This is a genomic window from Amaricoccus solimangrovi (assembly GCF_006385685.1).
GTDB classification, from domain to species: domain Bacteria; phylum Pseudomonadota; class Alphaproteobacteria; order Rhodobacterales; family Rhodobacteraceae; genus Amaricoccus; species Amaricoccus solimangrovi.
In genome coordinates, this window is sequence record NZ_VFRP01000023.1 from 1 (window position 1) to 52,318 (window position 52,318).

The window sequence follows — 52,318 nt, forward strand, 5'->3', positions numbered from 1 at the left end:
CAAACCGCTCTGCAAACCGGGCATTCCGATGTCCGCTAAGTGCTGGTCGGGGCGACTGGATTCGAACCAGCGACCTACGGTACCCAAAACCGTCGCGCTACCAGGCTGCGCCACGCCCCGACCCGGCTGCTCTAGCCCGAGGCGGGGCGTGAGAAAAGCGGATTCGCGGGCGCCGGGCCGGTTTACTGGCCGCAGGGCCAGGCGGCGGCGGCCTGATCGACGGCCGGATGCCGGAGTTCCGCCCCCGGCTCGATGTCGAGCGTCCTCGCCATGCCGGCGTTGAGTTCGAGCACGAAGCGGATGTCCTCGCCGCCGGGAATCGGCGTGCGGTCGAGCGGCCGGGCGTTTTCGTGGATCCGCTCCAGCCGGCCCGAAGCATCGAAGAACAGCATGTCGAGCGGGATCAGCGTGTTCTCCATCCAGAAGGCCACCGGCTGCGCGTATTCGTAGACGAACAGCATGCCCGAGTAGCGGGGCAGGGACTCCCGGTACATCAGGCCGCGTTCCCGCCCTTGGGCCGTGTCCACCACCTCGACCGATATCCGCGCCGAACCGTCCGCGTCGCGGATATCGACGCGGGAGGGATCGCAGGCGCCCTCGGCGCGGGCGGTTCCGGTGGCGAGAAGGGCGGCGAGGAGGACGGCGGCCGCGCCCGCGAAGCGGGGGTCAGTCATCGCCCTCGCCCGCCTGACGCTGCCGCGCCACGTAGTCCCAGCTCCGCACCTCGTAGACCATCGGCCCCCGCGGGCCGGAGGTGATGCGGACCGCCAGCACGTCGCCCGCCAGCACCTCGCCGTAACCGTACTGGCGCAGCGTCTCCATGTGCAGGAAGACGTCCTCGGTCCGGCCGTAGACATTGACGAAGCCGAAGCCCTTGACCCGGTCGAACCATTTCACCCGCGCGGGCTGAAGCGGCCCGCTCGGCGCGCCCTCGACGGGCAGCGCCGCCGCGGTCTCCTGCGCCGGCGCCGAGGCCGGAAGGATGTCGAGCACCTCGAGCGCCTGGCGCCCGCGGTCGGTCATCTGCACGCGCAGCACGATCTCCGCGCCCTCGGCCACCGAGGTGAAGCCGAAGACCCGCAGCACATTCCCGTGAAGCAGGATGTCACCCTCGCCGTCCTCCGCGACGACGAAACCGTAGCCCTTGGTGGTGTCGAACCATTTGACGTGACCGCGTACAACCATTTCACAGTACTCTACCTGTTCAACGCGGGCCATTGTAGGCCTCCGGCCGAACTCTACACAAATAAAGCCCTCCACCACGCGAATCCGGGGCCAACGCTAGATCTACCTTCTGTCATCCGTCATATCCCGAATGCGGGTGCGTGCAACGGGAAATTCCGGGTTGTCAGGGCGGGAGGGCGCCATTTCAACTGTGGCGCGACAATGCCCGCCACGTCCAATCGCATTTGGACGTTCAGACATGCTGTCCTCCGTTGATCTCGATCTCCACTCCCGAAAGATAGCTGCTTTCGGGCGAGCACAGAAAGAAAATCGTGTCCGCGACCTCGTTCGGCTGGCCGAGACGGCGCAGCGGGATGGAGGAGACGAGGTTCGCGGTGCCCGGCGAGAGGATTTCCGTCTCGATCTCGCCGGGTGCGATCGCGTTCACGCGGATCCCGAGCGGCCCGAGGTCATGCGCCATCTCCCGCGTCAGCGCGGCGAGGGCGGCCTTGGAGGTCGCATAGGCGGAGCCCGCGAAGGGATGCACCCGCCCGCCGGCGATCGAGGTCACGTTGACGATGGCGCCTCGGGCGGCGCGCAACTCCTCGATCAGTCCGCGCGCCAGCACGACCGAGGCGAAGAAGTTCACATGGAAGACATGGCCCCAGGTCCGCAGGTCGGTCGTCAGCGTGTCGAGCCGCGCCCCGCCCTCGCCCTTCGGCGAGATGCCGGCGTTGTTCACCAGCGCCTCGAGCCGTCCGCCCGGCAGGCGCCGCCGGATCTCCGCCACCGCCTCGATCGTGTCGTTGGGGTCGGCGAGATCGACCTGGATGTGATCCTCGGGTCCGGCGGGCCAGGGACAGTTCTCCGGGAACGCGTGGCGGGAGCAGGTGATCACCCGCCATCCGGCGGAGGAGAAGCGCTTCACCGTCGCGTGGCCGATGCCGCGGCTCGCTCCGGTCAGCAGCAGGGTCTTGCGGTCCGGCATCGCGCGCTCCGGGCTTCGGCCTGGTCCTCAGGCTAGGGCGAGCCGCGGACCGGATCAAGGATCGCGGTCCGCGTTACGGCGTCGCGGGGTCAGTGCAGCCGCGCCGTCAGTCCGATCGAGGCGAAGGCGAACAGGATGCCCAGCGCCTCCCGCCCGCTCAGCTTCTCGCCGAAGACGACGACGCCGAGCCCGACCACGAGAAGCAGGCTCAGCATCGCGTAATAGACGCCGATCGAGGCCAGCGGGAGATGGCGCATCGCATAGACCCAGCCGACCGCGCTCAGCCCGTAGATCAGCGCCCCGCCCAGGAAATGCGCGTTGCCGAGCAGGCTCTCCCGATCCGAGGCGAGCTTGAGGAAATAGTCTCCGAGCGTGGTCATCGCGACCACGGCCGTTATGAACAGGATGGCATGCATCGAACGATCCCTCCCGCCGCGGGTGCGCGGCGCCTTTCGTGAGCGGGCTGGATGCGCGGACGGTTTCGTCGCGCTTCGGCCCGGACTAATGTGGAGGCTCGCCCTGGCGGCGGGCCCTTAACAATCGGACGTCTCGGTTCAAGATTAATTTTTGGTTAACGCTCCCATTATGCCCGAAAGACCAGATCTCGACCACATCCTTCGGGAGATCCACGAGACCCTCGCCCCCCGCTTCGGGGAAGGCGCCGTCGCCGACTACATCCCCCAGCTCGCCCGGGTCGATCCGCGCGGTTTCGGCATGGCGGTGATCACGCTCGACGGCGACACCCATGTCGTGGGCGACGCCGATACCGCCTTCTCGATCCAGAGCATCTCGAAGGTGCTGATGCTGACGCTCGCGCTCGGCAAGCATGGCGAGGCGGTCTGGAGCCGGGTCGGGCGGGAGCCTTCGGGCTCGGCCTTCAATTCGATCGTCCAGCTCGAATACGAACACGCGGTCCCGCGCAACCCGTTCATCAACGCCGGCGCCATCGCCATCACGGACCTGCTTCTGGCCGGCCACACGCCGCGGGAGGCGATCGGGGAGATGATGCGCTTCGTCCGCTCCCTCGCCGAGGACGAGAGCATCGCGATCGACCAGGCGGTGGCGAGGTCGGAACAGGCCACCGGCGACCGCAACCGCGCGCTCGCCTATTTCATGCATTCCTACGGCCAGATGCGGCACCCGGTCGATCACGTGCTCGGCGTCTATTTCCACCATTGCGCCATCGCGATCTCCTGCCGCCAGCTGGCGCGGGTCGGGCTCTTCCTCGCCAACAACGGCCGCGATCCGGTGACGGGCGGCTCCATCGTCAGCCCGTCGCGGGCGCGCCGGATCAACGCGGTGATGCTGACCTGCGGCCATTACGACCAGTCCGGCGATTTCGCCTATCGTGTGGGCCTGCCCGGCAAGAGCGGCGTGGGCGGCGGCATTCTCGCGATCGCGCCCGGCCGGGCGGCGGTCGCGGTCTGGTCGCCCGGCCTCAACGCCTTCGGCAACTCGCTGCTCGGCTCGCTCGCGCTCGAGATGCTCGCGCGGCGCACCGGCTGGTCGGTCTTCGGCTGAGACGCCTTTGCTCTTGGCTTTTGGAAGCCGTGCGACAGATCATGCCCGAAGACAGGCACTTCGAAGGAGCCTTCCGATGACTGAAGCGAAACTCTTCACCCCGCTCAAGGCCGGCGCGCTGTCGCTGCGGAACCGGGTCGTCATGGCGCCGCTGACCCGCAACCGCGCCCGGCCCGCGGACGACGCGCCGGGCGATCTCGCGGTCGAATACTACCGCCAGCGCGCCTCGGCCGGGCTCATCATCTCCGAGGGGACGCAGATCAGCCCGATGGGCAAGGGTTACGCGCTGACGCCGGGGATCCATTCGGCCGCCCAGATCGACGGCTGGAGCCGGATCACCGAGGCGGTCCATGCCGAGGGCGGCGCGATCGTCGCGCAGATCTGGCACGTGGGCCGGATCTCGCACACCTCGCTCCTCCCCGACGGCGCCCAGCCGGTCGGACCCTCGGCGCTCACCGCCGAGGCGCGCACCTTCGACGGCGAGAAGTTCCAGCCCGTCTCCGCGCCGCGCGCGCTCGACATCGGCGGAATCGGCCGCGTGCTCGCGAACTATCACCACGCGGCGATGAACGCGCGCTCCGCCGGTTTCGACGGGGTCGAGATCCACGCCGCGAACGGCTATCTGATCGAGCAGTTCCTGCGCGCCTCGGCCAACGAGCGGACCGACGCCTACGGCGGCTCGGTCGAGAACCGGACGCGCTTCCTCGAGGAGGTGGTGGCGACCGTCAGCGAGGCGATCGGCGCGGATCGCGTCGGCGTGCGGCTCAGCCCCTTCTCGCATGCCAATGGCGTCGAGATCGAGGGCGCCGAGGAACTCTACGCCCGCGCGATCGAGCGGATCGACGCCTATGGGCTCGCCTATCTGCACATGATCGAGGGCGAGACCGGCGGGGCGCGGACGTACCCGGATCCGGAGGCGATCGCGCGGCTGCGCTCTCTCTTCAAGGGGGTCTACATCGCCAACAACGGCTATGACCGGCGCATGGCGATCGACGCGGTGGAGAGCGGGGCCGCCGACGCGGTCGCCTTCGGCCGGCTCTTCATCTCCAATCCCGATCTGGTGGAGCGGCTCCGCCGGGACGCGCCGCTGAACGAGCCCGACCGCGACACGTTCTACGGCGGCGGGGCGGGGGGGTATACCGATTACCCCTCCCTGCCCGAGGCCGCCCCGGTCTGACGTGCCCGGCAGGCGCGCCCCGGTCAGGGATTGAGGCGGGTCACCGTCCAGGACCCGCCCGGCCCCGGACGGGTCCAGCGGAAGCGGTCGTGCAGACGGTGCGCGCCGTCGGCCCAGAACTCGATCTCCACGGGCGCGATCCGGTACCCGCCCCAGAAGGGCGGCCGGGCCGGGTCGATGCCCTTCAGCGCCGCGATCCGCGCGACCTCCGCGACCAGCGCGGCGCGTGAGGAGAGCGGCCGGCTCTGCCGCGAGGCCCAGGCGCCGAGGCGGCTCTGCAACCCGCGCGAGCGGTAATAGGCGTCGGCCTTCGGCCCTTCCTCCCTCGTCACCGTGCCCCGGACCCGGATCTGCCGGCGGAGCGACTTCCAGTGCATGACGAAGGCGGCCTTGCCCGAGGCAAGTTCCTCGGCCTTCCGGCTCTCGTAATTGGTGTAGAAGACGAAACCGTCGTCCTCGATCTCCTTCAGGAGCACCATCCGGACGTTGGGCAGGCCGTCGGCGTCGACGGTGGCGAGCGCGACCGCGTTCGGGTCGTTGGGCTCGGCCGTCTCAGCCGCGGCGAGCCAGGCGCGGGCGAGGACGAAGGGATCCTCCCCCGCGAAGATTCCCCCCCGCTCGCTCGCCATGACGCGTCAGCTGCTCTTCATCTGGGCGATGAGCCGGTCGAGATCGCCGCCCTGCGCGTCGAGCATCGCCGCGACCTCCGCCCGCTCGCTCGCGAGCGCCGAGACACCCTCGATGATCAGGTTCACGACCTTCGGGCTGCCGGAGCCGGACGCGATCTGCCAGCCGACGCGGATATCCTCCTGCCCCGGCCGCTTCACGACCGAGCTCACGAGAACCCCGGCCCGGCCCGCGTCCTGCGCGCCCTGCACCTGGATCGTCGCGTTCTTGTAGTCGGAGAAGGTCTTGCCGTAGCGGCGGGCGAAATAGCCGGTGAAGGCGGGCACGAAGGCCTGTTTCTGCGCCGAGCTGGCGCTCCGCCAGGTCGGGCCGAGAACGCTGGCCGAGACCGCGCTCATGTCGGCGTAGCGCATGATGATCGTCTGGAAGCTCGAGATCACCTGGTTCGTCGACTGGCCGGAATTGACGAGCTTCGTCAGTTCGCCCGACAGGGAGACGACGAGCTGCTGCGCGCTCGCGGCCGCGTCGGCGCGCGCCGGTCCGACCAGCGCGAGCGCGAGGCCGAGCCCCGCGGCGCCGCGCATGATCGCGCGCCTGCTCAGGCCAGCTTCATTGATTCGCATAGACATCCTCCAACATGTCGAGGTCCGAATTGCCCTCGCCCTCCGACAGCCGCGCACGCTTGTTCTGCAGGTAGCTGACCCGCGTCGCCGTGTAGCTGTCGGCCGAATTGTGAAGCAACTGGTCCACGATGGGATCGAGTTCATACCGGTCGTTCACGATATCAAGCCCGCTCACGACAAGGAGACCGTTCACCACCGGGCCGGACAGCACGTAATAGGTCGGATCGGCGAACTGATCGAGCGCCCAGGCCGTCCAGTCGCGCTGCGTTCCCGGGCCGAAGACCGGCATCACCAGATAGCCGCCGTCGGGGATGCCCCACTGGTAGAAGGTCTCGTCGAATCCCGTCTCGCGATAGGGCAGCCCCATGTCCTTGGCGATGTCGAGGACGCCGCCGAGGCCGAGGAGCGTGTTGACCGCGAAGCGCGTCGTCGATTGCGCGACGCGCAGCCCGTTGCCCTGAAGGCCGTACTGGATGATCTCGCCCGGCAGCTTCCAGTTGTCGCGGACGTTGCGGATCCCGTTCCGGGCCACCTGGGGCACGGTATTGCCATAGGCGCGGGCCACCGGACCGATCACCTGCGCGTCGAGTTCCACGTTCGTCTCGTGAACGGGACGGTTGTAGGGTTCCAGCGGATCCCAGCTCAGATCGTTCGGATCGCCCGATGGCGGAGTCGCGCAGGCTCCGAGCAAAAACAAGCCACCCAGCGGAGACAGCATCCGCGCGACACTCTTCATACTCTCGCCCAATCCCTCGTCCCTTTGGCCGGCAATCTAGCGTGGATGAAGCTAGGGCGCCATGCCCGCTCGTCACCCCGCGGCCGGTCCGGGCGGAGATTTTCCGGCCGGTCCGGCGTTCCGGCCGTCTTCAACGCGGCGCTTGAAAGCGCGTTCCCTCCCGCCGCGTTTCTGGATAGCTTGCGCGCGACGAACCGACGGGGCCGGCGCCGGCCTCCCCGGAAAACCGGAAAACCGAAGAACCAGGAGTGCTCCCCATGCCCTCGGCCATCGACGCCCGCCTCGAAGAACTCGGAATCACCCTGCCCGACGCCCCGGCGCCCGCCGCTAACTACGTGCCCTATGCCAAGGCCGGCGATCTCATCTACATCTCCGGCCAGGTGAGCCGCGACGAGAACGGCTTCATCGTCGGCAAGCTCGGCGCCGACCTCGGCCCGGACGAAGGCTACCGCGCCGCGCGCCATTGCGCGCTCGCGCTGATCGCCCAGTTGCGCGCCGCCTGCGACGGCGATCTCGACCGGGTGGTGGAGGTGATCAAGCTCACCGGCTTCGTCAACGCGACCCCCGATTTCACCGACCATCCGAAGGTGATCAACGGCGCCTCCGACCTCTTCGCCGAGGTCTTCGGCGACCGCGGCCGCCACGCCCGCGCGGCCGTCGGCTGCGTTTCGCTGCCGCTCGGCGTCGCGGTGGAGGTCGAGGGGATCTTCCAGGTCTCCTGAACCATGGCCCGCGCCGTCCCGCTCCCGCCCGCCTTCCTCGGCGCGCCGATCGCGCACCGGGGCCTTCACGATCGCGCGGGCGGCCGGATCGAGAACAGCCGCGCCGCCGCCGAGGCGGCGATCGCGGCCGGATACGGCATCGAATGCGACATCCAGGCCTCGGCCGATGGCGAGGCCTTCGTCTTCCATGACGACGTGCTCGAACGTCTCACCGGCCGGAACGGCGCCTTCAATGCCCGTCCCGCCGCCGAACTCGCCGCCATCCCGCTCGCGGGGGCGGCGGATCACGAGACGATCCCGACGCTCAGGGACTTCCTCGCCCTCGTCGCGGGCCGTGTTCCGCTCCTGATCGAGGTGAAGGACCAGAGCCACGTGCTCGGCCCGGGGGTGGGCGCGCTCGAACGGCGGATCGCCGCGCTCCTCGCGGGCTACGGCGGGCCGGTCGCGCTCATGTCCTTCAACCCGCATTCGGTCGCGGCCCTCGCCGAGGCCGCGCCCGATCTGCCGCGCGGTCTCACCTCCTGCGCCTTCGACGAGACCGAATGGGGGATCGCCGCGGCGCGGCGCGCGCATCTCGCGCGGCTCGCGGATTTCGCGCCGCTCGGCTGCGGCTTCGTCTCCCACGACCGGACCGACCTCGGCAACCCCGCGGTCGGGGCGCTCCGCGCCGGCGGGACGCCCATCCTGACCTGGACGATCCGCTCGCCGGCGGAGGAGGCGGCGGCGCGCCGTGTCGCGCACAACATTACCTTCGAGGGATACCGGCCCGCCGCTTGACCTCGGGGGCGCGACTGCCATCTCATGCTCCGCTGAGGAGGCGCGATGGAAGACCGCGGTGCGATAGAGATCACGTCCTTGACATCCCTCGCGGAAATCTCCGCGGAGGAATGGGATCGCTGCGCCGCGCCCGGGGCGGGGCGCCCGGTCGATCCCTTCACCACGCACCGCTTCCTGAGCGCGCTGGAGGAGTCCGGCTCGGTCGGCCCGGGCACCGGCTGGCTCCCGCGCCACCTCGTCGCCCGCGCCGAGGGCGAGGTCTTCGCGGTGATGCCGCTCTATGCGAAGAGCCACAGCCAGGGCGAATACATCTTCGACCACAACTGGGCGCATGCCTATGCGAACGCGGGCGGGCGCTACTATCCGAAGCTGCAATCGGCGGTCCCCTTCACGCCCGCGACCGGCCGGCGCTTCCTGACCCTGCCGGGTCGCGAGGCGGAGGGGCGCGCGGCGCTCGTCGAGGGCGCGCTCCGGCTCGCCAAGGCGAACCGCTGTTCTTCGCTCCACATCACCTTCTGCGCGGCGGAGGAAGCGGCCTGGGGCGAGGCGGTCGGGCTGCTGCGGCGCGCGAGCCAGCAGTTCCACTGGGTGAACCGCGGCTACGCCGATTTCGACGCCTTCCTCGCCGATCTCTCCTCGCGCAAGCGCAAGACGATCCGGAAGGAGCGGGAGCGCGCCCAGGCCTTCGGCGGCGATATCGTCTCGCTGACCGGCGATGCGATCGAACCCGCGCACTGGGACGCCTTCTGGCGCTTCTACCAGGACACCGGCTCGCGCAAATGGGGCTCGCCCTATCTGACGCGGGAGTTCTTCGACCGCGCGCAGGAGACGCTGCGCGACGACATCCTGCTCGTGCTGGCGCGGCGAAACGGGCGCTGGGTCGCGGGCGCGCTGAACTTCATGGGTAGCGACACGCTTTTCGGCCGCTACTGGGGTTGCGTCGAGGACCATCCCTTCCTGCATTTCGAACTCTGCTACTACCAGGCGATCGAGGCGGCGATCGACCGCGGGCTCGCCCGGGTCGAGGCGGGCGCGCAGGGCGAGCACAAGCTCGCGCGCGGCTATCTGCCGACGCAGACGCATTCGCTGCACTGGATCGCCGATCCCGCCTTCGCACGGGCGGTGCGGGAGTATCTCGAGGCCGAGGCGCGGGCGGTGGATCAGGAAATCGAGGTGCTGACCGCCTACGGCCCCTTCCGCCGCTGCGCGGATGTGCCGGAGCAGGACTGAGCCCCGCCGGGCCGCTCAGTCGGCGGTGAGCCGCGCGACTTCCGCCCCGGTCGCCCGGCGCAGATCCTCGGGTCCGAGCGCGATCATGAAGCCGCGGCGTCCGCCGTTGACGACGATCTCGGCCTGCTTCATCGCGCTGTCGTCGAGCGCCACGGGCACCCGGCGCTTCTGCCCCAGCGGGCTGATGCCGCCGACGACGTAACCGGTCAGCCGCTCCGCCTTCGCCGGTTCCATCATCCGCGCCGATTTGCCGCAGAAGACCGCCGCGGCGCGTTTCATCGACACGCTCGCGGCGACCGGGACGACGACGCAGCGCGGCTCGCCGTCGACCTCGAGCATCAGCGTCTTGAACACCTGCTCCGGCGGGCGCCCCAGCGCGGCCGCCGCCTGCTCTCCGATCCGTTCGCTCCCCTTCGAATAGGCATACGCATATGTGCCGAACGTGATCCCGGCGCCGGTCAGCGCGCGGGTGGCCTGGGTGCTCGCGGTCATGGCCGGTATCCCATCTCCCGGTCGATCCAGCCGAGGATCAGCCGGACGATCGCCCGCTGCTCGCCGTCCGTCAGCGGCCGCCCCGCCGGCAGCTTGTGCCATTTCGCGAGGCAGCCCCGGCAACAGGACGCCGTGGCATGCTGGGCGATGAAGACCGGATGGCCGCGCATCGGCGTCTGCCGCCCGTCGTTCGCCGGCTCGGCGGGCGCGAGGCGGCGCGCGACGAAATCCGCCGCGTGGGCGGCGATCTCAGACCGGCCCTTGCGGTTGGCATAGTCGCGCTCCCTGGCCCCGAGCCGGAACCGGCGACGGAAGGCCGACGTTTCCAACCGGGAAAGTGGCGCGAGGCGGGGTTCCTCGGCAAGATGCTCCATGCGCGACACCTAGCCCGGCCCGGCGCGCCGCGCATCCGCTTTTCGAGACCGAGGGAGGCATCCATGACCGAAATCCTGACCGCCGGGGAGCGCGAGGAGCTTCTGCCCGACCTCGATGCCCGCGGCTGGCGCGCCGATCCCGCGCGCGATGCGATCCGCAAGATCTGGAAGTTCCGGTCCTTCTCCGAGGCCTGGGGCTTCATGTCCCGCGCCGCGCTCGCGGCGGAGAAGCTGAACCATCACCCGGAATGGAAGAATGTCTACAACGTGGTCGACGTGACGCTGACGACGCATTCCTGCGGGGGACTGAGCGCGCTCGACGTGAAGCTCGCCGAGCGGCTCGACAAGATCGCGGGCGGAACGGTCGAGGTGCAGCGCGACCATTCCGAGCCCGCGCTCTGCCTCTGTCAGGTCCGCCACGGCTGACGCCGCCGGGAGCCTCAGACCTGCGCGAGCAGGGTCTCGCCGGCGCTGAGCTCGCATTCGCCGGGCGAGGCCTCGACATTCAGCACCTTCACGACGCCGTCCTCGACGAGCATCGCATAGCGCTTCGAACGGTCGACCAGCCCGCGCGCCGGCGCGGTGAAGTCGAGCCCGATCGCCTTGGTGAAGGCGGAGGTCGCGTCGCCGAGGAAGCGCAGGCCCGCCCCGGCGCCGCCGGTCGCCTCGGCCCAGGCGCCGAGCACGAAGGGATCGTTCACCGAGACGCAGACGATATCGGCCACGTCCTTCGCGCGCAGCTCGTCCGCGACGCGCATGAAGCTCGGGACGTGCCGGGTGGAGCAGACGCCGGTATAGGCGCCGGGCACACCGAAGATCACGACCTTGCGCCCGCCGGTGAGGTCGGAGACCGTCACCTCGGCCGGGCCGTCCGGTCCCATCTCCAGAAACGTGCCTTCGGGCAGGCTCTCGCCGACGGCTATGCTCATCTCGTTCATCTCCGTTGCCATCCGCCTGTTCGCGGCGGACCCGATCCGCCATATAGAGGAGCGATCGCGAACACCAACCGGAAAGTCGGCCCGATGACGAAAGACGGCGCGCGAAGCGCCCCGGCCCGGAGCGGGCGGGCCTGATGCGGATCATCGCCGGACGCTTCCGGGGAACGGCGCTCGCCGCGCTCGGGGCGGGGGACGCGGCGGCGCATCTGCGCCCGACCTCGGACCGGGTGCGCGAGAGCCTCTTCAACCTGATCCTGCACGCCGATCTCGGCGACGTGCCGGAGATCGAGGGCGCGCGGGTGCTCGACCTTTTCGCCGGGACCGGCGCGCTCGGCCTCGAGGCGCTGTCACGGGGGGCCGCGAGCGCGGTCTTCGTCGACAAGGGGGCGAAGGCGCTCGGCCTGCTGCGCGAGAACATCGGCCGTCTCCGCGTCGGGGAGGCGGCGCGGGTGCTCGCCCGCGACGCGACGCGGCCGGGACCAAATCCCGGGATGCCGTGCGATCTCGTCTTTCTCGATCCGCCCTATGGCAAGGGCCTGGGCGAACGCGCGATCGCGGCGGCGCTCGAAGGCGGCTGGATCGCGCCGGGGGCGCTCGTCGTCTGGGAGGAGAACACCGCGCCGGTTCCGCCGGCCGCCTTGACCCTCCTCGACGCGCGCCGCTATGGAGACACGATGATCACCCTCTTCCGTGCCGATCGATGACCGGGGGCCGCCCTTGACCGGCCCCAGCGTGACCACCGACACAGCGCTCGGCGAGGGCGCGGCGCGGCGGCTCCTCGGCGAGGTCTTCGGCTTCTCCGGCTTCCGTCCGGGCCAGGAGGAGGTCGTCGCCGCGGTCGAGGCGGGCGAGGACGTGCTCGCGATCATGCCGACGGGCGGCGGCAAGTCGCTGCTCTACCAGCTTCCCGCGCTGACGCGGCCGGGCGTGACCGTCGTCGTCTCCCCGCTCATCGCGCTGATGCGCGACCAGGTCCGCGCGCTCCGCGCCGCGGGCGTCGCCGCCGGCGCGCTCACCTCGGGCAACAGCCCCGAGGAGACCGAGGAAGTCTTCGCCGCGCTCGATCAGGGGGTGCTGAAGCTGCTCTACATGGCGCCCGAACGGCTCGCCACCGCCGGAACCGGCGGGCTCATGAGCCGGATCGGCGTCTCGCTGCTCGCGGTGGACGAGGCGCATTGCGTCAGCCAGTGGGGCCACGACTTCCGGCCCGACTACCTGCGCCTCGGCGCGCTCCGCAAGCTGCTCGGCGGCGTGCAGACCGTGGCGCTGACCGCCACCGCCGACGCCGAGACCCGCGCCGAGATCGCGGCCCGGCTCTTCGGCGAGACGCGGCCGCGGGTCTTCCTGCGCGGCTTCGACCGGCCGAACCTCTCGCTCGCCTTCCAGCCCAAGGACAATCCCCGGCGCCAGATCCTCGATTTCGTCGCCGCGCGCCCCGGCCTCTCGGGCATCGTCTATTGCGCGAGCCGCGCGCGGACCGAGAGCCTCGCCGCGGCGCTGACGGAGGCCGGCCATACCGCGCTCGCCTATCACGCGGGCCTCTCCGACGAGGACCGGCGGCTCGGGGAGACGCGCTTCCAGCGCGAGGACGGGCTGGTGGTCTGCGCCACGGTCGCCTTCGGCATGGGGGTCGACAAGCCCGACATCCGCTATGTCGCCCATGCCGACCTGCCGAAATCGATCGAGGCCTATTACCAGGAGATCGGCCGCGCCGGCCGCGACGGGGCGCCCGCCGACACGCTGACGCTCTACGGGTCCGACGACATCCGCCTGCGCCGGACCCAGATCGACGAGGGCGCGGCGCCGATGGAGCGCAAGGAGGCCGACCACAAGCGGCTGAACGCGCTCCTCGGGCTGGCGGAGGCGAAACGCTGCCGCCGGCAGACGCTGCTCGCCTATTTCGGCGAGACCCTGGCCGAGCCCTGCGGCAATTGCGACCTCTGCCGCGACCGCCCGGCGCTCTTCGACGCGACCGAGGCGGCGCGCAAGGCCTTCTCCGCGATGCTCAGGACGGGCGAGAGCTTCGGGGCCGAGCATCTGATCGCGATCCTGCGTGGCGACCGGCTGGAGCGGGTGCTGCGCCGGGGACATGACCAGCTCCCGACCTTCGGGGCCGGGCGCGATCTCTCCAAGGCGCAGTGGCAGACGATCTTCCGCCAGCTGATGGGGCTCGACCTGATCCGCCCCGATCCCTCGCGCCACGGCGCCTTCCGCCTGACCGAGGCGGCGCGCCCGATCCTGCGCGGGGAAGAGGCGCTGGAGCTTCGCGCCGACACGGTCGCGCGCGCCGCCGCGCCGACCCGCCGCGTGCTCGCCCAGGTCGCGGAGGAGGACGAGGGGCTGCTCTCCGCGCTGAAGGCGAAGCGGCGCGAACTCGCCGAGGCGCAGGGCGTGCCCGCCTATGTGATCTTTCCCGACCGCACGCTCATCGAGATGGCGACGGCCCGGCCCGGAACGCTCGACGAGATGCGCGCGATCAGCGGCGTCGGCGCGACGAAGCTCGAGCGGTTCGGGCCGACCTTCCTCGCCGTCTTGACCGGCGCGGCGCCGGACCTGCCGCATCCGGCGCGGCGCAGGCTCGCGGGATCGGCCGAGGGCGCGGCCTATGACCGGCTGGAGGAGGCCCACCGCCGCCTAGCACGGGGCGCCGATGGCCTGGCGAAGCCGCTCTCCTGCGGCGCGGGGCTGCTCGCGCGCGTCGCGGAGGCGCGTCCGACCTCGCTCGCGCAGATCGCGCGGATCCCGGGCATGGACGCGGCGCGGACGGAACGCTTCGGCGAAGCCTTCCTCGAGGCGCTGCGCGCCGCGGAGTGATCCGCGCGGCGCCCCGTCAGCCGAGGTATCGCCTGAACCAGTCGATCGTCCGGTTCCACGCCAGTTCCGCCGCCGCCGCGTCGTAGCGGGGCGTCGTGTCGTTGTGGAAACCGTGGTTCACATCCGGGTAGATGTGGACCTCGTAGGTCTTGCCGTATTCCCTCAGCGCCGCCTCGTAGGGCGGCCAGCCGGCGTTGATCCGCTCGTCGAGCCCGGCGTAATGCAGGAGCAGGGGAGCCTGGATCCTCGGCACGTCGGTCGCCGCCGGCTGCCGCCCGTAGAAGGGCACGGCGGCGGCGAGTTCGGGATAGGCGACGGCGGCCGCGTTCGCGACGCCGCCGCCGTAGCAGAAACCGGTGATCCCGACCTTGTCGGTCGTCCTGGGTTCGGCCAGCAGGAATTCGAATCCGGCGAAGAAGTCGTTCATGAGCTTCTCCGGATCGACCTTGGCCTGCAGTTCCCGCCCCGCCTCGTCATTGCCCGGATAGCCGCCGACCGAGGTCAGCCCGTCCGGGGCGAGCGCGATGAACCCCGCCTTGGCGACGCGGCGGGCGACATCCTCGATATAGGGGTTGAGGCCCCGGTTCTCATGGACGACGACGACCCCCGGCACCTTGCCCGGCGCCTTCGACGGGATGACGAGATAGGCGCGGACCTCGCCGTTCCCGTGGGGGGAGGAATAGGTGATGTAGTTCGCCACGATGTCGGGATCCTCGGCGCTCACCTGCCGGGCGAGCGCGTAGTTCGGGCTCATCGCGGCGAGGATGCCGGCGGCGCTCAGCCCGCCGACGGCGAATTTCGCGGCGTGATCGAGGAAGTCGCGCTTGGTGATCCTGCCATGCGCGTAGAAGTCGTAGAGCTCCAGGAGCTCGGGGTGAAAATCCTTCGCGGTCAGTCTGGTCATCGCAGGCTCTCCCGTTATCGTGACGGAGAGGGTAGCACGGGGGCGCGGCGAGGCGATGCGGTCGATCTTCACAGTGGCGACGGACGGGCCGGGGCTCTACGAATTCACCGCCGAGGCGCGGCGGTTCACACGGGGGCGCGGCGACGGGCTGCTGACGCTCTTTGCGCGGCATACCTCCTGCTCGCTGCTCGTCCAGGAGAACGCCGATCCCACGGCCCGGGCCGATCTCGAAACCTGGCTCGGCCGGTTCGTTCCGCCGGCCGACCACCCGTCGATGTCATGGCTGAGGCATGTGCTCGAAGGGGCGGATGACATGCCGGCGCATCTGAAGGCGGCGGTTCTGCCCGTGTCGCTGTCGATCCCGGTCGCCGATGGCGCGCCGATGCTCGGCACCTGGCAGGGGATCTATCTCTGGGAACATCGCCGCCGGCCACACCGGCGCGAAGTGGCCGCGCATTTCGCCTGAGGCGCGCGGCGGGTCGAGCGGGCCGCCTCAGGCGGCCCGGCTCTCCGGCATGTCGGACTGGCCGACGATATCGTTTACGACGCGGACGAGGCGCGCCGCCATCGCTTCGATCTCCGTGGCGGGCAGATCGGCGAAATGCCGGAATCCGCCCAGTTCTTCCTCGATCGAGGCGCGAAGCAACTCGGTCTTGTTCTGCTCAGGCATGGTTTCTCCTTGTGTCCCCTCGGACCCAAGCCTGAATCATCTCGCAAGCGGGCCGCGAACGCAAGCGCGGGGGCGTTCACATGCGCGCGGGCATTGGAAAATCGAGCATTTTCGACCAGGAGCGCGCATTTTTCGTGCCTGAGTTGTTCACGCGGATAGGCGAATCGGGTCCGCCACGGCGACGAATCGGAAAGGCGCTTCTCAGGCCGCGCGGGGGCATGTAGCCTCTCGCCGATTTCCGCCGCGCGCCATTACCCGAGAGACGATGCCGGAAAAACCCGAACCCGCGCCCCCGGCCGCCGAGCCGGCGCTTCCGCCCGAGGTGGTCGCGCTGGCGCAGAACGGCGCGGCGATCTCGATGGCCGCGCGCGACGCCGACGGGCGCCCCGTGGTGGGCCTCGGCGTCGGGTGCAGGCTCCGGCCCGACGGGCGGATGCGGATCCTGCTGAGCGAGCCCGCCAATCTCCGCCTGCTCGCCGCGATCGAGGCCGGGAGCGCGCTGGCCGTCACCTTCGTCTCCACCCGCGCCTTCGGCGCCTTCCAGGTGAAGGCGGGTTCGGCCGCGCGGTGCCCCGCCTCGCCCGACGACCTGCCGGAACTCGACCGCCAGGTCGCGCTCGCGAGTGACGGCCTCGTTGAGATCGGTTTCAACCGGACCCAGGCGGCGGGCTACACCGCCTTCGTCGCCGGGGAACTGACCGCGATCGAACTTCGGCCCGAGCGGGTCTTCCTGCAGACGCCCGGACCCGGCGCCGGCACGGAGATCGCGCGATGAGCGAGCCAGGCATCGACGGGCTGCGCCGTTCGCTCGAAGGGGTGTTCGCGGCGCTGCTCGCCACCTGCGACGGCGAGGGGGTTCCGAACGTCTCGATGATCAGCCAGGTGCATTACGTCGATCCCGGCCGCGTCGCGCTCTCCTACCAGTTCTTCAACAAGACCCGGCGGAACCTGCTCGCCACCCGCAGGGCCGCGGTGCAGATCACCGATCCCGAGACGCTCGCCCATCACCGGCTCGATCTCGATTACGAGGAGACCCAGACCAGCGGTCCGATCTTCGAGAGCATGAAGGCCAAGCTCGCCGGGATCGCCTCCTATCACGGCGCCCAGGACATCTTCCGGCTGCTCGGGGCGGACATCTTCCGGGTGCGCGCGATCGAGGCGGTGCCGGGTCCGGTCCGGCCCCTGCCGCCCGACCGGCGCTCGCTGCTCGCGGCGGCGCGGCGGACCTGCGAGGCGCTCGACGGGCTCCAGGATCTCGAGGAACTGCTCGACGGCGTGACCGGGGCGCTCGCCCGCGAATTCGGGATCGAACAGTCGATCATCCTGATGGCCGAGGGCGGCGGCGACCGGCTCTATACCGTCGCGACGCACGGCTATCCGAGCGGCGGGGTCGGGGCCGAGGTGCTGCTCGGCGAGGGCGTGATCGGCGTCGCCGCGCGGGAGAACACGCCGATCCGGATCGGCCACATGACGCTCGAATACCGCTATGGCGCCGCGGTCAGCGCGACGGCGCGCCGCGCGGGCCTTCTCTGCGAGGAGGCGCGGACCATCCTCTTTCCGGGCCTCTCCGCGCCCCGGAGCCAGATCGCGCTGCCGATCCGCGAGGGAGGCCGCGTCGCGGGCGTGCTCTTCGCCGAGGCAGAGACGGTGATGCGCTTCGGCTACGAGGAAGAGGACGCGCTCGCACTCGTCGCCGGGCATCTGGGCGCGCGGATGGCGCTGATCCGGCAGGAGGCCGAGGAGGCCGAGGCCGCCGCCGCGCCCGCGCCGCCGCCGGGCGAGGGGATGGTGACCATGCGCTACTTCCCGCACGACCAGAGCGTCTTTCTCGACCACGACTACCTGATCAAGGGCGTCGCCGGCGCGATCCTCTGGCGGCTCGCGCGGGAGCATCTCGCGACGGGGCGGACGGAATTCACGACGCGCGAGCTCCGGCTCGACCCGGGCCTGCGCCTGCCCGCGCCCGCCGACAACCTCGACGCGCGCCTCGTGCTGCTGCGCAAGCGGCTCGAGGAGCGCCGGGCCTGCCTCCGGATCGAGAAATCCGGCCGGGGCCGATTCCAGCTGCTGGCCTCCTCGCGGCTCGCGCTCCAGCAGGCGGGACCGGCGGAGGACGCCGTTTAGCAAGCTTTTAGCGTTGGTGAGCATTCCGCGCCGAAGCACTTAGCAACCGGCGCGGCGCCCGATGGCTTAGAATGGCCTTCGTGGCTCCGGGACATCCTTCTCTCCGCCCGGCTTCCCCAGCCCGACCTGATCTTCGCGGACCTTCGACGCGTGCCCTGGCGCGCGGCGCGGCCGCCTTTGCGAAAGCGATTGGACATGAGCATTGAAACCCTGAACTCCCGCCTGGGCGGCGGCGTCGTCGCCGCGTCCGACGCCGGATACGCGGCCGCCTGCGACGCCCTGGTCTGGAACGGCCGCAAGCCCGCGCGGGAGGCGAGGCTGATCGCGCGGGCCGCCTCGGCGGGGGATGTCGCGGAAGCGGTCCGCTACGCGGCGCAAAACGGCCTCACCGTCTCGCCGCGCGGGGGCGGGCACCAGTTCACCGGGATCGCGGCCAGGGCCGACATGGTGATCGACCTCGGCGCGCTCGACGGGCTGAGCCTCGATCTCGCCGCGCGCAAGGCGCGCATCGAGCCCGCGGTCACCAACATCCGCCTCGCCGCCGCGCTCGAACGGCACGGGCTGGCCTTCCCGGTCGGCCATTGCGCCAGTGTGCCGGTCAGCGGCTACCTGCTCGGCGGCGGCATCGGCTGGAACGCCGGCGCCTGGGGCATCGCCTGCTTCTCGGTGGAGGCGGTCGAGGTGGTGATGGCCGACGGCCGGCTGATCACCGCGACGGCGGAGGAGCACGCCGACGTGTTCTGGGCCGCGCGCGGCGCGGGGCCGGAATTCTTCGGCGTCGTCACCGCCTTCCACGTCCGGCTCCGGGAGGCGGCGCGGGCGCTGACCACGATGGTGCGCGTCTATCCGGCCGCGGCGCTTCCCGAGATCGCCCGCTGGGCCGAGCGGGTGATCGCCGCGGCGCCGCCCGAGGTCGAATTCACCTGCAAGCTGGCGCCGGGACCGGGCGGCGCGGTGATCGCCGCGATCGTGAATGTATACGCCACGCGCGACGCCGAGGCGGGGGAGATCCTCGCCGCGCTGGGCGAAGGGGCGCCCGAGGGGACGCTCGAGGTGATCGGGCCGATGCCGACTCCCCTGCCGATGCTCTACGACTTCACCAGCCCTTCGGTACCCGAAGGCGCGCGCTACGGCGTCGATACCTTCTGGTCGGAGGCGGATCTCGGCGCCGTGCTGGCCCCGATCGCCGAGAGCATGGCGGCCGCGAGTTCGGAGCGGAACTTCGCCGTGGTCTCGCTGCGCTCGAACGCGCTGCCGGTGCCGGGGACGGCGGCCTTCTCCAGGGAGGGACGGATCTTCGCGGCGGTCTACGGCATCTGGGACGCGGCGGCGGAGGATGTCCGGCATCTCGGCTGGCTTCGCGCGGGCATGGACGTCTGCCGCCCGCTCGCAACCGGGGCCTATGTGGGCGAGGCCGATCTCGATCGGCCCGGGGAGCGGCTGCCGAACCATTCGCCCGAGGTGGTGGCGCGGCTCGCGCGGTTGCGGGCGCGGCACGACCCGGACGGGGTGTTTGTGTCCGGGGTGGGAAGGCGCGGGGCGGCCGCCGCCTGAACGCGCGGGGCCGCTCCGGCTTCGGAACGGCCCCGGTCGCCTCCGGTCCGGCGGAGCGCCGGAACTCAGTTCATCCCGAGGGCTTCCTTGTAGACTTCGAGGATCGCCTCCTCCTCCGACACGTCGGCGGGATCCTTTTTGCGAAGCGCGATCAGCTTGCGCAGCACCTTCGTGTCGTAGCCGCGCGCCTTCGCCTCGGCCATCACTTCCTTCTGGTGCTCGGCGATCGCCTTCTTCTCCTCGTCGAGGCGTTCGTAACGCTCGATGAACTGCCGTAACTCGCCCGCCGTGACCTTGTAGGCGGACGGGGCATCATCCTCGATCATCTCGTCCAATTGATCTTCCCCTTCCAGACGCGGCGCGGAACCTATCGCCCGGTCCCCCCGGGAACAAGGCCCTTGCGCCCCGCCGGGCCGGCCCCTAAGCCGGGCGCGTCGCAGCGGAGGGGCCGGTCATGATGATGCTCGTGGTGATACTCGGCGGGATCATGGTCGCGGCCGGGCTGATCGGGCTCGGCTACTGCGTGCGCGCGGGCTTCCGGATCCGGCGCGAGAAGCCGGCGCCCGATGTGGCCGAGGCCCGGTTTCGGCTGCTGCTCGTGGTCAATTTCGCCTCGGTCGGCCTCGCCGCGCTCGGGCTCGGGCTTCTCGTCGTCGGGCTGGTGCTCGGGCGGTAGCGGCTCAGGCGGCGGCGCGGCCCGCCTCCGCCTCGCGCAGATAGGCGACGATCCAGCGCGCCCAGTCCGCGCTCGCGACCGGACGGTCGAGCCCCGGCTTGGCCGCCTCGTAATCCGCCATCGGGAAGCCCCGGCCGGCCCGCAGCGCCAGCAGTTCCGACATGAACTCCGGCCCGAACTCGGGATGGGGCTGCAGCGAGATCGCGTCGGGCGCCTCCGGGTCGCCATAGGCGAGCGCCGCGTATTCGCAGAAGGGCGAGGTGGCGAGCAGGGTGGCGCCGGGCGGCAAGGTCGTGACCTGGTCCTGATGCACGGCGCGCATTGCGAAATGCGCCGGCGCGTCGGCCATCCAGCCGGGGCGGGCGACGAATGCGTAATCCTGCACCCCGAGGCCCCAGCCCCGATCCGATTTCGCCGCGCGGCCGCCGAGCGCCTCGGCGAGGATCTGGTGGCCGAAGCAGATGCCGACCACGGGCACGCGGCTCGCCACGCAGTCGCGCAGGAAGGCCTTCAGCGGTTCGATCCAGGGCAGGCCGTCGTAGACGCCGTGGCGCGAGCCGGTCACGATCCAGGCGTCGGCCTGGCTCGGCGCGGCCGGCATCTCGCCCGCGACCACGCGTATCGTCGCGAATTCCAGCGCGGGGTCGACGGCGGAGAGGAGTTCGCGGAACATCGCCGGATAGTCGCCGTGGCGCGCGCGCAGGTCCTCCGCGACCTCGCCGGTTTCCAGGATGCCGATCCTCATCGCACGCGCCTCCGTTCCTCGCCGTTCCGATGTGCCGCTTTCCCCGCGCGTCGGCAAGGGGCGGTGATCCGCCGGGGCCGACCGGATCGGGAACCGGGGCGGAGCCAGTCCGTTTGCCCGGCATGAAACCGGGACAACACGGAGAAGAGTACATGACCGAGATCACCAAGGCTCGCATCGCCATCCTCGCCACCGACGGTTACGAGCGTTCCGAACTGCGCGAACCGCTCGAGAAGCTGCGCGCGCGGGGGGCGACGGTCGAGGTCGTCTCCCCGAAATCCGACGAGATCCGCAGCTGGGACGGAGGCGACTGGGGCGACAGCGTGCCCGTGGATCGTCCGCTCGCCCAGGCGCGGGTCGAGGATTACGACGCGCTCGTTCTGCCGGGCGGGCAGATCAATCCCGACAAGCTCCGGCTCGAGGACGCGGCGGTGGCCTTCGTGCGCGAATTCGCGAAGAGCGGGAAGCCGGTCGGCGCGATCTGCCACGGCCCATGGCTGCTGGTGGAGGCGGACGCGGTGCGCGGCCGCGACGTCACCTCCTATCACTCGATCCGGACGGATCTCGTGAACGCGGGCGCCAACTGGCGGGACGCGGAGGTGGTGACCGACGAGGGCATCGTGACCTCGCGCAACCCGAACGACCTGCCCGCCTTCATCGCGAAGCTCGTCGAGGAGATCGGCGAGGGCCGGCACGAGCGCGCGCTCGAAGCGGCGCACTGATCCCTCGCGGGTATCGAAAACGGGAAAGGGCGGCCTTGGGGCCGCCCTTTCGCATGCTTGGGGTAACTTCCGCCGCCGGATCAGACGAAGAACTGGCCGCCGTTCGCGGAGACGGTGGAGCCATTGATGAAACCCGCGTCGTCGGAGGCGAGGAAGGCCACGATCCGTGCGATCTCCTCCGGCTCGCCCAGGCGGCCGGCCGGAATCTGGCCGATGATCGACTCGCGGACCTTCTCGGGCACGGCCATCACCATCTCGGTCGCGATGTAGCCGGGGCAGACGGCGTTGGCGGTGATCCCGGCGCGCGCGCCCTCCTGAGCCAGGGACTTGACGATGCCGAGGTCACCCGCCTTGGTCGCGGCGTAGTTGACCTGGGCGAACTGGCCCTTCTGGCCGTTGATCGAGCTGATGACGATGACGCGGCCGAACTTGCGCTCGCGCATGCCGGGCCAAATCGGATGGACGGTGTTGAAGACACCCGTGAGGTTGGTGTCGACGACCTCCTTCCACTGCTCGGGGGTCATCTTGTGGAACGGCGCGTCGCGGGTGATCCCGGCGTTGGCGACGACGATTTCGATCGGGCCGAGGTCGACCTCGACCTGGGCGATGCCGGCCTTGCTCGAGTCGTAGTCGGCGACGTTCCACTTGTAGGTCTTGATGCCCGTCTCGTCGGTGAAGGCCTTGGCCTTCTCGTCGTTACCGGCGTAGGTGGCGGCGACGGTATATCCCGCCGCCTTCAGCGCCTTCGAGATCGCCGCGCCGATTCCGCGCGAGCCGCCCGTGACCAGAGCCACACGTCCCATGGTATTTCCTCCGATTGAGAGTCTTCTTGGCTACCACCGCCGTCCGGGCCGGCCCTGGACGGCGGTCGATAAAGAGGGCGCCGGCCCGCGCGGAGGCGGGGCCGGCGCGATCCGTCAGGGCCGCTCGACGCAGACGGCGACGCCCATGCCGCCGCCGATGCAGAGCGTGGCGAGGCCCTTCTTCGCGTCGCGGCGCTTCATCTCGAAGAGGAGCGTGTTCAGCACGCGCGCGCCCGAGGCGCCGATCGGATGGCCGAGCGCGATCGCGCCGCCGTTCACGTTCACCTTGGACGTGTCCCAGCCCATGTCCTTGTTGACCGCGCAGGCCTGGGCGGCGAAGGCCTCGTTCGCCTCGATCAGGTCGAGATCCTCGACCTTCCATCCCGCCTTGGCGAGCGCCTTGCGGCTGGCGTAGATCGGGCCGACACCCATGATCTTCGGGTCGAGGCCGACCGTCGCGTAGGAGACGATCCGGGCCAGCGGCTCGATGCCGCGCTTCTCGGCGTTCTCGGCGGTCATCAGCAGCACGGCGGCGGCGCCGTCGTTGATGCCGCTCGCGTTCGCCGCCGTCACGGTGCCGTCCTTCTGGAAGGCCGGGCGCACCTTCTGGATCGACTCGAGCGTCGCGCCGTGGCGGATGAACTCGTCCTTGTCGATCACCGTGTCGCCCTTCCGGCCCTTGACGGTGTAGGGGATGATCTCGTCGTCGAACCGGCCGGCCTTCTGCGCCGCCTCGGCCTTGTTCTGGCTCGCGACCGCGAATTCGTCCTGCATGTCGCGGGTGATCTGCCATTCCCTGGCGACGTTCTCGGCGGTGATGCCCATGTGGTACTGGTTGAACGCGTCGGTCAGACCGTCGTTGATCATCGTGTCGGTGAACTTCATGTCGCCCATCTTCTGCCCGGCGCGCAGATAGGCGGCGTGCGGGGCGAGCGTCATGCTCTCCTGACCGCCCGCGACGACGATCTCCGCGTCGCCGAGCAGGATGTGCTGCGCGCCGAGCGCGACCGCGCGCAGGCCCGAGCCGCAGAGCTGGTTGAGGCCCCAGGCGGCGCTCTCCAGCGGCAGGCCCGCGTTGATATGCGCCTGGCGAGCCGGGTTCTGGCCCTGGCCGGCGGTCAGCACCTGACCGAGGATCGTCTCCGAGACGTCGGCGGCGTCGACCCCGGCGCGCTCCAGCACGCCCTTGATCGCGGCGGCGCCGAGGTCATGCGCCGGTACGGTGGCGAAGCCGCCGTTGAAGTTGCCAACGGCGGTGCGCGCCGCCGAGGCGATTACGATGTTGGTCATGCCTTCCTCCTTCACGGACTGAGCGCCGCGTGCTCAGGAATCACACGTACGCACGATTCGTGCGCGGCTCCACCCAGACCCTCGTCGCACATGTCGCGCATCGCCTCAACTGTCCCGCGCCTCAGGCCGGGCGCCCGGCGAGGAAGGCGCCGACGGGCCGCCAGACCCGCGCGGGGGCGTGGCTTCCCACGACCATCCCGACATGTCCCGTCGCGGGACGGATGAGGCGCGCCCGCGGGATCGCCCGCGCCAGCGGATCGGCGAGCGGGGGCGGGGCGATGGTGTCGTTGCGTCCGGCCACGATCAGCGCGGGGGCGCGGATCGCGCCGGCGTCGACCGGGGCGCCGAGGAACGGCCACTGCCCGGCCGCGACCAGATCGCGGATCTGCCAGTCGACGAGCAGGTCGCGCGCGGCTGGCGCGGTCATCGGCACGCCGTCGGCGAGCCAGTCCTCGAGCGCGACGAAGTCCATCGCCTCGACGCTCGCCGGATCGAGCCGGGCGAGGCGCTGGAACTTGACCGCCGCCTGGATCGGATTGACGAAGGCGAAGAGCATCTGGAAGAGCGAGACCGGGACCGCGCCGAAGGCCTGGCCCATCGCCTCCAGCATCGCCTCGAGCCGGGCCGGACCCTGGGCGCGCAGGATGGCGCGGAACCCGCCGGAGATGCCCTCGGTCGAGGCGAAGTGCCACGGCGCGCCGATCGTGACCAGCCGCGCGACGAGATCGGGCCGGCGGGCCGCCACCGCGGCGCTCAGCGTGCCGCCCATGCAGTAGCCGAGCACCGCGACCGGGCCGCCGCCGCCGAGCCGCCGCGCGATCTCGAGCGCGGGCAGCACGCGTTCGGTCCCGTAGGCCTCGAGGTCGAAGGCTCGCTCCGCCGGTCCGGGCGCGCCCCAGTCGAGCAGGAGCGGCCGCGCCCCGCGCGCGGCCAGCCAGCGCAGCAGCGACCGCCCGGGACGCAGGTCGAGCACATAGGCGCGGTTGATGAGGCTCGGGATCACCAGGACCGGCGGCCCGGCCGGATCCCGCGCCTCCGGCGTCGCACCGTAGTCGAGCAGGCGCGCCGCGCCCTCGGCCCAGAGCGCGGGCGGTTCGTCCACCGCGCGGCGATAGGGATGCGCCTGCCAGATCTCCAGCCCCCGGATCGTCGCCCGGAGCCGCGCCGCGATCTCGACGGCGATCTCGACCTGGTCGAGATCGGGACCGAGCGCCGCCGCCTCGCCCGCGCAGGATTCGAGCCAGGGGAAGTGGGGCGAGTCCGCCCGGGGCGCGGCGAGCAGCGCCTGGGTATAGGTGGCGAGCGCGGCGCCGAGGTGGAAGATGAGCGGGCTCGGTTCGCCCACGCGGTGCGGCGCGGGGCGGCCGGGCGCCGGCGCGGCCGGCCAGGCCTCGGCGCGCCCGTCGATCTCCGCGGGCGCCGCCGTCATCGCGAGAACCATGGCGCGGCGATGCCCCGGCCCCGGATCGCCTTGCCGGAGACGTGCCGCTCCCAGAGATCGAGATAGGCGGAGGCCCGCTCCCGCTCGTCCCTCGGCGTCTCGCACGGCCGGGCGCCGCCGGCGCGGCGCGCTTCCCGCGCCCAGCCGTCCGGTTCCACGCTCTCCCGCGTCTTCGCCTCGATCAATCGCCTCGCCCCGCCTTGCTCCGCCCCGCCGGCGCGGTCATTTTCGCACCTGCGACAAAGGGCTTTCCGCCCCGCCATGCGAACGATAAGCTTCCCGCAGGGAGCCCATATTCACTTAGGAGAGACGCGCGTGGCTGAAAAGAACGAAACCGCGGGCGAGCCGATCACCATCAAGAAATACGCGAACCGGCGCCTCTACAACACCGCCAAATCGAGCTACGTGACCCTTGACCACCTCGCCCAGATGGTGCGGGACGGGCAGGATTTCGTCGTCAACGATGCGAAGACGGGGGAGGACATCACCCGCTCCGTCCTCGCCCAGATCATCTTCGAGGAGGAAGCGAAGGGACCGACCATGCTGCCCGCGAACTTCCTGCGCCAGCTGATCCGGCTCTACGGCGACACGTTGCAAGGCTTCGTCCCGGGCTATCTCGACGCTTCGATGGAGACCTTCGCGCGCAACCAGGAGACGATGCGCGAGCAGGTGCGCTCCGCCTTCGAGGCGAATCCGGCGCTCGCGAATTTCGAGGCGCTGGCGCGGTCGAACATGGAATGGTTCGAGAATGCGATGCGCATGTTCGCCCCCTTCGCGACGGGCATGAACGCGCGCGGCGGCGCGGCGGGAACCGCGAAATCCGGCAAGGACGAGGAGCTCGAGAAGCTCAAGACGCAGCTCACCGCGATGCAGGAACAGCTCTCGAAGCTCGTCAAGGAATCCTGATCCCCGCGGGGGGCGGCCTGCGCGCCTTTGCCGCGGGGGCCGGAGCGGCGCGGAACCGGCGCCGGGCCGTCCGTCCGGGGGCCGAAGGCCGGGATCGCGCGCTTCGGCCCGGGGACGGGGCCGTTACCTGCCTGCGATCGCTTCGTTTTCGCTCTTCCGGAGGAGTGGCCCGGCCTCGTCCGGCGCGGATCCCGGCGGGTGCCGCGGCGGCGGGTCACGGGGCGCGCCGATGGACTTTGGCACCCTTTTTGGTCATGAATACGAAGACTTGAGCGCGCCGCGCCGTTGAATCGCGCGGGCGGATTTCCAATATCAATGCCGGACCGCGAGTGCGCCTCGCGGCCTTTGGCTCACACGGAGGGACCTTATGGCCGAATTCGAGACTATCCGTCGGACTGGAGCCGGCGCCACCGCCGCGCGGATCGACGAGGGTCTGCGGGCGCATATGAACAAGGTCTACGGCCTGATGGCCGTCGCCATGGTGATCACGGGCCTCGTCGCCTGGATCGTCGGCTCCGACTTCGCCCGCGTCGTTTCGCAGCAGCCGACGATGATCATCCCCGAGGGCGTGATCGTCGCGCTGTTCAACTCGCCGCTGAAATGGGTGGTGATGTTCGCCCCCCTCGCCGTGGTCTTCGCCTTCGGCGCCGGCCTGAACCGGATGTCGGAGGGCGCCGCGCAGGGCGTGTTCTGGCTGTTCTCGGCGCTGATGGGCCTGTCGATCTCGTGGATCTTCGCGGTCTTCACCGGCATGTCGATCGCCCAGACCTTCTTCGTGACCGCGATCGCCTTCGCGGGCCTCAGCCTCTACGGCTACACGACGAAGAAGGACCTGTCGGGGATGGGGACCTTCCTGATGATGGGCCTGATCGGCCTGATCGTCGCCTCGCTCGTCAACATCTTCCTCGCCTCGTCGGCGCTGCAGTTCGCGGTCTCGGTGATCGGCGTGCTCGTCTTCGCGGGTCTGACCGCCTATGACACGCAGAACATCAAGAACACCTACCTGCAGATGCGCGCGGCCGAGGGCGATGCCTATCTCGGCAAGGCCGCGATCATGGGCGCGCTCAGCCTCTATCTGAACTTCATCAACATGTTCATGATGCTGCTGCAGCTCTTCGGGAACCGGAACTGATCCGGAGAAGACGGGGACCGGCCAGCCCGGTCCCGATCGGGACAGACGAACCCCCGCCGGTCGGTCGACCGGCGGGGGTTTTCCGTCTCAGCGGTCGGGTTCCGACCAGTGCTCCGGCGGGATGTTCCGGCGGCGGAGCCGGAGCGCGAGGCCGAGGGCGACGCCGACGCCGATCGCGATCGTCAGGTCCGTCACCACCGTCAGCACGAAGGTCAGCAGCAGAAGCACCCGGTCCGAGATCCGCGCCCGCATGTAGCCACGCCATTTGTGCGGCTCGCTCATGTTCCAGGCCGTGATCATCAGGAGCCCGGCGAGCGCCGGCATCGCGAGATAGCCGGCGAGGCCGGAGGCGAAGACCATCACGAGCAGCACGACCAGCGCGTGCACGAGCCCCGCCACCGGGGTCCGGCCGCCGGCGCGGATGTTGGTGGCGGTCCGCGCGATCGCGCCGGTGGCGGGCAGGCCGCCGAAGAGGGCCGAGCCGATGTTGGCCGCGCCCTGCGCCACCATCTCGGCGTTGGGCCGGTGCGCGCCGGAGATCATCCGGTCCGCCACCATCGCCGAGAGGAGTGATTCCACGCCGGCGAGAAAGGCGATCACCAGCGCCGAGGGCACGAGGTCGATCATCCGCTGATAGTCGAGCGTGGGAACCCGCGGGGCCGGCAGGTGATCGGGCAGCGCGCCGAAGCGCGACACGATCGTGTCGACCGGCAGATGCGCGGCGTAGGCGATGAGCGAGGTGACCGCGACGGCGACGATGAGCCCCGGAAACCGCGGCCAGAGCCGGCGGAGCGCGATGATGCCGATGATCGTCGCGACGCCGATGGCGAGGCTCGCGGGATTGAACGTGGCCCGCGCGCCCCAGAGCGCGGGGATCAGCTCCACGAAATCCGCCGGCGCCTTGCCGAGCGTGAGCCCGAGCAGGTCCTTGATCTGGCTCGCGCCGATGATGACCGCGATGCCGATGGTGAAGCCGTTGATCACCGGTTCCGGCACGTATTCGACGAGGCTTCCGGCGCGCAGCCAGCCTGCGAGGATCAGGATGAACCCGGCCATGAAGGTCGCGAGAACGAGACCGTCGTAGCCGTGTGTCGCGATCACGCCGAAGACGACGACGATGAAGGCGCCGGTCGGGCCGCCGATCTGCACCCGGCTGCCGCCGAGCAGCGAGATCAGGAAGCCGCCGATGATCGCGGTGATCAGCCCCTCGGCGGGATTCGCGCCCGAGGCGATCGCGATCGCGAGGCTGAGCGGCAGGGCGACCATCGCCACGGTGACGCCGGCGATGGCGTCGGCGGTGAAGGCTGGAAATGAATAATGCGGTAGCGTCGTAAGGATCTTGGGTTTCATCTCATGTTCCCGGGGGTGGTGTCGCCGCGGAAAGGTGCCCGCGGCGGAAACCTGGGTGGCCGGGCCACGACGCGGACCCGGGCCACCATCGGCCGGGCTCGCGCCCGGCCTAGCCGCGCCAGAACGGATCGCGGCCGGCGAGTTCCTTCCAGAAGGCGAAGATCCGCGGCCGGTCCGCGACCACCCGCGCCGTCATCGTCCCGAGCAGCCAGCCCGCCGCGCGCTGCGCGGCCGGATCCGTCGCGCCGAGCGCCGCCTCCCCGGTGAGCCAGCCCCGCGCCATCGCCGCGTCGGTCAGGCTGCCGAACTTGTCCTGCAGATCCTTGATCGCCCGGACATAATGCGAGACCTCGCGACCGCCATAGATCGGGGCCAGCATCTCCACGCCGTAGCGCAGCTTCTTCAGCGCCTTGCGCAGGTCGTGCAGCTCATGCTCGTCGAGATGCTCCAGATGCTTCGCCCGCTTGCGCGCCGCCTTCAGGCGCTTGCCGAGCATCTGTCCCGCGACCTCGCCCACCGGCTGGGCCAGCCGCGCGGTCTGGTCATAATCGGAAGGGACGAGCCATCCCCGCGTCTCGATGAACTGGCCGAGATCGAACAGGAAGCGCACCCCCTCGGGTCCCGCCATCGCGGCGCGGGCGCGGGCGCGCTCCTGCTCCCGCCGCTCGGAGATCGCGGCGACGAGCGCGTCGCGGGCCGGCGCGTCGAGGCCGCTCTCGACGAGTTCGCCGATTTCCTCCTCGAGCACGTCGAGATCGCGGAGCGGGCTGATCGCCTGGCCAAGCGTCCGGGCCGTTTCCGACAGCCGCGCGCCCTCGCCGCCGGTGCCCAGCACCGGCTCGAAGAGCTTCAGCGCGGTCCGCAGCCGGCGCAGCCCGACGCGAAGCTGGTGCGCGCCCTCGGGCGCCGTCTCGTCGGCGAGCCGTTCCTGCTCCCGGGTGATCTGCGCGAAACAGTCGCGCAGGATGTCGCGCGCGACCTTCTCGGCCCCGCTCTTCGCGGAGAAATCGGGCGCCGCCGGCTTCTTCCGCGCCGCCGCGTCGTCCTCGCCCCGGGCGAGCGCGTAGCCGCGGGCGGACTTGTTGAGCTTCGCGAAGCGGATCGGGCCGGAGTGGAAAAGGCGCCGCGCCGCCGTGTAGACCGCCGCGACCGCGCCTTCCTTCAGTTCGAGTTCCGCCTCGAGAATCGGCTCGACCCGCGAACCGGCGACGATCTCGCCCTGGTCGATGCCGAGTTCCACCACGCCCTCGGGCATGCCGAGCACCTCGATCCGGCGCTTCACCCGCGTCTCGAACATCGGCGAGAGCGGCGCGCCGCCCGCGGCCCCGGTCACCGCGGCGAAGGCGGGATCCTTGCCCTCGAGCACGAGACGGGCGCCGGGCGCCGGGCATTCGACCTCCTCGTTGGCGAAGAGCCCCGCCACGTCGTCGCCGGTCCGGCGCTTGATCGTCTGGATCCAGCGCCGTCCCTCGCGGCGGAGCCGCAGCGCGATTCCGGCGCGCGCCAGCGCCTCGTCCGGCGTGTCGTAGTAGATCGAGACCAAATTCGCCGTCCGGCCCGGGCAGGTCCGCGTCTCGAGCGCCGGATCGCGCCTCAACCTCGCCTCCGCGCCCGGATCCAGCGTCAGTTTCAGTTCGACCTCGGTGGCCATCGGCCGCCCCCCTCCAGATCACAGAACAATGTCTGTTTCGCGAAAATCATGCTACCCTTTGCCCTTGGAACCGCTTTCCGCCAAGGGAATCAATGGCCGGAACCCGCGCAGATCGTCTCACTCTTCCGACGCGTTTCCCGCCTCCGATTGTCGCACCCATCGCTTCCCATACCCCCTCGCCGCCATGCGCGCGAGGTGGAGGTGTTCTTTGGCGGCGTTCCTTCCTCCGATCAAGGCCCCCCGGGCAATCCGACATGAGGTGACCATGGAGCTTCGCAGACCCGATCGCATGAAACTGAGACTCCGGCGCGCGCGCCGACCCATCTCGATCAGCGCCCTCGGAGCGGAGCACCGGACATGAACCCAGCGACCCTCGGCATCGCCGCCGATTTCGTCCGTTCCGGCATCGAGAAGGCCGGGATCCCCCTTACCCAGACTCTCGAGGCCTATCTCTCGATCACCTTCGCGCGGTTCATCCATTCGGAGATCCGCGTCGACATGCTGACGGTGCGCATCACCCGCGCGATGGACGAGCAGGCGCCGCGCGAGACGATGCGCGCGCTGGCGGACGAATGCCTGATCGCCACGGCCTTCTTCGGGCGCCGTCTGCGGCGCGCGGGCGCGATCCGGCATTATGTCGCGATGGGGCAGATGACCTACGACGCCGCCGACCTGACCGAACAGGCCTATGGTTTCGTCCACATGCGCGACGTGATCGCGAGCGCCGCGGAGCGCGACGGGCCGGAGGACCGCGCGGTGCTGTTCGACCAGGCGCGGGCGGGCAGCCGGACCGCGCGGGAGGAACTCGCGGATCAGAACGTGGTGATCGGACCATGGGCCAAACCACCGGGCGGGCTCATCTGGCGCTGAGAGGGCCGGCGCGGCGCGGCGATGCCCGCTACCGCGCCGGGCGGGGGAGGTGTATCCTGCGGGGCGGGGCTTCCGGTTGAGGCGATGCGATGCGCGCTTGTCTGGCCTTGGTGCTTGTCCTGCTGCCCGGCTTCGCCCCGGCGGCGAGCTGGCATCTCGATCCGAGTTCGACGGTTTCGGTCAGCGTTCCCTGGCGGGGCACGTCGGTGGCCGTCCGCTTCCCGGAACTCTCGGGCCAGATCGAGTTCGACGAGCGCGCGCCGGCGCGGGCGCGCGCGGTGATCGCGGCCGACACGACCCGGGCGACCACCGGTGTGGCGCCCGTGGACGCGCTGGTGCGCGGCGCGGGCTATCTCGACGCGGCCGAGTATCCAACCGTCACCTTCCGGCTCGATCAGCTGGTTCAGACGAGCAAGTCGACCGCCGATGTCACGGGGCGGCTGACGCTGAGGGGCGTGACCCGGCCGGTCTCCTTCCGCGCGAAGGTCTTCCGCTACGGTCCCGATCCCGCGGATCCGAGCCGTTTCGCGGCCGGGTTCGACATTTCGGGCGCCATCGACCGGACCCAGTTCGGCTCCACGGCCGGCGCGCCCGAGGTGGGGGTGGTGCTGCCGGTGGCGATCCACCTGCTGATGACGTCGGACTGAGGGGGCGGGACTTGCACGCGCGCAACACGGCGACGAGCTGGGGCTGGGTCGCGCGGGGCCTGCACTGGGCCGTGGCGGCCCTCGTGATCTTCCAGCTCGGTCTCGGGGTGAGCATGGTGCGGCTCGTCTCCGATCCGCTGCGGCAGTTCCCGCTCTACCAGACGCACAAGAGCTGGGGCTTCGTGATCTTCGCGCTGGTTTCCGCGCGGCTCGGCTGGCGTCTCCTCAACCGGGCGCCGGCGGATCCGCCGGCGATGCCACGCTGGCAGCGGCGGGCGGCGCATGCGACGCATGGCCTGCTCTACGCGCTCCTGCTCGCATTGCCGCTCTCGGGCTGGGTCTCGGCCTCGGCCTCGCCGACGCAGGATCTGTTCGGGATCCCGAACATGGTCTTCGACTGGTTCGCGCTGCCCGACCCCTGGGTGCCCGGCGACGCGCGGCTGGCGGATCTCGCGGCCTGGGCGCACACGGCGGCGGCCGTGGCGCTGGTCCTGCTGCTCGCGCCGCATGTCGGGGGCGCGGTCAGTCACCGGCGCGACGGCGTGCTGGCGCGGATGACCTTCGGCCGCTGAGAGGCCGCGCCCCTGGGGGCGCGGCCGGAACGCGGAAAATGTCAGCCGGCCTGCGGCGCCGGCTGCGATCGGCTCGCCATGAACTGGTCGAATTCCGCCTTGTCCTTGGCGGCGCGCAGCTGGTCGAGGAAGCTCGTGAACGCTTCCCGCTCCTCCTCGAGCCGGCGCAGGGTCTCCTCGCGATAGGCGTCGAAGGCGGTGTTGCCGGTCTTGCCGAAGTCGCGGGTCCGGAAATCGCGGGCCCGGCGGCCCCAGTGTTCGCAACGCATGCGCTTGCTCCAGATGATGTAGAAGAGAAGGGCGAGGCCGATCGGCCAGAACAGGATGAACCCGATGACCATCGCGGCGATCCAGGCCGCGCGGCCACGGTCATCGAGCCAGTCGCGAGACCGCCCGACCCAGGCGGTGAGAGTGTTCATCAGGCGCTCCTATGTTAATGTTATTAACATTCACATAGATTGGCGAACCGCGCGCGGCCTTCAAGGGGAGGGCGCCGAAAAATCGGATCAGAGCGGCAGGACGCCGAGGCCGCGCAGGTAGATGCCGGTGCCGGATTCGAGCATCTCCTCCGGCGTATAGGGCGCGCGGGCGCCCGGCGCGCCCCGGGCGAAGAGTTCGACGACGCCGTGGCTGAAGGCCCAGATGTGGTTCGCCACCATGGTCGGCGGCGGCCGCCGCTCCGGCGGCAGCTGCGCGCTCAGGAGTTCCGCGGCGCGGATCATCACGTCGAGCGCGCGCTGCGCGGCATGGGCCAGTTCGGACGTGCCGGTGAGCCCCGCCCCGGCTTCGAACATCGCCATGTAGAACCCGGGATGCGACCGCGCGAAGCCGAGATAGGCCCCGCCGGTGGCGGAAAAGGCGGAGAGGGGCGAGGGCCGGCCGCCGTCGAAGGCGCGCTCGAGCTGCTCTCCGAAGATGACGAAGCCCTGGCGGGCGACCTCCGCGACCAGATCCTCGCGGTTGCGGAAGTGGCGGTAGGGGGCGGCGGGGCTGACGCCCGCGGCGCGCGCCGCCTCGGCCAGCGTGAAGCCGAGCGGTCCCTTCTCCTCGATCAGCGCGATCGCGGCCTCGACCAGCGCCTGGCGCAGGTTGCCGTGATGGTAGGATCTGCGCTGCTCGGGGTCGCGGTCGGCCATGGCTTCCTCTAGCCGCTGCCCCGGAACCGGGCAAGGCGGGGCGCGGACAGCCTCAGGCGGATTCGCCGAAGCGGTTGGCGACGAGTTCGCGCAGCGCGGCGGCCAGCCCCTCGGCCTCGACGCCATCGACGCGGACGTCGATATGCGTGCCCTTGGCGGCGGCGAGCATCATCAGCCCCATGATCGAATCGCCCGAGACATCGAGCCCGTCGCGGCTCACCTCGGCGCGGGCGTCGTAGCGCTCCACCGTCTCGACGAACTTCGCCGAGGCGCGGGCGTGGAGACCCTTGTCATTGACGATTTCGAGGGTCATGCGGATGGCGGCGGCGTCGCTCACGATGGGAGCGGTGTCCCGTCGGGGCCGAATCCGTCGATGGAGTCGATATACTTGCGGCCGGCGGCGAGCGCGGTGGAGACGGCGTCGCCGAGCGCCATGCGCCGTGCCTTGGCGAGCTTGACGAGAAGGGGAAGGTTGGCGCCGTAGAGGACGGCGCGGCCGGGGTTCCTGCAGGCGCCGACGGCGAGATTGGAAGGGGTGCTGCCGAACATGTCGGTTACCACGACCACCCCTTGGCCCTCGTCCACCGAGGCGGCGGCCGCCTCGATCTCGGCCTGTTTCTTGCCGCAATCGTCGTCGGGGCCGATCGCCACCGCCACGGTGCCAGGATGCTTGCCCACGACATGCTCCATGGCCGCGAGATATTCGCCAGCCAGCCCGCCATGGGCGACAATAACGATTCCGATCACGCTACACCCATCCCCGGATCCAGAGCCGCGACCTTCGAAGCGCGCTCGAGATCCCTGTGCCGAATAGACACCTGCCATCCGTCCTCCGCAAGCGTTTTTGACAGCGCCTCGGTCACCGCGACGGAGCGGTGCCTGCCTCCCGTGCATCCCAATCCGATACCGAAGTAACTCTTTCCCTCCGCCCGATAGGCGGGCAGGAGGAAACGCAACAGATCGACGAGCCGCGTGTAGAAGGGGCCGAAGGCCGGATCCTCCCGCACGAAGTCGGCGACCGCCGGATCGCGCCCGTCCAGGGGGCGCAGTCCGAGATCCCAGTGCGGGTTCCGCAGAAACCGCACGTCGATCACCATGTCGACGCCCCGGGGTGTCCCGCGGGGATAGGAGAAGGACTGCAGCTCGATCGCGAGCTCGCCCCGCCTGTCCTCGGGCCCGAAGAGCCGCGCCATCTCCGCGCGAAGCTCGTGCGGGGTCATCTGCCCGGTCTCGACCAGCACGTCGGCGCGGTCGCGCAGCGGCGCGAGAAGCGCGCGTTCGCGCTCGATCCCCGCCTTCGGCGTCTCGGTCGGGCTCAGCGGGTGCCGGCGGCGGGTCTCGCTGTAGCGCCGGATCAGCGTGTCCGTGTCGCAGTCGAGATAGACGAGCGCCGGCCGCCGCCCCGCGAGTTCCGCCACCTCGTCCAGCGCGCCGAGCAGCCGGTCGACGCCGAATTCCCGGTTGCGCGCGTCGAGACCGACGACGACCGGGTGTTCGAGGGGCGGACCGGCGAAGAGGCGCGGAAAGAAGGAGAGCGGCAGGTTGTCGATGGCCTCGAAGCCGAGATCCTCGAGGGCCCGGATGGCCGTCGTCCGTCCCGCGCCGGCCGGGCCGGTGATGATCAGGATGTGCTGCCCCGCGGGAGCCTTGTGCGATTCAGTCACGGTGCGCCTGCTTTCGACCGCCCTCGGCGACGGATCCCATGAGCCGTCATTTCTCCTGGTACCGGGCGTTCCGCATCATAAACACCAACACTGCGTCAAGATTGGGCACTCCGCGGCCGAAAATCAACTCGACGTCGGTACCGAGCAGATCGATTACACGAAGTTGTGGCATCCGCGCCGCGGGTGCGAAGTCGAGATCGACCACCGTTGCGATCGCCACGTCGTCGAGCACCTGGTCCGTCCGCAGCAGGCCCACGCCACGCGCCTCGACAAGCCCCCGGAGCGGATCGACCGCGCGGGCGATGACGCTCGCCCCCCGGCGTTCCAGCGCGACCCGGTCGTCGGCGACGAGCACGCCCCCGAGCGCGATCAGCCGCAGCGCGAGGCCCGACTTGCCCGAGCCCGAGGCACCCTGGATCAGGACCGCGCGGCCGTCGATCGCGACGGCGGCGGCGTGGGCCACCAGCCTGGCGGGGGCGGGTGGGCCGGAGAGGCTCGCGTCCGGGGGGGATCTGTCGGGCATGACGCGACTCAAGAACGCTCAGGCATGCCAGCGTCGGGCGATGCGGCGGCGCAGCGTGTTGCTTTCCGTGAAAGCGAACGCAAGCGAACGCGCAGACCAACACGTAAGTACACATATGCCGAAGAAATGTGACGCTCGTATGGCTTTTTACCGTTCACGGCCCAAGGCTCCCTTCGCCTTTCGTGCTATAGATCAGGAGACGGCGGTTGTTCGCGGCTGCGAATATCGTCGTCTGTGATGACTTGTGCGGACTGGCCAGCGGGCTCCTCGCGGAGCGCGACCGACCTGTTTTAACCTTGGGGGAATTATCGCGTAATGACGATGGCGTTCAACAACATGCCGAAGACGGGTCAGTTCAGGACACTGGAGGAAACCGGCTTCCCCGGCGTCGCCCATGTTCATTACAACCTTCTGGAGCCCGCGCTCGTCGAGCAGGCGATCCGTCTTGGCGAAGGTCAGCTCGGTCAGGGCGGCGCCCTGCTCGTCACCACCGGCAAGCACACCGGCCGCTCGCCCAAGGACAAGTTCGTCGTGCGCGAGCCCTCGGTCGAGAAGTCGATGTGGTGGGAGAACAACGCCCCGATGGCGCCCGAGGCGTTCGAGGCGCTGAAGGCCGACATGAAGGCGCATATCCAGGGCGGCGAGCTCTTCGTGCAGGATCTCTACGCCGGCGCGGATCCCGAGTTCCGGCTCAACGTGCGCGTCATCACCGAACTCGCCTGGCACGGCCTCTTCATCCGCCACATGCTGCGCCGGCCGGAGTTCGAGGAACTGGCGAACTTCCTTCCCGAGTTCACCATCCTGAACTGCCCGAGCTTCAAGGCCGACCCCGAGAAGCACGGCTGCCGCTCCAACACGGTCATCGCCGTCTCCATGGAGCAGCGCCTCGTGCTGATCGCCAACACCGGCTACGCGGGCGAGAACAAGAAGTCGGTATTCTCGATCCTGAACTATCTCCTGCCGGAGAAGGGCGTCATGCCGATGCACTGCTCGGCCAACCACGCCAAGGACGATCCGGAGGACGTGGCGGTGTTCTTCGGCCTTTCGGGCACCGGCAAGACCACCCTCTCGGCCGACCCGGGCCGTGTCCTGCTCGGCGACGACGAGCATGGCTGGTCGGACCGCGGCACCTTCAACTTCGAGGGCGGCTGCTACGCCAAGACGATCAACCTCTCCGCCGAGGCGGAGCCGGAGATCTACAAGACCACCTCGATGTTCGGCACCGTGATCGAGAACATGGTCTACGACCCGCGCACCCGCGAGCTCGACTTCGCCGACGACAGCCTGACGGCGAACATGCGCTGCGCCTATCCGCTGTCGGCGATCTCGAACGCCAGCGCGACCTCGCTCGGCGGCACGCCGAAGAACGTGATCATGCTGACCTGCGACGCCTTCGGCGTCCTGCCGCCGATCGCGCGGCTGACGCCGGCGCAGGCGATGTATCACTTCCTCTCGGGCTTCACCTCGAAGGTGGCGGGCACCGAGCGGGGCGTGACCGAGCCGCAGCCGACCTTCTCGACCTGCTTCGGCGCGCCCTTCATGCCGCGGCGTCCGGAAGTCTATGGCGCGCTGCTGCGCGACAAGATCGCGGAGACCGGCTCCTCCTGCTGGCTCGTCAACACCGGCTGGACCGGCGGCGCCTTCGGCTCCGGCAAGCGGATGCCGATCGCGGCGACGCGGGCGCTCCTGACCGCCGCGCTGAACGGCTCGCTGAACGGTGTCGAATTCCGCGTCGATCCGAACTTCGGCTTCGAGGTTCCGGTCGCGGTCGACGGCGTCGACCCGGCGCTGCTCGACCCGCGCGGCACTTGGGCCGAGCCGGAAGCCTATGACGCGCAGGCGAGGAAGCTGGTCGAGATGTTCTCGGCGAACTTCGCGCAGTACGCCGAACACGTGGAAGACGACGTCCGCGCGGCCGCGATGTGACGTTGCCGGGGGCTGGCCGCGACGGGGATCGCGGCCGCCCTCCCCTCCGGGACCGCGCGCGGGGCGGACATCCGTCCGCCTCCCCCCCACGCGCGCGGGCGCCCGGAAAATCTCTCAGAGCCCGGCGCTCCGGCGCAGCAGGTTCAGCCCCGACAGGATCAGCACCACGAGCGTGACCTTGCGGAACAGGTTCTGGTCGAGCCTGTCATGCACTTCGTAGCCGATGAACATGCCGATCAGGGTCGGCGCGACGAGGATCGCGGAGACCGGCAGCGTGGTCGTGTTCAGGATGCCCGAGCGCAGATGCGCGAAGAAGAGCAGCAGCGCGCCGAGGAAGAAGGTGATGCTCTGCGCCCGGATCATCTCGGCCTTCGGCAGCCGGATCGCCAGCAGATACATGATGAGCGGCGGCCCCCAGATCCCGGCGATTCCGCCCAGCACGCCCGAGAGCGCGCCGGCGACATATTCCGCGAGGCGCGCGTGGCGCGGCGCGAAGCTCGGCCGCCAGCCCAGCAGCTGTGAGGCGCCGGCGCAGGTGATGGCGAGCCCGATCACGCCGTAGATCGTCGCGTCCGACATCGCGGTGACGAGCTGCGCGGCGAGCACGATGACCACGACGAAGACGAGGTTCAGCCGCCAGAACCTCCGCAGGCTGCCCCAGGCCTCGCCTCCGCCGTTGCGAAGCGCCTGGATGAGGTTGGAGACGAGGATCGGCATGATCAGCAGCGCGACCGAGGTCTTGCCCGGGAGGAAGGACGCCATGACGCTGAGCGCGATCAGGGGAAGGGCGAAGCCGACGACGCCCTTGGCGAACCCGCCGATCCCCATGCCGAGCGTCGCGGTGACGAGGCCCGCGGTTCCGTAGGCGGCGAGGAAGGCTTCCAATTTCATGATCTCCGGGAGGGCGGTACGCTTCGTTTCGCAAGCGGGGCGAGGGAAGGCAATGCTAATAAAATTCCCGGATAAACCGTACCAACGTAGTAATATTTCTCTCCAATTGACGAGGCTCGGGGTTCTGTCTAGGGTGCGCGGCAACTGCGAAGCAGATTCCGCGGGTGCGATGGAGCGCATCCGCGCGAGACCGGAACCCGACGCCAGAGGATGAAGATGACCGAAGCCGCCCGCGCCCTTGAGCAAGACCCCATCCTGCTGCCGAGCCTGCGCGCCGATTGCGCCGAGGCGGTGGAGGCGGCCGAGGCGGTGCTCGCCGCCTGCCGCGCGGCGCTCGGCGCGCGGGTCTCGACCGGCGGCCGCGTCTCGAACAGGGCGCTGGAAGCCGACCAGTTCGCCGCGCACGGCCTCTCCTGGATCGCCACCTATGTGGAGAGCCTGCGCCAGATGCTCGGCTGGGCCGACCGGCTCAGCGAGGCGGGGGCCTTCGGCGAGATGGAGGCGCTGATCCTGCGGATCACCTTCGGCGAATACCTGAGCCAGCTTCGGGGCGGCATCCCGATGTCCCAGGGCGAGGTGGCGCGGATCTTCGATCTCGGCGTCACCGAGGAGCAGGCGGCGCCGCTGGCGAGCCCGGCGGTGATCGGCCTGAGCCGCCGGGGCAACAGCGACGCGGCGCGCGCGCGCCTCGTCGAACTTATGATGGCGGGCCACGGCTCCGCCACCTTCGGCGCCACCGGGCTCGACGACGAATACGAGATGGTCCGCGACCACTTCCGCCGCTTCGCCGAGGACAAGGTCGTGCCCTTCGCCCATGAATGGCATCTGAAGGACGAACTCATCCCCATCGAGATCGTCGAGGAGATGGGCGAACTCGGTGTCTTCGGCCTGACGATCCCCGAGGAATACGGCGGGGCGGGCATGTCCAAGACGGCGATGTGCGTGGTCTCGGAGGAGCTGAGCCGCGGCTATATCGGCGTGGGGAGCCTCGGCACGCGCTCCGAGATCGCGGCGGAACTGATCCTCGGCGGCGGCACGGCGGAGCAGAAGGCGGAATGGCTCCCGAAGATCGCCTCCGCCGAGATCCTGCCGACCGCGGTCTTCACCGAGCCCAATACCGGCTCCGACCTTGGCAGCCTGCGCACCCGCGCGACGCGCCAGGGCGATGACTGGGTGGTGACCGGGAACAAGACCTGGATCACCCACGCCGCCCGCGCCGACGTGATGACGCTGCTCGTGCGCACCGATCCGGCGACGACCGACTATTCCGGCCTCTCGATGCTGCTCGCGCCGAAGCCGCGCGGGACCGAGGAAGCGCCGTTCCCGGCCGAGGGGATGACTGGCGGCGAGATCGAGGTGCTCGGCTACCGCGGCATGAAGGAATATGAGCTCGGCTTCGACGGATTCCGGGTGCCGGCCGCGAACCTGCTCGGGGGCGTCGAGGGCCAGGGCTTCAAGCAGCTGATGCAGACCTTCGAGAGCGCGCGCATCCAGACCGCGGCGCGCGCCATCGGCGTCGCGCAATGCGCGCTCGAACTCGGGATGCGCTACGCGGAGGAGCGCAAGCAGTTCGGCAAGGCGCTGGTCGCCTTCCCGCGCGTCTACGGCAAGCTCGCGATGATGGCGGTCGAGATCATGATCGCCCGCCAGCTCTCCTACCACGCCGCGCGCGAGAAGGACGAGGGGCGGCGCTGCGACCTCGAGGCGGGGATGGCGAAGCTCCTCGGCGCGCGCGTGGCCTGGGCCTCGGCCGACAATGCGCTGCAGATCCACGGCGGCAACGGCTTCGCGCTTGAATATCCGGTCAGCCGCGTGCTCTGTGACGCGCGCATCCTGAACATCTTCGAGGGCGCGGCCGAGATCCAGGCGCAGGTGATCGCCCGCCGTCTGCTGGAGAATCGCAATTGATCCGACGCCTGATCGCATTGGCGGCGCCGTTCGCGGTCGCCGCCTGTGTCTACGCCGCCGAGGAGCCCGCGGTGCCCGAGGGTAACTGGCTGCTGCCCGGCACCAGCTGGAAGCTCGTGGAACTCGACGGCGCGCCCTTCACCGCGAACGCGGTGGCGACACTGACCGAGGATGGCCGCATCGCCGGCCAGGCGCCCTGCAACACCTTCAGCGCCGAATACGGCGGGCACTGGCCGGCCATCACCTTCACGCCGACGGCGCGGACCCGGCGTGCCTGTCCCGATCTCGCCGCCGAGAACGCGTTCTTCGCCGCGCTCGGGAAGGTGAACCACGGCGAGATGCTGGAGGATTCGATGCTGCTGACCGGGCCGGACACGCGGCTCAGGCTCGTCAAGGTGCCGGCGCCGGAGTGATCCGGCCGGCCGCGCTCAGCCGTGCCGCCGCAGGATCGCCTCCGCCGCCCGGTCGCGCGCGGCGGGCAGCCGTTCGCGGGGCAGGGCGGGGCCAAGCCGCGCGTCGAGGAAGAAGCCGGTCAGCGCCAGGGCGGCGCGCAACTGCGCCGGATCGCGGGTCGGCTCTCCCGTCCGCAGGAAGGCCGGCAGGGCAAGCAGCCGGGGCGCCCAGGGCGCGCCCGCCTCGGCGCTGACCGCGATACCCGACTTCGGCGAGACATAGATCAGATCCTCGCGCCGCCCCGTCGCCGCGCAGCGCGTGAGATCGAGGCCGAAGCCCAGATCCTCGAGCAGCGCGAGTTCCCAGAGCGCGTAGCGCGAAGGCCAGTCAGGCTCGCGCCCCAGCGCCGCGACGAGGTCGCGCGTCAGCGCGTAGAGTTCCGGATGCGCCGCCCGTTCCGGCAGGCCCGCCGCCGCGAGCGCCGCGATGGATTGCAGCGCCGCGAGCGCCGGCCCGTCGTCGAGCAGCCGGGCGGAATGCGGGGTCAGGAGGTCGAGGCGGAAGGCGCCGAGCTGCTCCTCGACGCGGGCCGACCATTCGGCGGAGACCTCGGCGCCCGGTTGCAGGATCGGCGCCATCCGCCGCCCGCCGCCGCCCCGCACGACGCCGGCGTGCCGGCCATGGGCGGCGGTGAAGATCTCGACGATGGCCGCGGATTCGCCGTGCCGCCGCGCCGAGAGCAGGATCCCTTCGTCGCGCCATTCCATGCCGTCGCCCGTTCGCCTTTCCCCCGGATGGCGGGGCCGAGGCCCGCCCTACAGGCCGGGCTCGTCGAGGAGGGTCCGGCCGGCGCGGTCCTCGATCTCGATCACCCAGAGGTCGGGGTCGTTCGCCCGCTGCCGGGAGAGCGCCGCGTCCACCTCCGCCTCCGCGCCCTCCGCGAGCACGAGCCAGACCCGCTCCCCGGACATCAGGTCGTAGCCGCGCTGGAACGCCTTCGCCTTGCCGTCGAGCGTGGCGCATTTGACGATCACCGCCCCCGCCGTCGCATCCCCCCTCGCCACCACATAGGCCGGGATGTCGGCGAGACGAAGCCGCGCCAGATAGGCGTGGACCCAGAAATCCGCTGTCAGCCGGGCGCTCAGGTCTCGCCGTCCCGGAAGTCGAGCCCCATCTCGGTGAAGCGCTCCGCCTCGTCGAGCCAGTTCGGCCGCACCTTCACCATCAGGAAGAGATGCACCTCGCGCCCGAGGAAGGCCTTGATCTCCTCGCGCGCGGCCTTGCCGACCGCCTTGATCGTCTCTCCCTTCGGACCGAGCGCGATGCCCTTGTGGCCCTCGCGCGCGACATAGATCACCTGGTCGATCCGGACCGAACCGTCCTTGCGCTCCTGCCAGCTCTCGGTCTCGACCGTCAGCTCGTAGGGCAGTTCCTGGTGCAGCCGGAGCGTTAGCTTCTCCCGGGTCATCTCGGCGGCGATCATGCGCGAGGGCAGGTCGGCGATCTGGTCCTCGGGATAGAGCCACGGCCCCTCGGGCACCTCGCCCGCCAGCCAGCGGCGCAGGTCCTCGACGCCGTGGCCGCGCTCGGCGGAGATCATGAAGGTGGCGGTGAAGGGGAAGGCCGCGTTCATCTTCGCGCTCAGTTCGAGCAGCGCCTCGGCCTTCACGCGGTCGATCTTGTTGATCGCGAGCGCGACGCGCCGGCCCTTCGGCAGCTGGTTCGCGATCGTCTCGATGATGGTCTCGACGCCCTCGGTCAGGCCCCGGTGCGCCTCGATCAGCAGCACGACCACGTCCGCGTCCGCCGCGCCGCCCCAGGCGGCCTTGACCATCGCCCGGTCGAGCCGCCGCCGCGGCCGGAACAGGCCCGGCGTGTCGATGAAGACGAGCTGCGCGGCGCCCTCGATCGCGATGCCGCGGATGCGCGCGCGCGTCGTCTGCACCTTGTGGGTGACGATCGAGACCTTCGCGCCGACCATCCGGTTCAGCAGCGTCGACTTTCCGGCGTTCGGCTCGCCGATCAGCGCGACGAGGCCACAGCGGGTCTCCGTCATTTCTCAGCCTCCACCCGGGCGAGGAGTTCCTCCGCCGCCTTCTGCTGCGCCGCGCGTTTCGACGCGGCGCGTCCCTCGGCCGCGCGCCCGTCGTCGAGCCGCGCCTCGACGAGGAAGACCGGGGCGTGATCCGGCCCCTCGCGGGCGATGTCGGCGTAGACGGGCGGGTTCTGCCCGCGCGCCTGCGCCCATTCCTGCAGCGCGGTCTTGGCATCGCGCCCCTGGCCGCGCGCCCGGGCGATCCGCTCGCCCCAGAGCCGCAGCACGAGCGCGCGGGCGGCGTCGAAACCGGCGTCGAGATAGACCGCCGCGATCACCGCCTCCATCGCATCGCCCAGAAGCGCCGTCTTGCGCCGGCCGCCGGACAGCATCTCGGAACGTCCGAGCCGGAGCGCCGCGCCGATGTCGACGCTCGCCGCGACCTCGGCGCAGGTTTCCTTGCGCACGAGCAGGTTGAGCCGGGGCGCCAGTTCGCCCTCCTCGGCGACGCTGTCCTCGGCCAGCAGCGCCTCGGCGATGACGAGGCCGAGCACCCGGTCGCCGAGAAACTCCAGCCGCTGGTTGTCCATCCGCCCCATGACGGACGGATGGGTCAATGCCTCGATCAGCAGGTCGGGATTCCCGAACCGATGGCCCAGCCGCTCCGCCGCCGCCGCCATCGTCTGGCTCAGCTTCATTCGACGGCCTTGAGGAACCGGTCCGGACGCCAGGTCCAGAAGGCGAGCATCGAGGAGCCGCCGGAGGAGAAGATGATCCGGTCCGCGCGGCCGATCAGGTTCTCGAAGGGCACGAAGCCGACGCCGCCGGCCGAGCGCGGGAAGCGCGAGTCCATCGAGTTGTCGCGGTTGTCGCCCATGAAGAAGAACTCGCCCTCGGGCACGGTGAAGGCGGGGGTGTTGTCGCCGAATCCGTTCTCGATATCGAGGATCGCGTGCTTCTTCCCCTCGGGCAAGGTCTCGACATACTGGTCCGCCTCGCAATCGCCGCCGGGCGCGACGGGGCGGTTCTTGCAGCGGGGCATGTTCGCCATCGGCCCCTGCGGATCGTTCAGCTCGTGGAAGGTGCCGTCGGGGGCGATCGGAAGTTCCTCGCCGTTGATGTAGAGCCGGCCCTCGATCATCTGGATCGTGTCGCCAGGCAGGCCGATCAGCCGCTTGATGTAGTCCGTGCCGTTGGTCGGGTGCTTGAACACCACCACGTCGCCGCGCTTCGGCTCGCGCCCCAGGATGCGTCCGTCGATCGGGCAGAGCGAGAAGGGGCATGAATAGCGCGAATAGCCGTAGGCCATCTTGTTGACGAAGAGGAAGTCGCCGATCAGCAGCGTGGGCTTCATCGAGCCCGACGGGATCCAGAACGGCTGGAAGAACAATGTCCGGATCAGCCCCGCGAGCAGGAGGGCGTAGACGATCGTCTTGACCAGCTCGAGAAATCCGCCCTTGGCCTTGGTCTTCGCCGCCATGTCCCGCCTTCCGATCCAGTGCGCGCGCCTCCGCGCGGACCGCGCGCCGAACGGCCTTGTCGCCCCTCGGCCCGGGCCTGTCAAGGCGAGGGCGGAGCGGGGCCGGCGGCGGAAGAGCGTACTCGCCATGGTGTGGGAGCGCCGCTAGAGTGCGGGCCATGCCAAGGATCCTCCTCTCCCGTCTGCTCCTTCCTTTCGCCCTGCTTCTCTCCGCCGCCACGACGGCGCGGGCGGATTGCGTCGTGCTGCTCCACGGGCTCGGGCGCTCGGGAAGTTCCTTCCTCGTCATGGAGGAGGCGCTCGACGCCTATGGCTTCACGGTCGTGAACAACGGCTATCCTTCCACCGAGGCGACGGTCGAGCGGATGTTCGACTACGTATCGGCGGCGGTGAAGGAATGCGGCGCGCAGAAGGTGAATTTCGTCACCCATTCCATGGGCGGCATCCTCGTCCGGGGCTGGCTGGCGGCGAACCGGCCCGCGAACCTCGGGCGGGTCGTCATGCTGGCGCCGCCGAACCAGGGATCGGAGGTGGTGGACGCCTTCGGCGAGATGGCGATTTTCGAGCATCTCACCGGCCCCGCGGGCCAGCAGCTCCGCACCGGGCCGGAGGGGATCGCCGCGCTGCTCGGCCCGGTCGATTTCGACCTCGGCGTGATCGCGGGCGACCGCTCGATCAACCCGCTGTTCTCGGCCGTCATCCCCGGCGCGGATGATGGCACCGTGTCGGTGGAGAGCACGCGGATCGACGGGATGGCCGACCATCTCGTGGTTCACACGACCCACACCTTCCTGATGAACAACCCGCTGGTGATCGCCCAGGTCATCGGCTTCCTCGAGACGGGGGAGTTCGACCACGACCTCACCATGTCCCAGGTGCTCCAGCGCATGATGCGCCGCTGAGCCCTCACGGCGCCTCGGCCGCCGGCCGGGGGGCGAATTCCGCGAGCAGATGCCGGCGCAGCGTCGGGATCCGGTCCGCGAAATCCGGCGCGAAGGTGAAATAGGCGGCGCCGCCCGGCGCCTCGCGCGCGTCGAGCATCCGCGCCCCGGGCGGGAGGCCGAAGAGCAGCGTCACCAGCACGTCGCCGCTGACCCAGGGATCGTCATACCAGAAGGTGTGCGAGGTCCGCGACAGGGTCGGGATCGTCTCCGGCGAGACCTGGACCACGTCGAGCTCGCCGCGGCTCACCGCCCCGAGCAGGGTCCGCGTCTGCGTCTCGCTCAACTCGCGCAGGTCGGGCCGTCCGGCGCGGCTGGCGCGGTTCATCACCTGGGCGAGGCGGAGCGCGCTGTCGTTGAGATTGATCGCCGCCGTCACGCTCCCGGCTCTGGGCGCATAGGCGGCGAGATCGTCGACGAAGTCGCGGAAATCCGCGTCCGGCGCGGCGTGATAGACGTTGCCGAGCCGCGCCGCTATCCCGGGCCGCTCCCGGCCGAGTTCCCCGAGCGCGGCGCTTCCGACCGTGCCGCCGGCGCTGTAGGTGAAGACGTCGACCTTGCGCGCGCGGGTATGGGTGGCGAGCAGTCCGATCAGGTCCGCGAGATGCGGCGCGCCGCCGAAGGCGGTCTCGATGTCGCTCGGGTAGCGCAGGAAGTTCTCCGCCGTCGGCCAGGCGAAGAGCACGACGACGGCGTTCTGGCCGGTGAAGTGCCAGAGCTGCGCGGCCTGCCCCGCGGCGCGTTCCACGGTGGTGTTGGCGCCGTGGACATAAACGATGACATCGCTGCCCGGTCGGCGCGCGAGCGTCCCGTCGATCCGCCCGAGCCAGTCCGCCGTCTCGGGATCGAGCGGCGCGTCGGGCTCCTGCGACGCCTCCTCGCGCATCCGTTCGAGATTGATGAAAGGCCGGTCGCTGGTCGGACCGCCGGTCGACCATTCGTAGAGCTGCGCCCAGGTAGTCCCCTCGTTCCCGACCCGCAGCCCCGCCGTGCCGAAATGGAGCGCGCGATCCGGCGCGATCGTGTAGATCCGGTTGTCGCGCGGGCCGATCGGCAGCCGGTTCGTCGCGTAATAGACCTCGAGCCGGCTGTCCTCCGGGGTTTCGCCGGACGCGCCGAAGATCCCCTCGCCACCGTCCTGGACGATCAGCGGCGGCGGCATCAGCCGCATCGGCGGGTGGTAGAAGGCGAAGGCCAGCGTCACGCCGACGATGGCGCCGAGCACAAGAAGCGGGACGACATATTTCCTGCGCAAGGCCGAACTCCCGGAAGCGTATCCCGTCCGGGTAGCGCGGGGGCGGGCGGGGGTCCAGACGGGGCGGGGCGGGACGCGGAGAATTTTACGCGCTTCACGAACGTTTAAGGACCGTGCGCTTAGGTAAACCGGTGTTCAGCGTGAGGAGTGCTCCATGGATCAGCCTGCGTCGGATTTCCTTCGTTTCCCCGGAGCGCCCGCGGACGCGGCGGCCCGCCGCGCGGCGGAACTGGGCGCCTCGCGGCTCGAGGCGCGGGCGCGCATCCGCTTCGCGGTGGCCCGCGCGCTCGCCCAGGGACGCCTCGTCTTCCACTATCAGCCCGTGGTTCGCGCCGAGAATACCGGCTTCGTCGCCTTCCACGAGATGCTGGCCCGGCTCAGGCTGCCGGATGGCAACGTGCTGGCGGCGGGGGCCTTCCTCCCGCTGGTCGGCGACGAGGAGCTTGGCCGGGAGATCGACCGGCTGGCGCTCGGCCAGGCCCTGACAGCCCTCGGCGCGGATCCGCGGCTCCGGCTTTCGATCAACGTCTCGCCGCGCACGATGGGCGACCCCGAGTGGCTTGCTCTCCTCGCCGGCGAGACGCGCCGGAGCGTGACCGGGCGGCTCATCCTCGAACTGACCGAGGATTCCGCGATCGAGGACGTCGGCCAGACGCGGGATTTCGCCGCGCATGTCCAGGGCTTCGGCTGCGCGCTGGCGCTCGACGATTTCGGCGCGGGCGCGACCGGCTTTCGCCACTTCCGCGAGTTGCGCTTCGATCTCGTCAAGCTCGACGGCGATTTCGCGCGCGGCGTACACGCGGCGCGGGACGCGCAGGTGCTGGTCGAATGCCTCGGCGCGGTGGCGCGGCATTTCGACATGCTGGTGGTGGCCGAGCGGGTCGAGGATCCCGCCGACGCCGCGTGGCTGCGCGGGCGGGGGATCGACTGCTTCCAGGGCTATCTCTTCGGCCGCCCGGCCGAGCGGCCGGAATTCCCGTCGCTGCCCGCGGCCCGGCGGGCCGCCGGCTGAGGGCGCTCCGGGTCCGGGGTCATTCCCGGGCGCGCAACACCCGCGCCGGTCTGGCGCGGAGCGGCCGGAGCGCGAAGACGAGCCCGGCGACGAGGCTCGCGAGCGCGCCGCCAGCCACGACGAAGAGGGCCGAGCCCGGGGCGAAGACGTAATCCGCCTCCATCACGCGCGCGGTCACCCACCAGCCCGCGCCCAGCCCCGCGATCACCGCGACGACACCCGCCGCGAGGCCGGCCAGCGCGGAGCGGAGCGCGAAGCTCGCGAGTACGCGCGCGCGCGTCGCGCCGAGCGTCCTCAGCACCGCCGATTCATAGACCCGCGCCCGCTGCCCGGAGGCGGCGGCGCCGATCAGCACGATGATCCCCGTCAGGAGCGTCGCCCCCGCCCCCCAGCGCGTCGCGGCCGAGATCGAACGCAGCGCGTCCGAGGCCTGGTCCATCGCCTCGCGCACGCTGATCGCGGTGATGTTGGGCGCGTCGGCGGTGACCGCGCGCAGAAGCGGCGCCTCGGCCTCGGGCCCCGCGTAGACGGTGGCGATGTTGCCGTGCGGCGCGCCGGCGAGGGCCGCGGGGTTCAGGATCATCAGGAAGTTGATCCCCATCGAGCGGAAATCGACCCGGCGCAGGCTGGTGATCGTCGCCGTCAGGTCGCGGCCGAGCACGTTGAGCGTCACCTTGTCGCCGAGCCTGAGGCCAAGCTCGCCCGCCTCCTCCTCGGCGAAGCTCATCCGGGGCTCGCCGGCATAGTCCGCGGGCCACCATTCCCCTTGCGTGATGGTCGTGCCGGGCGGCGGCGCGGCGGCGTAGGTCACCCCCCGGTCGCCCGAGAGCGCCCAGTGGCCGTGGCCGACCGCCTCCCGCGCCGGGACGCCGTTGATCCGCGTGATCACGCCGCGCAGCATCGGCGCGGTCTCCACGCGCTCGACGCCGGGCTCGCTCTCGGCGGCGGAGACGAAGCGGGCGAGCTGGTCGTCCTGGATGTCGACGAAGAAGAAGGCCGGCGCCCGGTCCGGCAGTTCCGCGGCGACGAGGTGGCGCATGTTGTAGTCGATCTGCCCGATCCCGGCGAGGACGGCGAGGCCGAGGCCGAGCGAGAGCACCACCGCCGCCGTCTCGCCGGACGGGCCGCCGAGCGCGGCGAGCGCCCAGCGCAGCGCCGGCCGCCCCCCGCTCAGCCGGCTCCGCGCGGCGCGGCGGGCGGCGAGGCGAAGCCCGAGCGCGGCGGCGAGGAGGAGCGCCAGCGCGAAGACGAGCCCGCCGACCGTGGTCAGCGCGAGGCGCGTGTCGCCCGAGAGCCGGACCGCGAGCGCGATCAGCAGCGCCACGAGCGCGAGGATCGCCGCGAGGAAGACGGGGGCGGGCCAGCGGCGCCGGGTCTCGATCTCGCGGAAGAGTTCCGCGGCGCGGATGTCGCGGGCGCGGGCTAGCGGCCAGAGCGTGAAGATGAGCGCGGTCAGCCCGCCGTAGACCGCGGCCTCGACGAGCGGCCGGGCGTAGAGCCCGAAGGCCGCGGGCATCGGCAGCCGGCTTTCGATCAGTGGCGCGGCCGCGAGCGGCAGGCCCGCGCCGAGGGCGAGGCCGAGCGCGATGCCGAGCGTGGCGACGAGGCCGATCTGGATCAGATAGACGAGCAGGACCGTGTTGCTCTCCGCGCCGAGGGTGCGGAGCGTCGCGATCGTCTCCTTCTTGCCGTCGAGATGCCCGCGCACCGCCGCGCCGACGCCGACGCCGCCGACGGCGAGCCCCGCGAGTCCCATCAGCACGAGGAAGGAGCCGAGCCGGTCGACGAAGCGCCGCAGGCTCGGCGTCGCGTCGCGCCGGTCGCGCCATTGCAGGCCGGCGTCGGCGAAGGCCGCGCGGGCGGCGTCGCGGAGCTGGTCGAGATCGGTTCCGGGGGCGAGGCGGAGGCGGTATTCTGAATCGAACAGCGATCCCTCGCCGAGCAGGCCGCTCCCGGCGAGGTCGGCGCGCCTGACGATCACGCGCGGGCCGAGGGTGAAGCCGGCCCCCGCGCCGTCGGGCTCGGTCACGATCCGGTCCGCGATCCGGAACCGTTGCGTGCCGAGCGTCACCACATCGCCGGGCCGGAGGCCGAGCCGGTCGAGCAGCAGCCCCTGCGCGACCATCCCGGGCAGGCCGTCGCGCGTCGCGAGCGCGTCGCGGAGCGTTCCTCCGCCCGCGAGCGTGACGGCGCCGATCAGCGGATAGGCGTCGTCGATGCCCTTCACCTGCACCAGCCCGGTCCGGCGTGCATCGCCCGCGCCGGTCGCGACCATGGAGCGGAAATCGACGATTTCGGACACGACGGCCGCGTGCCGGTCCATCCAGCCCCGCTCCTCCCCGGTCGCGAAGCGATAGGCGAATTCCATCTTCGCGTCGCCGCCCAGCATCGCCGCCGCTTCCCGCTCGAGCCCGTGCTCGATCGCGCTTCGCACCGTCCCGACGGCGGCGATGGCGGCGACGCCGAGGGTGAGGCAGATCAGCAGGATGTAGAAGCCCCTGAGGCCGCCGCGCAGTTCCCGCGTCGCAAGGCGCCAGGCGACGGGGATCATTCGGCCGCCTCGGCATAGGTTTCGAGCGCGCCGTCGCGCAGTCCCAGCACCCGGTCGCAGCGCCGTGCGAGATCCGGCGCGTGGGTGACGAGGACGAGCGTCGCGCCATGCCGGTCGCGCAGTTCGAAGAGCAGCCGCATGATCGCCTCGCCGGTCGCGCCGTCGAGATTGCCGGTCGGCTCGTCCGCGAAGAGGATGCGCGGCCGCGTCACCGCCGCCCGGGCCAGCGCGACGCGCTGCTGCTCGCCGCCCGAGAGCTGCGCCGGATAGTGGTCGCGCCGCGCGCCGAGGCCGACCGCGTCGAGTTCGGCCCGCGCGCGGCCGAAGGCGTCGCGCGCGCCCGCGAGTTCGAGCGGGGTGGCGACGTTCTCGATCGCGGTCATCGTCGGGATCAGGTGGAAGGACTGGAAGACCACGCCGACATTGCCACGCCGGAAGCGCGCGAGCGCGTCCTCGCCGAGCGCGGTCAGCTCCTGCCCGAGCACCGTGATCCGTCCCGAACTCGCCGCCTCGAGCCCGGCCATCAGCATCAGGAGCGAGGATTTCCCCGATCCGGAGGGACCGACCAGCCCCAGCGTCTCGCCGGGTTCAACCCTCAGCGAGATGTCGCGAAGGATATTGACCGGTCCGGCGTTGCCCATGAGGGTGAGCGTCACATCTTCGAGGGCGATGACCGGGGACGACATGCGGATTTCCTGCTGGGGACGATGCTCTCCGGGATATGGGACAAGGGCCCGGCGGGGCAACGGCGTCGCGGAACACGTCCGGGCGATCGTTCTGGGGTTTGTTGTCGCAGTCGCCGCCGCGCTGCCCGCGGCCGCGGCCACAAGGATCGTCGCGCTGGGCGATTCCCTGACCGCGGGCTATGGCCTTCCGCCCGAGGAGGGTTTCGTGCCGAAGCTCAACGCCTGGCTCGCGGCGAACGGGGCGGGGGACGTGGAGGTGGTCAACGCCGGCGTCTCGGGCGACACCACGGCGGGCGGTCTCGCGCGGCTCGACTGGACGCTCGGCGAACCGGCGGATGCGATGATCCTGGAGCTTGGCGCCAACGACATGTTGCGCGGGCTGGATCCGGCGGCGGCGCGGAGCAATCTCGACCAGATCCTGACCCGGGTCACCGCGAAGGGGATGCCGGTCCTGCTGGCCGGCGTGCCGGCGATCGGCAATTTCGGGCCCGAGTATCAGGCGGGCTTCGCCGCGATCTACGCCGATCTCGCGAAGCGGCACGATGCGATCCTCTACCCCTCCTTCTTCGCCGGGCTGACCGAGGGGCGAAGCCAGTCGGAGGCCCGCGCCCTGATCCAGGGCGACGGGCTGCATCCGAACGCGGCGGGGGTCGATGCCATCGTCGCGGATATCGGGCCGGTCGTGCTCGACCTCGTGGCTCGGGCGAAGTAGGGCGGACCTCGGTCCGCCATCCCTCTCGAGCGTCCCCCGGTCAGAACCTGAGCGGACGCTTGATCTCCTCGTCCACCTCGGCGCGGGTCACGCCGATGTCGCGGAGCATGCGGTCATCCAGGGACGCGAGGGTCCTGCGCTGCCGATAGAGGGCATCGAGGGCTACCAGACGGTCCAGGATGCCGCGCATCGACAGGCGCGGCCGGAACGTCCAGGCGGCACGCAGGTCGTTCGAACGGGCAAACATGGGTCTCTCCATCAGGTTTCGTGAAACTTTTCGCCGGTGGCATCACCGTGCTTGATGGAATACCCGAGTCGGGTCCATATTGATAACGAATATATGTGGTGCGTCCCATCACGGAGATTGATGATGGCACGGAATCTGGATCTGACCGCCCTGCGTTCCTTCGCGGCCGTGGCCGACGCCGGCGGGGTGACGCGGGCGGCGGCGCAGCTCAACCTCACGCAATCGGCCGTCTCGATGCAGCTGAAGCGGCTGGAGGAGCAGTTCGGCCTGTCGCTGCTCGACCGGAGTCTGCGGCAGGTGACGCTGACCGCCGAGGGCGAGCAGTTGCTCGGCTATGCGCGGCGCATGCTGGCGTTGAACGACGAGGCCTGGGGGCGGATGACCAGCCCGGCCTTCGAGGGGGAACTCACGCTCGGCGTGCCGCAGGATCTCATGTATCCCCACGTCCCCCGGGTGCTGCGACGTTTCGCGCAGGAATATCCGCGAGTGAAGGTGCTGCTGCAATCCGACCTGACCGTCGAGCTCAAGGAACGTTTCGCACGATCCGAGATCGACCTGATCCTGACCACCGAGCCCATGCTCGATCCCGGCGGCGAGACGCTGGTCCGCCAGCCGCTGGTCTGGGTCGGCGCGCAGGGCGGGCAGGCGTGGCGGGCGCGCCCGGTGCGCTTCGGCTCGACCCAGCGCTGCGTCTTCCGCCGCACGGCGATCGACGCGC

Annotated in this window: 62 protein-coding genes and 1 tRNA gene (1 of these 63 cut by a window edge); 26 read left to right on the plus strand and 37 right to left on the minus strand. The window is 70.4% G+C overall.

The genetic code is table 11. The features are described from left to right. Positions 1–43: 43 nt before the first annotated feature. The 5 genes from FJM51_RS17895 to FJM51_RS17915 all read right to left on the minus strand — a co-directional run bounded on the left by FJM51_RS17895 (position 44) and on the right by FJM51_RS17915 (position 2,568). Positions 44–120 (minus strand) — tRNA-Pro (locus tag FJM51_RS17895). 62 nt (positions 121–182) lie between these two features. Further along, on the minus strand, positions 183–674 hold the full coding sequence (locus tag FJM51_RS17900; protein WP_140455502.1) for a DUF192 domain-containing protein: 492 nt from the start codon (positions 672–674) through the stop codon (positions 183–185). After that, positions 667–1,185 (minus strand): cold-shock protein, encoded by a 519-nt coding sequence (locus FJM51_RS17905; protein WP_140455503.1) that lies wholly within the window; start codon positions 1,183–1,185, stop codon positions 667–669. Before FJM51_RS17905 ends, FJM51_RS17900 begins: the two co-directional genes overlap by 8 nt. A gap of 232 nt (positions 1,186–1,417) precedes the next feature. Next, positions 1,418–2,152 (minus strand): SDR family NAD(P)-dependent oxidoreductase, encoded by a 735-nt coding sequence (locus tag FJM51_RS17910; protein ID WP_140455504.1) that lies wholly within the window; start codon positions 2,150–2,152, stop codon positions 1,418–1,420. Positions 2,153–2,241: 89 nt separating this feature from the next. Next, a complete protein-coding gene (locus FJM51_RS17915; RefSeq protein ID WP_140455505.1) occupies positions 2,242–2,568 on the minus strand; it encodes a transporter in 327 nt (108 codons plus the stop codon). Between the two features lie 169 nt (positions 2,569–2,737). Between FJM51_RS17915 and FJM51_RS17920 the strand changes: the two genes are divergently transcribed. Then, positions 2,738–3,673 carry a glutaminase gene (locus FJM51_RS17920; protein ID WP_140455506.1) on the plus strand — a complete coding sequence of 312 codons (936 nt, stop codon included), beginning with the start codon at positions 2,738–2,740 and terminating at the stop codon, positions 3,671–3,673. Positions 3,674–3,749: 76 nt separating this feature from the next. Next, complete coding sequence (locus FJM51_RS17925; protein ID WP_140455507.1) at positions 3,750–4,850, plus strand: alkene reductase; 1,101 nt, start codon at positions 3,750–3,752, stop codon at positions 4,848–4,850. Positions 4,851–4,873: 23 nt separating this feature from the next. On the opposite strand, the gene pdxH is transcribed toward FJM51_RS17925, so the two are convergent. The 3 genes from pdxH to FJM51_RS17940 are packed head-to-tail and all read right to left on the minus strand — an operon-like array spanning position 4,874 to position 6,818. Continuing rightward, positions 4,874–5,479, minus strand: a complete 606-nt coding sequence (pdxH, locus tag FJM51_RS17930) for a pyridoxamine 5'-phosphate oxidase (RefSeq protein WP_140455508.1) — start codon at positions 5,477–5,479, stop codon at positions 4,874–4,876. Positions 5,480–5,485: 6 nt separating this feature from the next. Then, positions 5,486–6,100 carry an MlaC/ttg2D family ABC transporter substrate-binding protein gene (locus FJM51_RS17935; RefSeq protein ID WP_181164616.1) on the minus strand — a complete coding sequence of 205 codons (615 nt, stop codon included), beginning with the start codon at positions 6,098–6,100 and terminating at the stop codon, positions 5,486–5,488. Continuing rightward, the gene (locus tag FJM51_RS17940; RefSeq protein ID WP_181164617.1) at positions 6,087–6,818 is read right to left on the minus strand and encodes an MlaA family lipoprotein; all 732 of its coding nucleotides are present in this window, start codon (positions 6,816–6,818) and stop codon (positions 6,087–6,089) included. The genes FJM51_RS17935 and FJM51_RS17940 overlap by 14 nt, the downstream gene beginning before the upstream one ends. A gap of 275 nt (positions 6,819–7,093) precedes the next feature. Here FJM51_RS17940 and FJM51_RS17945 point away from each other — a divergent pair, with 275 nt between their 5' ends. From FJM51_RS17945 to FJM51_RS17955, 3 genes are read left to right on the plus strand one after another with little or no spacing between them, the layout of a single operon-like run. Next, entirely contained in the window at positions 7,094–7,558 is a 465-nt protein-coding gene (locus tag FJM51_RS17945) for a RidA family protein (protein WP_140455511.1), read from the plus strand. Between the two features lie 3 nt (positions 7,559–7,561). Next, positions 7,562–8,335 carry a glycerophosphodiester phosphodiesterase family protein gene (locus FJM51_RS17950; protein WP_140455512.1) on the plus strand — a complete coding sequence of 258 codons (774 nt, stop codon included), beginning with the start codon at positions 7,562–7,564 and terminating at the stop codon, positions 8,333–8,335. Between the two features lie 45 nt (positions 8,336–8,380). After that, complete coding sequence (locus FJM51_RS17955; RefSeq protein WP_140455513.1) at positions 8,381–9,565, plus strand: GNAT family N-acetyltransferase; 1,185 nt, start codon at positions 8,381–8,383, stop codon at positions 9,563–9,565. A gap of 15 nt (positions 9,566–9,580) precedes the next feature. Here FJM51_RS17955 and ybaK read toward each other — a convergent pair whose 3' ends face one another. Together ybaK and FJM51_RS17965 are read right to left on the minus strand one after the other, a co-directional pair. Continuing rightward, positions 9,581–10,057 carry a Cys-tRNA(Pro) deacylase gene (gene ybaK, locus FJM51_RS17960; protein WP_140455514.1) on the minus strand — a complete coding sequence of 159 codons (477 nt, stop codon included), beginning with the start codon at positions 10,055–10,057 and terminating at the stop codon, positions 9,581–9,583. Further along, positions 10,054–10,431 (minus strand): DUF4186 domain-containing protein, encoded by a 378-nt coding sequence (locus FJM51_RS17965; protein WP_140455515.1) that lies wholly within the window; start codon positions 10,429–10,431, stop codon positions 10,054–10,056. Before FJM51_RS17965 ends, ybaK begins: the two co-directional genes overlap by 4 nt. 63 nt (positions 10,432–10,494) lie before the next feature. Between FJM51_RS17965 and FJM51_RS17970 the strand changes: the two genes are divergently transcribed. Further along, entirely contained in the window at positions 10,495–10,857 is a 363-nt protein-coding gene (locus tag FJM51_RS17970) for a 4a-hydroxytetrahydrobiopterin dehydratase (protein ID WP_140455516.1), read from the plus strand. A gap of 14 nt (positions 10,858–10,871) precedes the next feature. Here FJM51_RS17970 and FJM51_RS17975 read toward each other — a convergent pair whose 3' ends face one another. Continuing rightward, positions 10,872–11,360, minus strand: a complete 489-nt coding sequence (locus tag FJM51_RS17975) for a peroxiredoxin (protein ID WP_140455517.1) — start codon at positions 11,358–11,360, stop codon at positions 10,872–10,874. Between the two features lie 143 nt (positions 11,361–11,503). Here FJM51_RS17975 and rsmD point away from each other — a divergent pair, with 143 nt between their 5' ends. Together rsmD and recQ are read left to right on the plus strand one after the other, a co-directional pair. Continuing rightward, positions 11,504–12,073, plus strand: a complete 570-nt coding sequence (gene rsmD / locus FJM51_RS17980) for a 16S rRNA (guanine(966)-N(2))-methyltransferase RsmD (protein ID WP_140455518.1) — start codon at positions 11,504–11,506, stop codon at positions 12,071–12,073. A gap of 13 nt (positions 12,074–12,086) precedes the next feature. Further along, positions 12,087–14,183: a DNA helicase RecQ gene (gene recQ, locus FJM51_RS17985; protein WP_233713175.1), complete on the plus strand. Its 2,097-nt coding sequence runs from the start codon at positions 12,087–12,089 to the stop codon at positions 14,181–14,183. Between the two features lie 16 nt (positions 14,184–14,199). On the opposite strand, the gene yghX is transcribed toward recQ, so the two are convergent. Continuing rightward, complete coding sequence (yghX, locus tag FJM51_RS17990) at positions 14,200–15,087, minus strand: YghX family hydrolase (RefSeq protein ID WP_140455519.1); 888 nt, start codon at positions 15,085–15,087, stop codon at positions 14,200–14,202. Positions 15,088–15,142: 55 nt separating this feature from the next. On the opposite strand from yghX, the gene FJM51_RS17995 reads away from it, so the two are divergent. Further along, positions 15,143–15,553 (plus strand): secondary thiamine-phosphate synthase enzyme YjbQ, encoded by a 411-nt coding sequence (locus FJM51_RS17995; protein ID WP_140455520.1) that lies wholly within the window; start codon positions 15,143–15,145, stop codon positions 15,551–15,553. Between the two features lie 27 nt (positions 15,554–15,580). Here the strand turns inward: FJM51_RS17995 and FJM51_RS23855 are convergent, their stop codons facing one another. Next, on the minus strand, positions 15,581–15,757 hold the full coding sequence (locus FJM51_RS23855) for a hypothetical protein (protein ID WP_181164618.1): 177 nt from the start codon (positions 15,755–15,757) through the stop codon (positions 15,581–15,583). 265 nt (positions 15,758–16,022) lie between these two features. Between FJM51_RS23855 and FJM51_RS18000 the strand changes: the two genes are divergently transcribed. The 3 genes from FJM51_RS18000 to FJM51_RS18010 all read left to right on the plus strand — a co-directional run bounded on the left by FJM51_RS18000 (position 16,023) and on the right by FJM51_RS18010 (position 19,435). After that, a complete protein-coding gene (locus tag FJM51_RS18000; protein WP_140455521.1) occupies positions 16,023–16,532 on the plus strand; it encodes a hypothetical protein in 510 nt (169 codons plus the stop codon). Next, a complete protein-coding gene (locus tag FJM51_RS18005) occupies positions 16,529–17,881 on the plus strand; it encodes a GAF domain-containing protein (protein ID WP_140455522.1) in 1,353 nt (450 codons plus the stop codon). Before FJM51_RS18000 ends, FJM51_RS18005 begins: the two co-directional genes overlap by 4 nt. A gap of 195 nt (positions 17,882–18,076) precedes the next feature. Continuing rightward, positions 18,077–19,435, plus strand: a complete 1,359-nt coding sequence (locus FJM51_RS18010; protein WP_140455523.1) for an FAD-binding oxidoreductase — start codon at positions 18,077–18,079, stop codon at positions 19,433–19,435. Positions 19,436–19,500: 65 nt separating this feature from the next. On the opposite strand, the gene FJM51_RS18015 is transcribed toward FJM51_RS18010, so the two are convergent. Further along, complete coding sequence (locus FJM51_RS18015; protein ID WP_140455570.1) at positions 19,501–19,761, minus strand: DUF2312 domain-containing protein; 261 nt, start codon at positions 19,759–19,761, stop codon at positions 19,501–19,503. A gap of 128 nt (positions 19,762–19,889) precedes the next feature. Here FJM51_RS18015 and FJM51_RS18020 point away from each other — a divergent pair, with 128 nt between their 5' ends. Further along, a complete protein-coding gene (locus tag FJM51_RS18020) occupies positions 19,890–20,111 on the plus strand; it encodes a hypothetical protein (protein WP_140455524.1) in 222 nt (73 codons plus the stop codon). Positions 20,112–20,115: 4 nt separating this feature from the next. Here the strand turns inward: FJM51_RS18020 and FJM51_RS18025 are convergent, their stop codons facing one another. Then, entirely contained in the window at positions 20,116–20,856 is a 741-nt protein-coding gene (locus tag FJM51_RS18025) for a type 1 glutamine amidotransferase (RefSeq protein WP_140455525.1), read from the minus strand. 152 nt (positions 20,857–21,008) lie between these two features. Between FJM51_RS18025 and FJM51_RS18030 the strand changes: the two genes are divergently transcribed. Continuing rightward, positions 21,009–21,578 (plus strand): type 1 glutamine amidotransferase domain-containing protein, encoded by a 570-nt coding sequence (locus tag FJM51_RS18030; protein WP_140455526.1) that lies wholly within the window; start codon positions 21,009–21,011, stop codon positions 21,576–21,578. Between the two features lie 80 nt (positions 21,579–21,658). Here FJM51_RS18030 and phbB read toward each other — a convergent pair whose 3' ends face one another. The 4 genes from phbB to FJM51_RS18050 all read right to left on the minus strand — a co-directional run bounded on the left by phbB (position 21,659) and on the right by FJM51_RS18050 (position 25,297). Then, positions 21,659–22,381, minus strand: a complete 723-nt coding sequence (gene phbB, locus FJM51_RS18035) for an acetoacetyl-CoA reductase (RefSeq protein ID WP_140455527.1) — start codon at positions 22,379–22,381, stop codon at positions 21,659–21,661. A gap of 114 nt (positions 22,382–22,495) precedes the next feature. Beyond that, the gene (locus tag FJM51_RS18040) at positions 22,496–23,671 is read right to left on the minus strand and encodes an acetyl-CoA C-acetyltransferase (RefSeq protein WP_140455528.1); all 1,176 of its coding nucleotides are present in this window, start codon (positions 23,669–23,671) and stop codon (positions 22,496–22,498) included. Between the two features lie 121 nt (positions 23,672–23,792). Beyond that, on the minus strand, positions 23,793–25,112 hold the full coding sequence (locus FJM51_RS18045) for an alpha/beta fold hydrolase (RefSeq protein WP_210240331.1): 1,320 nt from the start codon (positions 25,110–25,112) through the stop codon (positions 23,793–23,795). Beyond that, positions 25,097–25,297: a hypothetical protein gene (locus FJM51_RS18050; protein WP_140455529.1), complete on the minus strand. Its 201-nt coding sequence runs from the start codon at positions 25,295–25,297 to the stop codon at positions 25,097–25,099. The genes FJM51_RS18045 and FJM51_RS18050 overlap by 16 nt, the downstream gene beginning before the upstream one ends. Positions 25,298–25,427: 130 nt before the next feature. On the opposite strand from FJM51_RS18050, the gene phaR reads away from it, so the two are divergent. Then, the gene (phaR, locus tag FJM51_RS18055; protein ID WP_233713176.1) at positions 25,428–26,018 is read left to right on the plus strand and encodes a polyhydroxyalkanoate synthesis repressor PhaR; all 591 of its coding nucleotides are present in this window, start codon (positions 25,428–25,430) and stop codon (positions 26,016–26,018) included. 367 nt (positions 26,019–26,385) lie between these two features. Then, positions 26,386–27,150, plus strand: a complete 765-nt coding sequence (locus FJM51_RS18060) for a Bax inhibitor-1/YccA family protein (RefSeq protein ID WP_140455531.1) — start codon at positions 26,386–26,388, stop codon at positions 27,148–27,150. A gap of 87 nt (positions 27,151–27,237) precedes the next feature. On the opposite strand, the gene FJM51_RS18065 is transcribed toward FJM51_RS18060, so the two are convergent. Both FJM51_RS18065 and FJM51_RS18070 read right to left on the minus strand, forming a co-directional pair. Beyond that, positions 27,238–28,500, minus strand: coding sequence for a SulP family inorganic anion transporter (locus FJM51_RS18065; RefSeq protein ID WP_140455532.1), 1,263 nt, complete (start codon positions 28,498–28,500; stop codon positions 27,238–27,240). A 109-nt stretch (positions 28,501–28,609) separates the two neighbouring features. After that, positions 28,610–30,151 (minus strand): CYTH and CHAD domain-containing protein, encoded by a 1,542-nt coding sequence (locus FJM51_RS18070; RefSeq protein WP_140455533.1) that lies wholly within the window; start codon positions 30,149–30,151, stop codon positions 28,610–28,612. A 357-nt stretch (positions 30,152–30,508) separates the two neighbouring features. Here FJM51_RS18070 and FJM51_RS18075 point away from each other — a divergent pair, with 357 nt between their 5' ends. The 3 genes from FJM51_RS18075 (at position 30,509) to FJM51_RS18085 (ending at position 32,240) form a co-directional block, all read left to right on the plus strand. Continuing rightward, positions 30,509–31,021 carry a hypothetical protein gene (locus FJM51_RS18075; RefSeq protein ID WP_140455534.1) on the plus strand — a complete coding sequence of 171 codons (513 nt, stop codon included), beginning with the start codon at positions 30,509–30,511 and terminating at the stop codon, positions 31,019–31,021. 89 nt (positions 31,022–31,110) lie between these two features. After that, positions 31,111–31,668 carry a YceI family protein gene (locus FJM51_RS18080; protein ID WP_140455535.1) on the plus strand — a complete coding sequence of 186 codons (558 nt, stop codon included), beginning with the start codon at positions 31,111–31,113 and terminating at the stop codon, positions 31,666–31,668. Between the two features lie 11 nt (positions 31,669–31,679). Continuing rightward, positions 31,680–32,240, plus strand: a complete 561-nt coding sequence (locus FJM51_RS18085) for a cytochrome b (RefSeq protein ID WP_181164619.1) — start codon at positions 31,680–31,682, stop codon at positions 32,238–32,240. A 41-nt stretch (positions 32,241–32,281) separates the two neighbouring features. Here FJM51_RS18085 and FJM51_RS18090 read toward each other — a convergent pair whose 3' ends face one another. The 6 genes from FJM51_RS18090 to FJM51_RS18115 all read right to left on the minus strand — a co-directional run bounded on the left by FJM51_RS18090 (position 32,282) and on the right by FJM51_RS18115 (position 35,563). Further along, a complete protein-coding gene (locus FJM51_RS18090; protein WP_140455536.1) occupies positions 32,282–32,659 on the minus strand; it encodes a DUF2852 domain-containing protein in 378 nt (125 codons plus the stop codon). Between the two features lie 87 nt (positions 32,660–32,746). Further along, positions 32,747–33,376 (minus strand): TetR/AcrR family transcriptional regulator, encoded by a 630-nt coding sequence (locus FJM51_RS18095; protein WP_140455537.1) that lies wholly within the window; start codon positions 33,374–33,376, stop codon positions 32,747–32,749. 52 nt (positions 33,377–33,428) lie between these two features. After that, positions 33,429–33,689, minus strand: coding sequence for an HPr family phosphocarrier protein (locus tag FJM51_RS18100; protein ID WP_140455573.1), 261 nt, complete (start codon positions 33,687–33,689; stop codon positions 33,429–33,431). 20 nt (positions 33,690–33,709) lie between these two features. Next, on the minus strand, positions 33,710–34,123 hold the full coding sequence (locus tag FJM51_RS18105; RefSeq protein ID WP_140455538.1) for a PTS sugar transporter subunit IIA: 414 nt from the start codon (positions 34,121–34,123) through the stop codon (positions 33,710–33,712). Further along, positions 34,120–35,040 (minus strand): RNase adapter RapZ, encoded by a 921-nt coding sequence (gene rapZ / locus FJM51_RS18110; RefSeq protein WP_233713177.1) that lies wholly within the window; start codon positions 35,038–35,040, stop codon positions 34,120–34,122. Before rapZ ends, FJM51_RS18105 begins: the two co-directional genes overlap by 4 nt. 46 nt (positions 35,041–35,086) lie before the next feature. Next, positions 35,087–35,563, minus strand: coding sequence for an HPr kinase/phosphorylase (locus FJM51_RS18115; RefSeq protein WP_140455539.1), 477 nt, complete (start codon positions 35,561–35,563; stop codon positions 35,087–35,089). Between the two features lie 336 nt (positions 35,564–35,899). Here FJM51_RS18115 and FJM51_RS18120 point away from each other — a divergent pair, with 336 nt between their 5' ends. Continuing rightward, a complete protein-coding gene (locus tag FJM51_RS18120) occupies positions 35,900–37,489 on the plus strand; it encodes a phosphoenolpyruvate carboxykinase (RefSeq protein WP_140455575.1) in 1,590 nt (529 codons plus the stop codon). Between the two features lie 114 nt (positions 37,490–37,603). Here the strand turns inward: FJM51_RS18120 and FJM51_RS18125 are convergent, their stop codons facing one another. After that, a complete protein-coding gene (locus tag FJM51_RS18125) occupies positions 37,604–38,380 on the minus strand; it encodes a sulfite exporter TauE/SafE family protein (RefSeq protein ID WP_181164620.1) in 777 nt (258 codons plus the stop codon). Positions 38,381–38,596: 216 nt separating this feature from the next. On the opposite strand from FJM51_RS18125, the gene FJM51_RS18130 reads away from it, so the two are divergent. Next, positions 38,597–40,288, plus strand: coding sequence for an acyl-CoA dehydrogenase family protein (locus FJM51_RS18130; RefSeq protein ID WP_140455541.1), 1,692 nt, complete (start codon positions 38,597–38,599; stop codon positions 40,286–40,288). Then, positions 40,285–40,701, plus strand: coding sequence for an META domain-containing protein (locus FJM51_RS18135; protein WP_140455542.1), 417 nt, complete (start codon positions 40,285–40,287; stop codon positions 40,699–40,701). Before FJM51_RS18130 ends, FJM51_RS18135 begins: the two co-directional genes overlap by 4 nt. 15 nt (positions 40,702–40,716) lie before the next feature. Here the strand turns inward: FJM51_RS18135 and recO are convergent, their stop codons facing one another. Genes recO through lepB form a run of 5 tightly spaced genes read right to left on the minus strand, consistent with a single transcriptional unit; the run spans position 40,717 to position 44,196 of the window. After that, positions 40,717–41,448, minus strand: coding sequence for a DNA repair protein RecO (recO, locus tag FJM51_RS18140; RefSeq protein ID WP_140455543.1), 732 nt, complete (start codon positions 41,446–41,448; stop codon positions 40,717–40,719). Positions 41,449–41,496: 48 nt separating this feature from the next. Beyond that, entirely contained in the window at positions 41,497–41,826 is a 330-nt protein-coding gene (locus FJM51_RS18145) for a DUF1491 family protein (RefSeq protein WP_140455576.1), read from the minus strand. After that, entirely contained in the window at positions 41,823–42,737 is a 915-nt protein-coding gene (gene era, locus FJM51_RS18150; protein ID WP_140455544.1) for a GTPase Era, read from the minus strand. Before era ends, FJM51_RS18145 begins: the two co-directional genes overlap by 4 nt. Further along, the gene (gene rnc, locus FJM51_RS18155) at positions 42,734–43,414 is read right to left on the minus strand and encodes a ribonuclease III (protein WP_140455545.1); all 681 of its coding nucleotides are present in this window, start codon (positions 43,412–43,414) and stop codon (positions 42,734–42,736) included. The genes era and rnc overlap by 4 nt, the downstream gene beginning before the upstream one ends. Continuing rightward, positions 43,411–44,196 carry a signal peptidase I gene (gene lepB / locus FJM51_RS18160; protein ID WP_140455546.1) on the minus strand — a complete coding sequence of 262 codons (786 nt, stop codon included), beginning with the start codon at positions 44,194–44,196 and terminating at the stop codon, positions 43,411–43,413. Before lepB ends, rnc begins: the two co-directional genes overlap by 4 nt. A gap of 158 nt (positions 44,197–44,354) precedes the next feature. Here lepB and FJM51_RS18165 point away from each other — a divergent pair, with 158 nt between their 5' ends. Then, positions 44,355–45,098, plus strand: a complete 744-nt coding sequence (locus FJM51_RS18165; protein WP_140455547.1) for an alpha/beta fold hydrolase — start codon at positions 44,355–44,357, stop codon at positions 45,096–45,098. Positions 45,099–45,102: 4 nt separating this feature from the next. On the opposite strand, the gene FJM51_RS18170 is transcribed toward FJM51_RS18165, so the two are convergent. Further along, positions 45,103–46,392 (minus strand): alpha/beta hydrolase, encoded by a 1,290-nt coding sequence (locus FJM51_RS18170; protein WP_210240332.1) that lies wholly within the window; start codon positions 46,390–46,392, stop codon positions 45,103–45,105. Positions 46,393–46,546: 154 nt separating this feature from the next. Here FJM51_RS18170 and FJM51_RS18175 point away from each other — a divergent pair, with 154 nt between their 5' ends. Beyond that, positions 46,547–47,404 (plus strand): EAL domain-containing protein, encoded by an 858-nt coding sequence (locus FJM51_RS18175; RefSeq protein WP_140455548.1) that lies wholly within the window; start codon positions 46,547–46,549, stop codon positions 47,402–47,404. Positions 47,405–47,423: 19 nt separating this feature from the next. Here FJM51_RS18175 and FJM51_RS18180 read toward each other — a convergent pair whose 3' ends face one another. Both FJM51_RS18180 and FJM51_RS18185 read right to left on the minus strand, forming a co-directional pair. Continuing rightward, positions 47,424–49,955 carry an ABC transporter permease gene (locus tag FJM51_RS18180; RefSeq protein ID WP_140455549.1) on the minus strand — a complete coding sequence of 844 codons (2,532 nt, stop codon included), beginning with the start codon at positions 49,953–49,955 and terminating at the stop codon, positions 47,424–47,426. After that, positions 49,952–50,641, minus strand: a complete 690-nt coding sequence (locus FJM51_RS18185) for an ABC transporter ATP-binding protein (protein WP_140455550.1) — start codon at positions 50,639–50,641, stop codon at positions 49,952–49,954. Before FJM51_RS18185 ends, FJM51_RS18180 begins: the two co-directional genes overlap by 4 nt. A 154-nt stretch (positions 50,642–50,795) precedes the next feature. On the opposite strand from FJM51_RS18185, the gene FJM51_RS18190 reads away from it, so the two are divergent. After that, positions 50,796–51,353 carry an arylesterase gene (locus FJM51_RS18190; RefSeq protein ID WP_267901452.1) on the plus strand — a complete coding sequence of 186 codons (558 nt, stop codon included), beginning with the start codon at positions 50,796–50,798 and terminating at the stop codon, positions 51,351–51,353. Positions 51,354–51,393: 40 nt separating this feature from the next. On the opposite strand, the gene FJM51_RS18195 is transcribed toward FJM51_RS18190, so the two are convergent. Beyond that, complete coding sequence (locus tag FJM51_RS18195) at positions 51,394–51,600, minus strand: DUF1127 domain-containing protein (protein ID WP_140455552.1); 207 nt, start codon at positions 51,598–51,600, stop codon at positions 51,394–51,396. A gap of 123 nt (positions 51,601–51,723) precedes the next feature. Here FJM51_RS18195 and FJM51_RS18200 point away from each other — a divergent pair, with 123 nt between their 5' ends. After that, positions 51,724–52,318: the 5' portion of a LysR family transcriptional regulator gene (locus FJM51_RS18200; RefSeq protein WP_140455553.1), read on the plus strand. It continues 290 nt past the right edge of the window; only the first 595 of its 885 coding nucleotides appear in the window; the start codon lies at positions 51,724–51,726; its stop codon lies beyond the right edge, outside the window.

What these genes read in the sequence shown, in the direction of transcription:
- FJM51_RS17900 (WP_140455502.1), bottom strand. Translation starts at nt 674, where the DNA reads ATGACTGACCCCCGCTTCGCGGGCGCGGCCGCCGTCCTCCTCGCCGCC.
- FJM51_RS17905 (WP_140455503.1), bottom strand. Translation starts at nt 1,185, where the DNA reads ATGGTTGTACGCGGTCACGTCAAATGGTTCGACACCACCAAGGGCTAC.
- FJM51_RS17910 (WP_140455504.1), bottom strand. Translation starts at nt 2,152, where the DNA reads ATGCCGGACCGCAAGACCCTGCTGCTGACCGGAGCGAGCCGCGGCATC.
- FJM51_RS17915 (WP_140455505.1), bottom strand. Translation starts at nt 2,568, where the DNA reads ATGCATGCCATCCTGTTCATAACGGCCGTGGTCGCGATGACCACGCTC.
- FJM51_RS17920 (WP_140455506.1), top strand. Translation starts at nt 2,738, where the DNA reads ATGCCCGAAAGACCAGATCTCGACCACATCCTTCGGGAGATCCACGAG.
- FJM51_RS17925 (WP_140455507.1), top strand. Translation starts at nt 3,750, where the DNA reads ATGACTGAAGCGAAACTCTTCACCCCGCTCAAGGCCGGCGCGCTGTCG.
- pdxH (WP_140455508.1), bottom strand. Translation starts at nt 5,479, where the DNA reads ATGGCGAGCGAGCGGGGGGGAATCTTCGCGGGGGAGGATCCCTTCGTC.
- FJM51_RS17935 (WP_181164616.1), bottom strand. Translation starts at nt 6,100, where the DNA reads ATGCGAATCAATGAAGCTGGCCTGAGCAGGCGCGCGATCATGCGCGGC.
- FJM51_RS17940 (WP_181164617.1), bottom strand. Translation starts at nt 6,818, where the DNA reads ATGCTGTCTCCGCTGGGTGGCTTGTTTTTGCTCGGAGCCTGCGCGACT.
- FJM51_RS17945 (WP_140455511.1), top strand. Translation starts at nt 7,094, where the DNA reads ATGCCCTCGGCCATCGACGCCCGCCTCGAAGAACTCGGAATCACCCTG.
- FJM51_RS17950 (WP_140455512.1), top strand. Translation starts at nt 7,562, where the DNA reads ATGGCCCGCGCCGTCCCGCTCCCGCCCGCCTTCCTCGGCGCGCCGATC.
- FJM51_RS17955 (WP_140455513.1), top strand. Translation starts at nt 8,381, where the DNA reads ATGGAAGACCGCGGTGCGATAGAGATCACGTCCTTGACATCCCTCGCG.
- ybaK (WP_140455514.1), bottom strand. Translation starts at nt 10,057, where the DNA reads ATGACCGCGAGCACCCAGGCCACCCGCGCGCTGACCGGCGCCGGGATC.
- FJM51_RS17965 (WP_140455515.1), bottom strand. Translation starts at nt 10,431, where the DNA reads ATGGAGCATCTTGCCGAGGAACCCCGCCTCGCGCCACTTTCCCGGTTG.
- FJM51_RS17970 (WP_140455516.1), top strand. Translation starts at nt 10,495, where the DNA reads ATGACCGAAATCCTGACCGCCGGGGAGCGCGAGGAGCTTCTGCCCGAC.
- FJM51_RS17975 (WP_140455517.1), bottom strand. Translation starts at nt 11,360, where the DNA reads ATGAGCATAGCCGTCGGCGAGAGCCTGCCCGAAGGCACGTTTCTGGAG.
- rsmD (WP_140455518.1), top strand. Translation starts at nt 11,504, where the DNA reads ATGCGGATCATCGCCGGACGCTTCCGGGGAACGGCGCTCGCCGCGCTC.
- yghX (WP_140455519.1), bottom strand. Translation starts at nt 15,087, where the DNA reads ATGACCAGACTGACCGCGAAGGATTTTCACCCCGAGCTCCTGGAGCTC.
- FJM51_RS17995 (WP_140455520.1), top strand. Translation starts at nt 15,143, where the DNA reads ATGCGGTCGATCTTCACAGTGGCGACGGACGGGCCGGGGCTCTACGAA.
- FJM51_RS23855 (WP_181164618.1), bottom strand. Translation starts at nt 15,757, where the DNA reads ATGCCTGAGCAGAACAAGACCGAGTTGCTTCGCGCCTCGATCGAGGAA.
- FJM51_RS18000 (WP_140455521.1), top strand. Translation starts at nt 16,023, where the DNA reads ATGCCGGAAAAACCCGAACCCGCGCCCCCGGCCGCCGAGCCGGCGCTT.
- FJM51_RS18005 (WP_140455522.1), top strand. Translation starts at nt 16,529, where the DNA reads ATGAGCGAGCCAGGCATCGACGGGCTGCGCCGTTCGCTCGAAGGGGTG.
- FJM51_RS18010 (WP_140455523.1), top strand. Translation starts at nt 18,077, where the DNA reads ATGAGCATTGAAACCCTGAACTCCCGCCTGGGCGGCGGCGTCGTCGCC.
- FJM51_RS18015 (WP_140455570.1), bottom strand. Translation starts at nt 19,761, where the DNA reads ATGATCGAGGATGATGCCCCGTCCGCCTACAAGGTCACGGCGGGCGAG.
- FJM51_RS18020 (WP_140455524.1), top strand. Translation starts at nt 19,890, where the DNA reads ATGATGATGCTCGTGGTGATACTCGGCGGGATCATGGTCGCGGCCGGG.
- FJM51_RS18025 (WP_140455525.1), bottom strand. Translation starts at nt 20,856, where the DNA reads ATGAGGATCGGCATCCTGGAAACCGGCGAGGTCGCGGAGGACCTGCGC.
- FJM51_RS18030 (WP_140455526.1), top strand. Translation starts at nt 21,009, where the DNA reads ATGACCGAGATCACCAAGGCTCGCATCGCCATCCTCGCCACCGACGGT.
- phbB (WP_140455527.1), bottom strand. Translation starts at nt 22,381, where the DNA reads ATGGGACGTGTGGCTCTGGTCACGGGCGGCTCGCGCGGAATCGGCGCG.
- FJM51_RS18040 (WP_140455528.1), bottom strand. Translation starts at nt 23,671, where the DNA reads ATGACCAACATCGTAATCGCCTCGGCGGCGCGCACCGCCGTTGGCAAC.
- FJM51_RS18045 (WP_210240331.1), bottom strand. Translation starts at nt 25,112, where the DNA reads ATGGTTCTCGCGATGACGGCGGCGCCCGCGGAGATCGACGGGCGCGCC.
- FJM51_RS18060 (WP_140455531.1), top strand. Translation starts at nt 26,386, where the DNA reads ATGGCCGAATTCGAGACTATCCGTCGGACTGGAGCCGGCGCCACCGCC.
- FJM51_RS18065 (WP_140455532.1), bottom strand. Translation starts at nt 28,500, where the DNA reads ATGAAACCCAAGATCCTTACGACGCTACCGCATTATTCATTTCCAGCC.
- FJM51_RS18070 (WP_140455533.1), bottom strand. Translation starts at nt 30,151, where the DNA reads ATGGCCACCGAGGTCGAACTGAAACTGACGCTGGATCCGGGCGCGGAG.
- FJM51_RS18075 (WP_140455534.1), top strand. Translation starts at nt 30,509, where the DNA reads ATGAACCCAGCGACCCTCGGCATCGCCGCCGATTTCGTCCGTTCCGGC.
- FJM51_RS18080 (WP_140455535.1), top strand. Translation starts at nt 31,111, where the DNA reads ATGCGCGCTTGTCTGGCCTTGGTGCTTGTCCTGCTGCCCGGCTTCGCC.
- FJM51_RS18090 (WP_140455536.1), bottom strand. Translation starts at nt 32,659, where the DNA reads ATGAACACTCTCACCGCCTGGGTCGGGCGGTCTCGCGACTGGCTCGAT.
- FJM51_RS18095 (WP_140455537.1), bottom strand. Translation starts at nt 33,376, where the DNA reads ATGGCCGACCGCGACCCCGAGCAGCGCAGATCCTACCATCACGGCAAC.
- FJM51_RS18100 (WP_140455573.1), bottom strand. Translation starts at nt 33,689, where the DNA reads ATGACCCTCGAAATCGTCAATGACAAGGGTCTCCACGCCCGCGCCTCG.
- FJM51_RS18115 (WP_140455539.1), bottom strand. Translation starts at nt 35,563, where the DNA reads ATGCCCGACAGATCCCCCCCGGACGCGAGCCTCTCCGGCCCACCCGCC.
- FJM51_RS18120 (WP_140455575.1), top strand. Translation starts at nt 35,900, where the DNA reads ATGCCGAAGACGGGTCAGTTCAGGACACTGGAGGAAACCGGCTTCCCC.
- FJM51_RS18125 (WP_181164620.1), bottom strand. Translation starts at nt 38,380, where the DNA reads ATGAAATTGGAAGCCTTCCTCGCCGCCTACGGAACCGCGGGCCTCGTC.
- FJM51_RS18130 (WP_140455541.1), top strand. Translation starts at nt 38,597, where the DNA reads ATGACCGAAGCCGCCCGCGCCCTTGAGCAAGACCCCATCCTGCTGCCG.
- recO (WP_140455543.1), bottom strand. Translation starts at nt 41,448, where the DNA reads ATGGAATGGCGCGACGAAGGGATCCTGCTCTCGGCGCGGCGGCACGGC.
- era (WP_140455544.1), bottom strand. Translation starts at nt 42,737, where the DNA reads ATGACGGAGACCCGCTGTGGCCTCGTCGCGCTGATCGGCGAGCCGAAC.
- rnc (WP_140455545.1), bottom strand. Translation starts at nt 43,414, where the DNA reads ATGAAGCTGAGCCAGACGATGGCGGCGGCGGCGGAGCGGCTGGGCCAT.
- lepB (WP_140455546.1), bottom strand. Translation starts at nt 44,196, where the DNA reads ATGGCGGCGAAGACCAAGGCCAAGGGCGGATTTCTCGAGCTGGTCAAG.
- FJM51_RS18165 (WP_140455547.1), top strand. Translation starts at nt 44,355, where the DNA reads ATGCCAAGGATCCTCCTCTCCCGTCTGCTCCTTCCTTTCGCCCTGCTT.
- FJM51_RS18175 (WP_140455548.1), top strand. Translation starts at nt 46,547, where the DNA reads ATGGATCAGCCTGCGTCGGATTTCCTTCGTTTCCCCGGAGCGCCCGCG.
- FJM51_RS18180 (WP_140455549.1), bottom strand. Translation starts at nt 49,955, where the DNA reads ATGATCCCCGTCGCCTGGCGCCTTGCGACGCGGGAACTGCGCGGCGGC.
- FJM51_RS18185 (WP_140455550.1), bottom strand. Translation starts at nt 50,641, where the DNA reads ATGTCGTCCCCGGTCATCGCCCTCGAAGATGTGACGCTCACCCTCATG.
- FJM51_RS18195 (WP_140455552.1), bottom strand. Translation starts at nt 51,600, where the DNA reads ATGTTTGCCCGTTCGAACGACCTGCGTGCCGCCTGGACGTTCCGGCCG.